Genomic DNA, 57,671 nt, shown 5'->3' with positions numbered 1-57,671 from the left:
AGAGAATGCGTTTCTCATCGGTATTGCGGTTCACCTCACCATCGGGGCACAGAATGTAGAAATCGCCATTGCCGATGGCATCGATCATGAAATCGACCGTCTGTTCCGGCGTCCATGCGCCCGATGGCTTTTCGGTGCGGCCATTGGCGGTCAGGCCGGTAAACACAAAACCGGGTATCAGAAGATGCGCCGATAGATTTCCATCCGGTGAGTTTCGCAATTCGTGCTGCAAAGCCTCGGTAAAGGCCTTCACACCCGCCTTTGAGACATTATAGGCGGGATCGCCCGGCGGTGTGGTGATGCCCTGCTTCGAGCCCGTATTGATGATGAGGCCCGCCTCGCCATGGGCCAGCATGGCAGGGCCAAACACCCGGCTTCCGTTGACGACGCCCATCAGATTGACGCCCAGCACATTCTCCCAGCTTGCCTGCGGCCCAAAGATCGCGCTGCCGGGCTGAATGCCCGCATTGTTCATCAGCACGTGCACGCGCCCGAAACGCTGGATGACAGCACGCTCCAATGCTTCCAGCTCATGGAGTTTCGAAACATCGGTTGGAATGGAGACAATCTGCTCATTGCCATGTTCCGCAAGGAGCGCGGTTTCGCTTTGTGCAGCCGCCAGCTTTTCTCCGTCGAGATCGACAAGCACGACGCTCATGCCGAAACGGGCAAATTTTTGGGCCGCAGCAAGGCCGATGCCGGAGGCGGCACCGGTTACGACGGCAACATTGTTTTTGTGAAATGCGTTATGAAGGATCGTCATTGGTTTCTCCTTTTCGCTGCCGTTTCAAACATTCGGCAGCGACGTCCCATGGAACCATGCGTTCTGTTGACGCGATGTGCAGTCTAGACGTGCCGGGCCCGTAAGTCACATGAAGATGAAACTGTTCCATCCACGCCGCCTTTTGCATTTTTGTTGCACGCGCCGATAAACTCGCTAAAAGTGCCGAAATCCCAAGGAAAATGGCGATATCCTGTGTCGCCGGTACGCAAATGGATTTCATTGATGGCCCTTCCAAAAGACGTAAAGAAAGTCGTTCTCGCCTATTCCGGCGGACTTGACACCTCAATCATTCTCAAATGGCTCCAGACCGAACTTGGCGCAGAGGTGGTCACTTTCACCGCTGACCTCGGCCAGGGCGAAGAACTGGCACCGGCACGCAAAAAAGCCGAGATGATGGGCATCAAGGAAATCTTCGTGGAAGACGTGCGCGAAGAATTCGTGCGCGATTTCGTGTTCCCGATGTTCCGCGCCAATGCCGTTTATGAAGGCGTCTACCTGCTCGGCACCTCGATTGCCCGCCCGCTGATTTCCAAGCACCTGATCGATATCGCCAAGAAGACCGGCGCTGACGCCATCGCCCATGGCGCGACCGGCAAGGGCAACGACCAGGTTCGTTTCGAACTGTCCGCCTATGCACTGAATCCTGACATCAAGATCATCGCCCCATGGCGTGACTGGACGTTCAAGAGCCGTACCGACCTTTTGAACTTTGCCGAACAGCACCAGATCCCGGTTGCCAAGGACAAGAAGGGCGAGGCTCCGTTCTCCGTCGATGCCAACCTTCTGCACTCGTCTTCCGAGGGCAAGGTTCTGGAAGATCCGGCTGTCGAAGCACCCGAATACGTGCACATGCGCACCATTTCGCCAGAAGCTGCACCCGACAAGGCCACCATCATTAAGGTCGGCTTCCGCAAGGGTGATGCCGTTTCCATCAACGGCGTTGAAATGTCGCCTGCAACGCTTCTGGCCGCCCTCAACGATTACGGCCGTGACAACGGCATCGGTCGTCTCGATCTGGTCGAAAACCGCTATGTCGGTATGAAGTCCCGCGGCGTTTACGAAACACCCGGCGGCACCATTCTGCTGACGGCCCACCGCGCCATCGAATCCATCACGCTCGATCGCGGCGCCGCTCACCTCAAGGATGAGATCATGCCGCGTTATGCGGAGCTGATCTATTACGGCTTCTGGTTCTCGCCAGAACGCGAAATGTTGCAGGCCCTGATCGACAAGAGCCAGGAACATGTCGACGGTGAAGTGACGCTGAAACTCTACAAGGGCAACGTCATGGTCACGGGTCGTGAGAGCGACAAGTCGCTCTATTCCGATAAGCTGGTCACGTTCGAAGACGACCAGGGCGCTTACGACCAGAAGGATGCAGCAGGCTTCATCAAGCTCAACGCCCTTCGCCTGCGCACGCTCGCCAAGCGCAATCTCGGCAAGTAAGATTTAGGCGAATTGATTTTAAAAGCCCCGGTCACCGCCGGGGCTTTTTCATGCCTGCCTGCGCGACAGCAAGGCAAAACCCACATAGCTGGCGACTGCGCTCAACTCCATCAACGGAATGATGATACCGAAACTCGTCAGCGGCGAGCCAAGCAGCGCAGCAGCAACACCCGCTGCAAAACCGGCACTCATCTGAATAAATCCCATCATGGCCGAGGCAGACCCGGCAATATGCGGAAAAGGCGCCATGCCCATGGTGATGACGTGAGGCGTGAGCAGCGCAAGCCCAAATGTCGCCACGGCGACAGGCCCCATGATGGAAATGAACGAAGGCTGGATGAGCTGCACCGATAGAAAGATCAACACGCCACCCGTCGCGGACAGGCAAAGACCCGCCACCGCACAGCGCCGATCGCCCATTCTGCGCGACATGAACCGCAGGGCGATCGAACCCAGAAAGTAAGCGCCGGACTGCATCAGCATTCCCACGCCAAAGGCCGTCGGCGATAATCCGACATCGTTGATCAGCACGAAGGGCAGCATAGTCGCCTGGGCATAGAGCGCGCCCACAGTGCCGCCCAGCACCAAGGCCGACAGCAGGAAGCGCGGCGATGCCATAAGCTCGCCATAGGCGCTGAGCAGGCGGGACGGGCGCAGGCGGCTGCGGTCCGGCACCGTGGTTTCGCGGAGGAACCAGATGACCGCCGTGAGCGAGATCACGCCAAAGGCCAGCATCAGAGCAAATACCGATTGCCAGCCGAAAGCCAAAAGAGACAGGCCGCCAATGGTTGGCCCCGCCGCAGGCCCCACGGCCAGCATGATGCCGATGAGGTTGAGAATGCCGGTGGCCTGATGTCCGCTGAACTGGTCTCGCACCACGGCGCGGGCAACGGTGACGCCGACAGACGCGCCGATGCCCTGAATGAGACGGGCAGCCAGCAGCATCTCGACATTGGGTGCAAAGGCAGCAAGGGCTCCGCCCGCAAGATAGATCAGCAAAAACAGGATCGTCGCCTTGCGCCGCCCAAACGCATCCGACATGGCACCGGCAACGAGCTGAGCTATGGCAAAACCGCCGAAATAGAGCGTCAGGCTCATCTTGATGGCAGATTCCGTCGTGGCAAAGGCTCTGACAAGCTCCGGCATGGCAGGGGTATAGATCGCCATGGACACCGGCCCGATCGAGGTCAGCATGGCACCCAGCATCGCAGTGCGCCGCACGGTCATGGGCGTTGTGGGGGCGCTCATTCAGGTTCCCGATTGCTTTTGTCGCTCACCGCAGCCTGCAGGTTCTTCTGCAAGAGCGCCAGCAATGCGTGAAACTTGGACAGATCGCTCTTACTGAACCCTTCCGTGGCCTGGCCGATGACGCTATCGACCTCATGGCGAACCGCGACCAGCATGTCCGCCGAACTCTCAGTCAAATAGATACACTTGGACCGCCGGTCCGCGGGGTTGGGGCGACGCTCCACCAGCCCGAGCGATTCCAGCCTGTCGAGATAGGTGCAGACCGTCATGGGTTCGAGACCGATGCGGCTGGCAATATCGGCCTGCTTGCTGCCTTCGATGGCTGAAACCGTCAAAAGCGCCCTCGCCTCACCCGGTGTCAGGCCAAGGCCAGCATTGCTGATCAATTTCTCAAAAGCGGTGTTCAGAAAACGCGCACTGCTATTGAGCAGAAATGCCAGCGTTTCTTTTTCGAGGGAGGTGTTCATGGCGCGCCTGTTTCATAAGCCTCCCTTATAAAAAACTTCGCCACCCGCTGGCAAGGCGGCATGAAAATAGTTTCGCGCTCATGCCTGCTGATCCTCATCAGGCATATTGAAACGCTGCCGCAGCCATGCCCATATGCACACAAACAGCATCTGCATGAGGACGAACCGATGACTTCCACAGCCGCGCACTATCCCGCCCTGACCGAATGGAACGGACCAAACGGACTGCCCCGGTTCGAAGCTGTGAAGGATGAGGATTTTGCCGGTGCGTTTGATGCAGCACTGGCCTCCCATGATGCTGAAATCGATGAGCTTGCTGGCAATGGGGATGAGCCAAGCTTTGCCAACACCATCATTGCACTGGAAACAGCAGGCGACGCATTGTCGCGTGTCTCGGCCTTGTTCTGGAACAAGGCGGGTGCCCACACCAACCCTGATATCCAGGCACTGGAGCGGGAAATCGCGCCGAAAATGTCGCGGCATTATTCCAAGATCAGCATGAATGCGGCGCTCTTTGCCCGCGTCGATGCGCTCTGGGAAAAACGCGATACGCTGGGGCTGACAGGCGAAGAACTGCGCGTGCTGGAACGCCACTGGAAGGGTTTCGTCCGCTCCGGTGCCAAGCTTGAGAGGCCTGAGCAGGAACGGCTTGCCGCCATCAATGAAGAACTGGCTGGCCTCGGCGCAAAATTCGGCCAGAACGTTCTGGCTGATGAGAAAGGCTGGAAGCTGTTTCTCTCCTCGGAAGAAGAGCTTGCGGGCCTTCCCGGCTTCCTGCGTGATTCCATGGAAAGTGCGGCCCGCGAACATGGCGAAGACGGCAAGTTTGCGGTGACCCTGTCGCGCTCCATCATCGAACCCTTCCTCACCTTTTCCGAGCGCCGTGACCTGCGCGAACAGGCCTTCAAGGCTTGGGTCGCACGCGGCGAAAATGACGGTGAAACCGACAATCGCGAAACGGTAAAACGCACCCTTGCCCTGCGCAATGAAAAGGCGACGCTTCTGGGCTACGCCAATTTCGCGGCCTACAAGCTGGATAACACCATGGCGAAAACACCCGATGCGGTGAACAGCCTGTTGATGCAGGTCTGGGAAAAAGCCGTGGCACGCGCTGGAGAGGAAGAAGCAGAGCTGGCTGCCGTCATCCGCGAGGAAGGCAAGAACCATGAGGTGATGCCGTGGGACTGGCGTCATTACGCCGAAAAACTCCGGGCTCAAAAATTCAACTTTTCGGAAGCCGAACTGAAGCCCTACCTGCAACTGGAAAAAATTCTCGAGGCCTGTTTCGATGTAGCGCACCGCCTCTTCGGCATTCGCGCTGTCGAGCTGAAGGACGTTACCGCCTATCACCCGGATGTCCGCACCTTCGAAATTCGCAACGAAAAAGGCGATCTCGTCGCTATGTTCTTAGGGGACTTCTTTGCCCGGTCATCGAAGCGCTCCGGTGCCTGGATGAGTTCCTTCCAGTCGCAGCACAAACTGCCCCTGAAAAACGGCGCGACCGGCGAATTGCCGATCATCTACAATGTCTGCAATTTCGCGAAACCATCGCAGGGCAAGCCCGCGCTGCTGTCGCTGGATGATGCCCGCACCCTGTTCCATGAATTTGGCCATGGGCTGCACGGCATGCTCTCCAACGTCACCTACCCTTCCGTGTCTGGAACAGGCGTCTCGCGCGATTTCGTCGAACTGCCGTCGCAGCTCTATGAACACTGGCTGACCGTGCCTGAGATCCTTGAAACCTATGCGCTGCATTACGAAACGGGCGAACCGATGCCGAAGGCTTTGCTGGACAAGGTGCTTTCAGCCCAAACCTTCAATGCCGGTTTCAACACAATCGAATTTACCTCCTCGGCGCTGGTCGATATGGCTTTCCACACCCGTGGGACGGTGACAGACCCGATGGCTGTGCAGGCAGAGGTTCTGGCGTCGCTTAACATGCCGAAATCCATCGTCATGCGCCACGCCACGCCGCATTTCCAGCACGTGTTTTCAGGCGATGGCTATTCAGCCGGCTACTATTCCTACATGTGGTCGGAAGTTCTGGATGCGGATGCCTTTGCAGCCTTCGAGGAAACCGGCAATCCGTTCGACGCGGGCATGGCGCGCAAGCTGAAGGACAATATTTATTCCGTTGGCGGCTCGGTGGACGCGGAAGAAACCTACAAGCTATTTCGCGGCAAGATGCCAAGCCCCGATGCCATGCTGAAAAAGCGGGGACTGGTTACGGCCTGAGTCGGCTGAAAGTCGGGGCCTGACACATGAAAACTGTCATAATTCTCTGCTATGGCGTTTCTGCAAGGGGCTTATGTGGCAGCCCCCCTTTCATTTTTGCAAAAAAAAGGTTATAGGCCCGCCAGACTAAATTGGCGCATTTCAAGATTTGACGCCCCAACCTCAGAGATATTGAACAATGGCAATTCGCAACATCGCGATTATCGCGCACGTTGACCATGGCAAAACGACGCTCGTTGACGAGCTTCTGAAGCAGTCCGGTTCGTTCCGCGAAAACCAGCGCGTTGCAGAGCGCGTCATGGACAGCAATGACCTCGAAAAAGAACGCGGCATTACCATTCTCGCCAAGGCGACGTCTGTGGAGTGGAAGGGCGTTCGCATCAACATCGTCGACACCCCCGGCCACGCCGACTTCGGTGGTGAAGTCGAACGTATTCTATCGATGGTGGACGGCGCTATCGTTCTCGTCGACTCGTCTGAAGGCCCAATGCCACAGACGAAGTTCGTCGTGTCCAAGGCGCTCAAGGTTGGTCTTCGCCCAATCGTCGCCATCAACAAGATCGACCGTCCCGATGGCCGTCATGAAGAAGTCATCAACGAAGTGTTCGACCTTTTCGCGAACCTTGATGCCACAGACGAGCAGCTCGACTTCCCGATCCTGTACGGTTCTGGCCGCGATGGCTGGATGAACGTTAATCCGGAAGGTCCTAAGGATGAAGGTCTGGCACCGCTGCTCGATCTCGTTCTCAAGCACGTTCCTGAGCCAACGGTTGAAGAAGGTCCATTCCGCCTGATCGGTACGATCCTTGAAGCCAACCCGTTCCTCGGCCGCATCATCACCGGACGTATCGCTTCCGGCTCGATCAAGCCGAACCAGGCCGTCAAGGTTCTGGGCCAGGATGGCAAGACCATCGAAACCGGTCGTATTTCCAAGATCCTCGCATTCCGCGGCATCGAGCGCACAGCCATTGAAGAAGCCCATGCAGGCGACATCGTCGCTATCGCTGGCCTTTCCAAGGGCACTGTTGCTGACACCTTCTGCGACCCTTCGGTCACTGAAGCGATGACAGCACAGCCAATCGATCCGCCAACGGTGACCATGTCCTTCATCGTTAACGACAGCCCTCTGGCTGGCACCGAAGGCGACAAGGTTACATCGCGCGTTATCCGCGATCGTCTGTACAAGGAAGCCGAAGGCAACGTTGCGCTGAAGATCGAAGAAGCCGAAGGCAAGGATTCGTTCTTCGTGTCCGGTCGTGGCGAATTGCAGCTTGCAGTTCTGATCGAAACCATGCGTCGCGAAGGCTTCGAACTTGCCGTTTCGCGTCCTCGCGTTGTGATGCAGAAGGACGAGAACGGCCAGACCATCGAGCCGATCGAAGAAGTCGTCGTCGACGTTGATGAAGAACATTCCGGTATCGTTGTTCAGAAGATGTCCGAGCGCAAGGCAGAGATGACCGAGCTTCGCCCATCCGGCGGCAACCGCGTTCGCCTGAAGTTCCTGGCACCAACACGTGGCCTCATCGGTTACCAGTCTGAACTGCTCACGGACACACGCGGCACGGCCATCATGAACCGCCTGTTCCACTCCTACCAGCCGTTCAAGGGCGCCATCGCTGGTCGCGTTCAGGGCGTTCTGCTGTCGAACGGTTCCGGTGAAGCTGTTGCATACGCCATGTTCAACCTGGAAGATCGCGGCCCGATGATGATCGAGCCCGGCGAAAAGGTTTACGCTGGCATGATCATCGGCATTCACACCCGTGACAACGACCTTGAAGTCAACGTTCTCAAGGGCAAGCAGCTCACCAACATCCGCGCCGCCGGCAAGGATGAAGCCGTGAAGCTGACACCGCCGATCCGCATGACACTCGACCGTGCGCTCTCCTGGATCCAGGACGATGAGCTGATGGAAGTGACGCCAAAGTCCATCCGTCTGCGCAAGATGTTCCTGGACGCCAACGACCGCAAGCGTTTCGACAAGGCAAAGCTTGCTGTCTGATTGAGAGGGTTACAATAAAGTTTGAAGAACCCGGCCCTCGCGCCGGGTTTTTTATTGTCTGGAATTTGTCCCGTCAGACGGCCGCACTTAATTTGCGGGATTGAGTCGGACGACACTTGCGCCAGTGGTAAATATAGCGTTAATTTTTAAGCCTCATCCACATGAATAGGCTGTGGGTAAGCTTGAAGCCGTTAACCTTTATGGCTGGAAAGTTTCCTGTGGCGGGGTCAGAATCGCGTTATGAAAACGTTATCCATAGAGATTCGCCGAGCAGAGCCGGACGATGCGCGTGCCATTTCCAATGCGCACAGATCATCCTGGCAGCAGGCCTATGAGGGACTGATCCCCCATAAAGCCCTCCGGCAAATGGTGGATAGACGCAACGAGGCCTGGTGGCGCCGGGCTGCGCGTGGTTCCGCAACGATGCTGGTCATAGAAGTTGCGGGCGTCGTCGCTGGCTATACCACGCTTGGCCTCAGCCGCGCGCGTGGCCTGCCCTATGATGGCGAGGTCTATGAGCTTTATCTGCGCCCGGAATATCAGGGCATGGGGCTTGGATCGTCGCTTTTCCTCGAAGCACGCCGCCTCCTGAAGTCCCTTGGCTGCAATGGCGTTGTCGTGTGGTGCCTTGAGGACAGCGATGTCGCCAACCGCTTCTTCCGCTCCCATGGCGGCAGGGACGTGGCTGAGGGCATGGAAGACTTCGCGGGAACGCAGTTGCGCAAGCTGGGCTTCGTCTGGCGCTGAAAGCGCCCCTCATCAACGCAAGCGGCGTACCGCCTTCGCACGGTTTGGTCTTCAAATAGAACCGGTTTTGCGTTATTGCAGCAAAAGCGATAACGATTGGCTCGGCCATTCGTCCTATTTTCGGAGTGAGAGATGGAAAAGTTTACCAAGCTGACGGGTGTTGCCGCCCCCATGCCGGTCGTCAACATCGATACGGACATGATCATTCCGAAGGATTATCTGAAAACGATCAAGCGCACGGGCCTGGGCACCGGCCTGTTTGCCGAATCCCGCTATCTGGAAGACGGCTCGCCCAATCCCGATTTCGTTCTGAACAAGCCTGCCTACCAGAATGCGCAGATCCTCGTTGCCGGTGATAATTTCGGCTGCGGCTCGTCGCGAGAACATGCGCCCTGGGCGCTGCTGGATTTCGGCATTCGCTGCGTCATCTCCACCAGCTTTGCGGATATTTTCTACAGCAACTGTTTCAAAAACGGCATTCTGCCCATCGTCGTCAGCCCTGAAAATCTGGAAAAGCTGATGGACGACGCCTCGCGCGGCTCCAACGCCGTCGTGACTGTCGATCTGGAGAAGCTGGAAATCAGCGGCCCGGATGGCGGCACGATCACCTTCGAACTCGATGAGTTCAAGCGCCACTGCATGCTGAATGGTCTTGATGACATCGGCCTGACACTAGAACATGCCGGTGCCATCGAAGGTTTTGAAAAGTCCAACGCGACTGCCCGTCCCTGGGCGTGAGATTTCGCGCCCAATTTGATCTGGCACCCGTACCAAATCACATTGGACCTTCCTTGAAATAGGCCATCTGCAAGGCTAAGAAGCCTCGTCACGCAATGATTTTGTGTGACGTAGGATTTTTGAATGCGCCCGCCGTTTTGAAACCGCCCCATGGTTTTGCGTCGTGGCCAAGGAGGGTTTTCATGACTATGCGCACGCTTTTCCTGCTGCCCGGTGACGGTATCGGCCCCGAAGCCATGGCGGAAGTCCGCAAGCTGATCGATTATCTGAATGCCGAGAAGGCAGCTGGCTTCACGACGCAGGAAGGCCTGGTCGGCGGTTGCGCTTACGATGCGCATGGCGTCGCCATTTCCGATGCAGACATGGAAAAGGCGCTTGCTGCAGACGCCATTCTGTTCGGCGCGGTCGGCGGCCCGAAATGGGACGGCGTGCCCTATGAGATGCGCCCTGAGGCGGGACTCCTCCGCCTGCGCAAGGATCTGGAGCTTTTCGCCAATCTTCGTCCAGCGATCTGCTACCCTGCCCTCGCCGCAGCATCGTCGCTGAAGCAGGAACTGGTCGAAGGCCTCGACATCCTTATCGTCCGTGAATTGACGGGCGGCGTCTATTTCGGTGAGCCCAAGCAGATCATCGATCTGGGCAATGGCCAGAAGCGCGGTATCGACACCCAGATTTACGACACATTCGAAATCGAGCGCATTGCCAGCGTGGCTTTCGAGTTGGCCCGTACCCGTGGCAACCGCGTCTGCTCCATGGAAAAGCGCAACGTCATGAAATCAGGCGTGTTGTGGAATCAGGTCGTGACGGAAACCCACGCAGCCAAGTTCAAGGATGTGGAGCTGGAGCATATGCTGGCAGACGCTGGCGGCATGCAGCTGGTGCGCAAGCCAAAGCAGTTCGACGTTATCGTCACCGACAACCTGTTCGGCGACATGCTCTCGGATGTCGCGGCGATGCTCACAGGCTCGCTCGGCATGCTGCCATCCGCGTCGCTCGGCGCGCCAGATGCCAAGACCGGCAAGCGCAAGGCCATGTATGAGCCCGTCCATGGCTCTGCTCCTGACATTGCCGGCAAGGGTATCGCCAACCCCATTGCCATGATCGCATCATTCGCCATGTGCCTGCGTTATTCCTTCAACATGGTCGATGAAGCAACGAAGCTGGAAACGGCCATTGCCAACGTTCTGGACAAGGGCATTCGCACCGCAGACATCGTGTCCGACGGCAGCCGTCAGGTGACGACATCTGAAATGGGCGATGCCGTTCTTGAAGAGTTCAAGGCGCTGTCGGCGTAAATGATGCTGCATGGGCAGGGGGCGTTGCGCCCTGCCCGGCATTATCTTTAGACAAGAGAGGCTCATATCTCTTGTCCGTCAGCGTTTTCAGAAACGCGACAATCGCGTCCACCCGTTTGTCATCAAGCGCCGGAGCCTCTGTGAGTTCCGCCATCGCAATATTCTCAGGCACTTCAGGCAAGTCCCATGTCTCACCCGTTTCCGGGTTGATCTGCCGGCTGGGTTTCTTGCTCTTGTACTTCACGTAAAACAGCACAACTGTGCGCAAATCCTTGAAGACCCCATTGTGCATATAAGGGCCCGTCACCGCGACATTGCGCAGCGTTGGCACCTTGAACTTGCCGCGCTGTGCCGGATCACCCGCAACAGCAGGATTCTGCGCCAGCCCAAGATCAACCGCATCAGGCTTTGAGCCATTGGCCGCCCGCACTGACCTGTTGGCGGGAACGCCGATGTTGAAATATTTGTGGTTGGTGAAGACCCCGTCAGACAGCCCGTTGCTGCCCCGGATTTCGTGGCAGGTGTTGCAATTGGTAAATTGCGTCGAGGACATCAGCACACGGCCAAGCTCTTCCTGATCGGTCAGCTTTTCCTCGCCGCGCAGAAAGCGGTCATATTTGGAATCAAACGTAGAAAAGGTATCGGAACGCTCGAAGGCGGCCAGTGCCTTGGCCATGGCCGCAAAGGCAGCATCATCGCTCTGGAAGACTTCGCCACCGAACTGGGTGCCGAAGGCGGCGACATAGTCAGGATTTTCCTTCAGCCGCTTTATGAGTGTGCCCTTATCCGGCATGCCCATTTCAATCGGGTTCAATGGCGGGCCACCGGCCTGGTCTTCCAGCGTGGATGCGCGTCCATCCCAGAACTGCCCGCCCACATATTCGCCAGCGGCATTCTTGCCGAAGGGTGGCGAGAATTTCGCATAGGCTGCCGTTGGCACATTGCGGTCGCCCAAGGACGTACCGTCATCACCCAGCGAAACATCATGCCCGACCTTGTCGGTCTCGCGCCCATCGGTAAAGCCCAACGTTTCCATATGGCAGGTGGAGCAGGACATGGTGCGGTTCATGGACAGGTTGGGATCAACGAACAGCGCCGCGCCCAGCTTTTGCAGCGCTGCGGTGTCTTCGGCATAGGCGTGCTCAATGGTCCCCATACCGAGGGCCAGAATGCACACAGCAACAATGGAATTCTTATACTTCATCATGGCTGAGGCCGGTTGTCGTGGAACTGGGTGCTCTATAGCACCTCAATAAAGCGAAGCACAGAAACTTTCCGTGCCCGCTCCACTTTGCCGCAGCAGATTTTTTCAGTCGATCTGGAAGTAATTCTCGAAGGATTCCGGGAAATTCTGCCGTGCCACGCGCTCGTCGATAATGAGCATGGACTCGTAGGACAGCGGATCGAAATTCTTGTCCGCAGGCAGCACTTCGCGCCCGAACAACAGGCTGAGCCGTGCCGCATCCAGATTGCCGCGTTCAAAGGGTTCGTTGCCGAACTGGTGCCACAGCGCATGCAGGAACGCCGCATCGACCTTATGTTCGGGCGAATCATTACGGGCGCGGCGCGGAATATGCTTGATGGGCGTCACGCCGCGCGGGTTTGCGCGGCGTATGGTGAACTGAATGCCCGTGCTCGGCATGCCGGATGGAAAGCCGCGGTGTTTCGTCATTTCAGGCAGCTTTGCCATCGTTTTTTCCTTATGCTTTGCCGATTTTGTCCTGGGTCTTCGTATCGAAGTCGGACGCATCGTGGCGTTCGTGCAATTGTTCCGAAGGGTCGCCATTCATCTTGTTGACCATACGACCCCGCTTGACGGCCGGACGTTCCGCAATCTCGTCTGCCCAGCGCGTCAGGTGCTTGTAGCTTTTCACATCCAGAAACACATCGGCCTTTGGATAGGACTGCCCGCGCACCAGATTGCCATACCACGGCCAAACCGCAATATCAGCAATCGAATACTCAGAACCCGCGAGATAGCGGTTTTCTGCCAGATGGCGGTCCAGCACGTCAAGCTGTCGCTTCACTTCCATGGCAAAACGGTCGACGGCATATTTGATGTGGATTGGCGCATAGGCATAGAAATGGCCGAAACCACCACCCAGAAAGGGGCCAGACCCCATCTGCCAGAACAGCCAGTTGATCGCTTCCGTGCGTCCCTTGTGATCCTCAGGCAGAAACGCGCCGAACTTTTCAGCCAGATAGAGCAAAATGGAGCCGCTTTCGAAAACGCGCGTCGGCTCTGGCGTGGAATGGTCCACCAGTGCCGGAATTTTCGAATTGGGGTTGGCCTTGACGAAATCCGAGCCGAACTGATCGCCTTCACCGATTTTGATCAGCCACGCGTCATATTCCGCACCGGAATGTCCCGCTGCCAGAAGCTCTTCCAGCATGATGCCGACTTTCTGGCCATTGGGCGTCGCAAGAGAATAGAGCTGCAGCGGATGCTTGCCGACAGGCAATTCCTTGTCATGGGTCGGACCGGCGATGGGGCGGTTGATGTTGGCGAACTGACCACCATTACCCTTTTCCCATTCCCACACGTCAGCGGGTTCGTAACCGGCAGGAAAGTTATGTTCGGGGGATTTCTCGGTCATGAAAATCTATCCTTGTTGAATGGATCAAGCGCCAGCACGCAGCGCATCACCACAATATAGGGAGGCGGCGACATTCCTCCACCACACGATTGATGAGAAAAACTTAACCTTTGGCGATGGCGTGAAAAAACGTGCCCGTCACCAGCCCACGCCTGCCGCCGGAAGGCCCAAGTGGCTTTCCCTGCCCGTCGGCAATCTGCGCGAAGGCATCATCATGCCCGGCATCGGTCACACGGGCATAATGAAACTCATGGCCGCGCAACACCTCGCCTGCCCGCCCCAGCAGCCCATCGACGGCAATGGTCGCCTGCCGATAGCCAAGGTTCATCTTGCGCTTGGCAAAGCTGGTGGCATGGGACAAAAGCCCGGTCATGGCATGGCTCACGCCATCGGCATCCTCCAGCCCCTCACCCAGCACCATATAGCCACCGCATTCCCCATGGACGGGCTTTTCCTGCGAAAAGCGTGAGAGACCCGCCTTGAAATTCGTGGCCGCCGCGAGCGTTCCCGCGTGAAGCTCGGGATATCCACCCGGCAACCAGCACACATCGCAGGAGGCATCAGGCACTTCGTCCGCAAGGGGCGAAAACGGGATGATCTCAGCACCCGCCTCACGCCAATGGCGCTGAAGATGCGGGTAGAGAAAGGTAAAGGCGGCATCCTGCGCCAGCGCGATGCGCTGACCTGGCGGAACGATTGCGGCGTCCACCGAGCCCTGCGGCAACTCCACGGGTCGCGCCAGCAAGAAAAGCGCATCAAGATCAATCGCCTGCTCCATCGCATCGGCAAGCCGCTCGATATGCGCGTCAATCTCAGGGTGCTCGCTGGCCTGCACCAGCCCCAGATGCCGCTCAGGCAACACCAGCGATGGATCCCGCATCACGCAGCCCGCCACCGGCAGACCGATTTTTTCAATGGCTTGCGAACACAGCGTCCGGTGTCTTTCGCTGCCAGCACGGTTGAGCACAACAGCAGACATTTTGACATCAGGATCATAATGGGCAAATCCGTGGGCAACCGCAGCCGCCGTCTGGGACTGGCCCGAGATGTCCAGCACCAGCAAAACCGGTATGCCAAACAGACGCGCAAGATCTGCGGCAGAGCCCGTTCGGTTTTCCGGCACCACGATGCCGTCAAACAGGCCCATCGCGCTTTCAATCAGCACCAGTTCCGCATCCTCAGCCTGCTGGGCAAACAAATGCCGCAGCAAATCCGGCTGCATGGCCCAGCTGTCGAGATTAAGACCCGGCGTGCCCGCCGCAAAGGCATGAAAACCGGGATCGATATAGTCAGGCCCGGTCTTGATGCCCCGCACCTTCACACCACGCCGCGCAAAGGCGCGCAAAAGGCCGATGGTGACGCTCGTCTTGCCCGAACCGGACCGTGGCGCGCCGATAATGATCGCCCGTGCCGTCATGGCCTGCCCTTTTTCACGATAAGTGGTCTCGACATTCACACTGCCTGTTGTTTACCGATGACGGCCATAGCCGTAACCGCTATAGAAACAGCATGGAAACGGATGGAAAAAACCTGCGTCGCGGCTGGACGACCGGCGCCTGCGCCACGGCGGCGGCAAAAGCCGCATGCACCGCGTTGCTGACCGGTGATGCTCCATACCTTGTCGAGATCGAACTTCCAAGCGGCAAGCAGGTCGGCTTTGCCATAGCAAGCTCAACAATTGGCGAGGGCTTTGCCCGCGCTGGCGTCATCAAGGATGCAGGCGACGACCCTGACGTGACCCATGGCGCACTTATCGAAACCACCCTGCGACGCGGGCAGTCAGGCACCGGCATCACCTTCAAGGCGGGCAGGGGCGTCGGCACAGTCACCCGTCCCGGCCTGCCACTCGCCATCGGCGAGCCCGCCATCAACCCCGTCCCACGCACAATGATTGCCGCAGCCATCCGCGAAGTGGCAGGCAACGATGCGGATTTCGAGGTCGAGATTGCGGTGGAAAATGGCGAGGCACTGGCTGAAAAGACGCTGAATGGACGGCTCGGCATTGTCGGCGGCCTCTCCATTCTCGGCACCACCGGCATCGTCATCCCCTTTTCCTGCTCCGCATGGATCCACTCCATCTGGCGCGGTATCGATGTGGCGCGTGCCGAAAAACTTCCGCATATTCTCGGCGCCACCGGCGACACCTCGGAAAAAGCCGGTCAGGCGCTGCATGGATTGCCCGATACGGCCCTGATCGACATGGGCGATTTCATTGGCGGCATGCTGAAATATCTGCGCACCCACCCGGTGGAAAAAATCACCATCGCGGGCGGCGTCGCCAAGATGACCAAGCTCGCGCAAGGCATGCTCGATGTGCATTCCAAGCGCGGGCTTGCCGATCTTGAGGCACTGGCCAACCTTGCGACTGAGGCCGGTGGCGACGACGCATTGGCCGAGGCCATCCGGCAGGCCAATATGGTGGCCCACGCCTTCACGCTGGCAGGGGCCGTCGGTATCGACCTTGGTCAGGCAGTCGCCCGCAATGCCTGGAAAACAGCGGCTGGCGCTCTGAAACGACCTGAGACGGAGCTTGAAATCCTCGTATTCGACCGCAGTGGAGCGCTGAAAGGACGCGCGCCCTTCACGCCGTCAGATCAGCCATCCGCATTGCCTTGAGGGTTGCGGAAGCGGCGCACATAATCGGTGCTGTAAAGCGCGCTTTCACGAAAATCTTCAGACGCCAGGCCCTTGCCGACGAAGATTAGCGCCGTGCGTTCCACCGGCTCTTCCGCCAGCTTTGATTCGATATCACCAAGCGTACCGGCAATAACCCGCTCTTCCGGCCACGATGCCCTGACAATGATGGCGACAGGGCAATCTGCACCATAAAGCGGCGTCAGATCCTCGACCACCTTGGCGATGGCGTGAATGGCCAGATGAATGGCAAGCGTCGCCCCCGTTGCACCGAATGCCTTCAACGTCTCCGTTTCCGGCATCTTCGACGCACGACCGGACACGCGCGTCAGCACAAGGCTCTGCACCACTTCCGGCACCGTCAATTCGCGCCGCAAGGTCGCGGCAGCTGCGGCAAAGGAGGGGACGCCGGGTGTTACGGTATAGTCGAGGCCCAGACGCTCCAGTCGGCGGATTTGCTCGCCCATGGCGCTCCAGATGGACAGATCGCCGGAATGCAGCCGCGCCACATCCTTGCCATCACGGGCAGCGTTCACGAATTCCGCCTCGATCTCATCAAGCGAAAGTGCCGCCGTATCGACAATATGCGCACCTTCAGGGCAATGTTCCAGCAATGCCTTGGGAACCAGCGATCCCGCATAGAGGCAAACGGGGGACTTGGCGATCAGATCGCGCCCGCGCACCGTGATAAGATCAGCGGCACCCGGACCGGCACCGATAAAATGAACCGTCATTCGTTCTCTCCTAAAATGGCAAGCGCCACCGTCATATCGCCAATCACCATGCGTGGTGCCATCAACCGTGATCCCGGCCCCAGTGCCGCAAGCGCCGCTGCTTCGCTGAGGCTGGGGGAGCCCGAATGTTTAAGGCTCACGTCCGATTGCGTTATCGTTCTGGCACCTGCCATTTCGAAATCCGCCTGCGCCACCACGACAAAGGCCATGCCAAGCCGCGTTGCGGCCTCCAGCAAACCCGGCTCGTCGGATTTCATCGGAGCCGTTGCGATGAAATCGATGGTGACGTGGTGGGTCCGCGCTGCCTCTTCCAAAGCGGCGATAACCGTATCTGCCGTCACACCATGCCTACACCCGACGCCCGCGACAATCACGGCTTGACCCACGCCCATTGCGTGACCGGCATAGACGGACGCCAGCCCTGCATGGACCCGACAGGCGAGGCGCGTGTCACCTCAAGCCGGATCAGCGAACCGCCGAGGCGCGCCTGCGCTGCCAGCAGAACCGCGTCCATTTCCAGCGTCACCGCATTGGCAACCAGCCGCCCCCCGGGCCTCAGCGCTGATACCGCCGCCTCCAGCACACCGTCTTCGCTACCGCCACCGCCAATGAAAATCGCGTCCGGCGTCGGCAAGCCCGCCAATGCATCCGGCGCTGCGCCCCTGATGATCGCAAGTCCCGGCACACCGAAGGCCTGCGCATTGCGTTCGGCGCGCTCAGCCCGCTCCGCATGTTGCTCGATGCCAATGGCCCGCAGGGACGGATGCGCCAGCATCCATTCGATACCGATGGAGCCAGAACCCGTGCCGATATCCCACAACAATTCCCCGAAACGCGGAGCAAGCGATGATAGCGTGACCGCACGGATTTCCCGCTTGGTCATCTGCCCATCATGCTCAAACAGCGCATCATCCAGCCCCTGCGCAAACGGCAAAATTCGGGGCTTTTCATCGGCAACCACCTCGATGGCGACGAGATTCAGCGAGTCTATATCAGCAAAAGAAAAATCAGCCGCCGTGGCCTGCCTGCTCCTCTCCCTCGGTCCACCCAAGACTTCCAGCAGGATGAACTTAGAGCGCCCGAAACCGGCCTCCGCCAAAAGAGCGGCCAAAAGGGCAGGGGTCTTTTCATCCGATGTCAGCACGAGCAGCTTTGCGCCCGCATGCAGATGCGGGCGGATCAGATCGATCGGGTGGCCATGCAGCGAAACGCAGTCGGTGGTCTGCAACGCCCAGCCAAGCCGCGATGCAGCCAGCGAAAAGGCTGATGGGGCAGGGTAGGCGATGGTTTCTTCCACAGCCACATGCTTGAGCAATGTCACGCCGACGCCGTAGAGGAACGGATCGCCGGATGCGAGAACGCAGACCTTGCGGCCACGCAGCGCCACAATATCCGCCATCTCGACATCAAACGGCACCGGCCATGGCCGCGCCTGACCTTTGATAGCCTCTGCCGCCAGCGCCAGATGTCTGACGCCACCGAACACGAATTCGGCGCCCTCAATGGCAAGCCGCGCATTGGCACTCAGCCCGGCAACACCATCCTCGCCAATCCCGACGATGGAAAGCCAGCGCGCCGCCTTCTTTTCAGTGGATGCGCCATCCATTTCGGCATATTCAGAGACCATGACACGCTCCATACTCATTCTCGGTGGCACAGCGGATGCCCGCATCATGGCTGGCAAGCTGGCGGACGAATCCGGCTACCGGTTGTTGCTGTCTATGGCGGGCCGCACCCGCGATCCCGTGCCACAACCGGTGCCGATGCGCAGCGGCGGCTTTGGTGGGGCCGATGGCCTTGCCACCTTCATCACCGAGAACGGCTTTGATCTTCTTGTCGATGCCACTCATCCCTATGCGGCCCGCATATCCGCCAATGCCGCGAAAGCGGCTGAAATCGCAAACGTGCCGCTGATTGCTCTGGAAAGACCTGCTTGGGAAAGACAGGATGGCGATCACTGGCAGGATGTCGCCAATGTCGAGGCAGCGGTTCAAGCTCTGGGACAAGACAGCGAACACGCGTTCCTGGCCCTTGGCCGTCAGGAACTCTTGCCCTTTGAAGCCGCGCCCCAGCACCAATACCTCATTCGCAGTGTCGATCCCGTCGAGCCACCCTTGCTGGTGCCCCATGCCCTCTACATCACGGCGCGCGGTCCTTTTGCGGTGGAAGACGAAGTCCAACTCCTGCGGGAAAACCGCATCGGCTTCATCGTCTCCAAGAACTCCGGCGGCACGGCTGCCTATGCCAAGATCGAAGCGGCGCGGAAGCTCGACATTTCTGTGCTGATGATAGCGCGCCCGCCGCGCCCGACCGGAATGACGGTTCCCACGATAAACGCTGCGCTGGCCGCAATCCGTCATCAGCTCTCCCTTTTGGATGAGCGCGGCGAATAGACCAGCGGCTCTGCGCCCGGTCTGTCGATCAGGCGTGTTTCCACCGAACCGACGATAATGCAGGTTGCCATATCCGCCATGTCGCTTCGTGCATCGGCAAGCGGAACAACGCGCATGCGCTCATCAACCCGCCCCGCAGCCCGCCCGAAAATGACCGGCACAGACCCCGGCAAATGCGCCCGCAACACATCGAACGCCGTTGCCAGCTGGTGCGGGCGCGCCTTGCTGACCGGGTTGTAGAAAGCCATCACGAAACCGGCCTCAGCGGCCATTATCAGACGCTTTTCGATCAGCGACCATGGTTTCAGATTATCCGATAGCGAAATGGCACAGAAATCATGCCCCAATGGCGCACCGGCCTTCGCCGCCACCGCCAGCATGGCCGTGACACCCGGCACAACGCGAAAATCGATGGCTAACCAATCGGCAGGCCCGTTTTCGATGGCCTCGCAGACGGCAGCCGCCATGGCGAAGACACCGGGATCACCGCCTGAGACAACACAGACCTTTCCGCCCGCAGCAGCCAGCGTGAGCGCGGCTTGCGCACGGCTCAACTCCTCGCGGTTATCAGAGGCATGGCGGCGCTGGTGCGGCTGCAAGGACAGGCGGTCGAGATAGGGAATATAGCCGAAAAAATCATCCGCCTCACGCACCGCATCCAGCGCTTCTGGCGTGATCTGGCCCAGATTGCCGGGGCCAAGGCCAACAACGGTCAGCTGCCCGCTCACGGCGTATCTCCATGCACAGGCCGGTCTTTCCAGCCCGGCACCAGAACCAGCGAGAAATAGGGAGCAGGGGAGCCATCATGCTCGGCAAGCCGCATGGCATGACCATTGGCCATCGTGCCGCGCTCCACATAAAGCGCGCCCTGCAGCTTGCCCGCTCTTTCCAGCGCCCGGCGAATTTTCGGCAGGTTGCGACCAACCTTCATGATGACAGCGCCATCCGTGCCGGACAGCCGCTCCGTCAGCGTTTCCTCAGCCAAGGTGCCCGGCAGCACACTCAATATATCGTCGCCCTGCACCAGCGGCAGCCCAGCCATGGACCAGCAGCCGGACATGGCCGTGATGCCGGCCACCACTTCCGCCGGATAGGTCGGTGCAAGCCGCAAATGCAGATGCATATAGGAGCCGTAAAACAGCGGATCACCTTCCGAAAGCACCGCAACACTGCGCCCGGCATCGAGATGAACAGCGATGTCCTTTGCGGACTGATCGAAGAACCCCGCAATGGCACCGCGATAATCATCGCCGTTCTTGTCGCTTTCCACGGTGACAGGATAGACCAGTGGCATTTCCACAGTGCCGGGACGGATAAAGTTCTCGACAATACCGCGCCCGTTGCCCGTGCTGCCCCTTTTGCAGAAAAAGGCCAGAACATCGGCAGTCTCGATGGCCCGCACGGCCTTCAACGTCAAAAGCTCAGGATCTCCGGGCCCGGTACCTACGCCAATCAGCTTGCCTTTCAAGGTCTTGACGGGCTCTGGCTCAAACATCGCAGCACTCATAGGCCAGGCCTCGCCACGGCATTGACCGCCGCTGCCGTCATCGCGGAACCGCCCAGACGTCCCTTGACGATGGCATAGGGAATGCCAAGCGGGCTTTCCTCCAGCGCATCCTTGGATTCCATCGCGCCAACGAAACCAACCGGCATGCCGATAATCGCAGCAGGGCGAGGCGCGCCGCGTTCCAGCAATTCCAGCAGATAAAACAGCGCGGTTGGCGCATTGCCGATGGCAACCACGGCACCCTCCAGCTTGTCGCCCCACAGGTCGATGGCAGCCGCTGAGCGGGTATTGCCGATGGTCTTTGCCAATCCCGGCGTGCGTGGATCGCGCAAGGTGCAGATGACCTCATTGTTGGCTGGCAAACGTGCACGGGTCACGCCATGCGCCACCATTTCGGCGTCACACAAAACAGGCTTTCCAGCGATAAGGGCGCCGCGTGCCGCATCGACGAAATCGGGGGAGAACCGAAAATGCTGTGCCGATTCCACCAGCCCGCAGGCGTGGATCATGCGGATGGCAATTTCAGCCTGATCCGGTGTGAACGCAGACAAGTCCGCCTCTTCGCGCACCATCGCAAAAGAGCGTTCATAGATCGCGTTACCATCGCGGATATAGTCGTATTCTATCATCGATCTTCCTGTCGGAGCGCCGCGACAATGCGGTCCTTGCCAAGTCGGGCAAGCAGGGCGCGGGCATTTTCTCCGGGCTTATGTTCTTTTTCGTATAATCCGGCAAGCCGCGAAAGTGCTGCACGCTGCTCAGGAAAGGGCAAAATCACATCCGCAGGGTCTCCGGCTCGCCCACTATAGCGAAAGGCAAGCCCGTCGGCAGAGCCTGAAAAGGTGAGCGGCGCAGATGCCGGATGCGCGCAGCCCTTGCCGCAACCGGACAGATGCAGCGACAGGGACCCATCCAGCAGGCCGGACATGTGACGCGCCGCATGAGTGCCAAGCTCATGGGTGGCGATATAGGCCGAGGCGCATGCTGGCTTTCCCGAGCAGACAGCGATGGAAGAACGCGGGTCTTTCGCATCCGTCACGAAGCCCGCCTGACGTGCATGGTCGAGAAGATCAGAACATGCCGCTTCATCACCCACAAAAAACAGCGCGTGCGCCGGTCCGGGCCGAACCGTCCTGATCCCCAGCATCATGGCCTGGGCGCATAGATTTGCCAAAGCAAGAGCCGAAATCTGCCCGAAGGCTGGCGCAACAGACACCGCAAACACGCCTTCTGACAGACGCAACATGCCATAGTGCTGGTTGTCCAACGCCTCGAAAGCGTCAGGAAAGCCGCTATCCTCGAGCAACCGACCTGCACAGATCGCCTGCACCGTTTGAATGTCCAGATCGCGCCCGCGTGCGTCCGGCCCCCGCTCCGCAAGGCAGGAGAGGAGGTCGATCACAACATCGGCTGCATCCTTCGCGTCCAAAGCACCAGCCCGCAACGCCTTGTCTTGCGTGCCGCCCAGCATCAACAGCCAGAACACATCGCGTCCAGCGCTGACAGCCTTCAAACGGATGTCGGCCAACAGGCCACCCATGAAGACATGCCCGCCGCCATCAACAATCACGGACATTTTAGCCGCCAACCGCTCGTGCAAGTCTTGTGCGTTGGCATGCTGACATATCCGGTCCATGATGCCACGCGGATCAGAAATGGCTGTTTCGTCCAGCCCTGCAACAGGCGATATCTCCACGGCAAGACCCTGCCGCACAGGCAAGCCAAGCTCTGAAACATCGCGCTCCAGCAAAGCGGCACTCTCAGCCGTCAAACCGCGAAACTGCACGCCGCCGCGTGCGGTAATATCCAGCAGACCATTGCCGTGTCGCGTTGCAAGGGCACACAGCGTTTCCAGATCCCGTGGCGAAATCGCGTCGGTCAATGCTACGCGAGATAAAAGCCCGTCACCGGTCTGCATGGGTGCAGATAAAGCAGGGCAGACGCCCCTGCGCGAAAAGGGTTGGACACTATCAAGCTGCGCGTCGCTCATGCGCTGGCCTTTAGCGTGTCAGGTGAAATCAGCATTTCCAGCTCCGCATCCACCGCATTGCGGCGGCTGTGCCAGAGGCTGCGATGGCGGGCAGACAGGAAACGCCGCGCCATGGCTTCTGCTGCCTGTGGGTTTTCCCGCAGAATAAACTCCCGCACCTCGTCATTGCCGAAATAAGCATCATAAAGCGCATCGATCAGGGATGATGGCACCGCATGGGTCGTTTCGGCAAATCCGATCAGACGATCCACCGTCTCGGCAAATTCCGACGCACCGCGTGGTCCGTGGCGCATCTGCCCGGCGATGAAACGTGGATTGATGGCACGGGCGCGCACCACACGGGTGATCGCCTGCGCAATGGAGCGGGCGCGGGGCCGGGCCGGATCGGTCGTATCCAGCGCCACCACATCTGCCGATTGGCCGAGTGTAGCCTTGGCTGCCGCAAACCCGCCGATAAAGGCCACATCGGAAGACCCATCCAGAATATCCCGCCCGGGATCATCACCGGTATGAACCAGCAATTCGGCTTTTTCCACTTGGCCGGCAAAAGTGCCATCGGCAGAAACGCTGAGACCATCGGCACCGCCATAGGCATGGCTTGCCGCATCGAGATAGGCTTGGCCCAAGTCTTCACGCTCATCCCAGCGACCACTTGAGAGCTTTTCCTCTATGCCCGCGCCATAGGTGCCGGGTGCAGAGCCAAAAATCCGTGCGGGTATATGGCCGAGCTGTGCGGCTTCTTCGCCCAGCGGGTTGTCGCCAGACGCTTCCTCGCGGCGGGCAATCGCCTTGGCCGCAGCGTCCAGCAGCGCAATCAAGGCCGGGAACATATCCCGGAACAGGCCGGAAATGCGGAATGTCACATCCACACGGGGCCGCCCCAGCACGGCCGGCGGCAGCACTTCGATGCCGGTCACACGCCCCGTTGCCATATCGTGGATGGGTCTGGCACCCATCAAATGCAGCGCCTGCCCCACATCCTCGCCACCATTGCGCAGCGAGGCCGAGCCCCAGAGATCGAAGACGATATGTTTCGGCCAGTCGCCATGGCTTTGCAGGTGATGGCGCAGAACTTCCTCACCCGCCATACGGCCAAGCTCGAACGCGGTCCGGGTCGGCATGGTACGTGGGTCGGCAGCATAGAGATTTCGCCCCGTGGGCAACACATCCAGCCGCCCGCGTGCAGGCGCACCCGATGGCCCCGGCGCAATATGGCGTCCATCCAGTGCCGATAGAAGCGCTGCCTTTTCCGCAACAGCACTCTGACGTCTCAAGGAATCCGGCTCATCATCCGCGCATCGGCCAAACACATGCTGACCATCCTTGATGGCGAAATCCTTGAGATCGCATAGAAAGGCATCGATTCGGGACAGCGCCGTATCGGCATCATCGCCCATATCGATGCCCGCATCTGCCGCCAGCCCGGTCTCCTGCGCCTTCTCGACGATGAGCTTGGCCAGCCGGTCACGGCGGCGGCGGTCCAGCCCGTCGGCCTGCGCATATTCATCGACAAGCTGTTCCAGCGCCATCTGATCGGGCGATAACCCCGCCTCGATCAGAACAGGTGGGATATGACCGATGGTAACCGCTGCAATGCGCCGCTTGGCCACCGCTGCTTCCCCCGGATTGGAAACGATAAAGGGATAGATGACCGGCAACGGCCCGGTGACGATTTCAGGGAAGCACGCCTGCGATAGTGCAACCGTCTTTCCCGGCAACCATTCCAGCGTGCCGTGCGCACCGACATGGATGATGGCATGGGCATCAAGACCCTTCTGCATCCACGCGCCAAAGGCCACAAGCGCGTGGCGTGGCGGCAAGGTCGGGTCGTGATAATCCACACGCCGGTCTTCATTGCGGCCACGATCCGGCGCAAGCGCCACCGTCACGGCTCCAAACTGTGCGGCCCGAAACCGGAACTCTCCTGCGTGGAAAGCAGCATCCTCGGCAACATCACCCCAAGTGTCATCAAGCGCCTGGCTGGCAGCTGATGGCATGGATGCGCGAAACGCGCCGTAGTGATCGGCTCCAAACGATGCGGCGCCAGTTTCGATACGGTCCAGCAATTCTCGGGTGGTGTGCGGAATATCATCCACAGAATATCCTGCATCCCGCAAATCTCGCAGCATTTCCAGCACGCTCTGCGGCACATCAAGACCCACGGCATAGCCGGTGCGCCCCGGTGCTGCGCCGGGATAATCCGGCATCAAAATGACTATACGCCGCTGCGAGGCGGCTGCATGTTTCAGCCGCAGAAAGGCCGAGATACGGTTGGCGACCTGCTCGATACGGTCAGGCTCCGGCGTGTTGACAAGGCCTTGCCCGCCATTGGGGTCAGGTTGCTTGAACGAGATGACCCCGGCCAGCATGCGCCCATCCAGTTCCGGCAGCACCACATGCATGGCAAGGTCTGATGGGTTGAGCCCCCGCAGATTATCCACCCAGCCATCGCGCCGCGTCGTGGCCATGATGACCTGAAACGCCGCAACCCCCAGTCGCGCAAACAAGGCTGTGCCACTCTCATCCGTCTGGCTGGCAAAGGCGGTGGCTGCGATGATGGCGTCAGGCTTCAAATCCCGAAGCGTTTCTTCCAGAAAATGAATGGCGTCATGGTCCTTCAGCCCGCTGACGAAGATGGGCAGCGGCGCAAAGCCGCGTTCGCGCAACGCCTCAAACAAGGCATCGATCGGCGCGACATCTGCCGCCAGCAGCATGGAACGATAAAACAGGATGGGCAGCAGAGGGGCATTGTCCGGAAAACCAGAAAGCGCCTCTTCAAGCGCCACAAGGCCTTCGCCCGGGCGATAAAAACCGGATTTGGGCAGCGGTTCCGCCACCATATCAGGCCAGGCATCTCCCCGCGCAAAGGCAGAAAGCCCCGCCGCAACACGCGCCATGTTGTCAGCGCCGCCTGCGCGGAAAAAGGCGAGGATCGCATTCAGCGTCTCAAGATCGACCGTAGAAGCGGCCTCCAGCTTCTCATCCCGCTCGCTGCATTCGCCGGGTAGAAGCACAAGCTTGATGCCGCGTTGCCGTGCCATTCTGGAAAGCTGGTCCACCCCGTAACGCCAACGATCTGCGCCGCCGAGAATCCGGATAAGGATCAGCTTGGCGTGCTCTGCGGTCTTTTCCATCCACAGATCGACCGACATGGGGTGGCGAAGCTCGGACAGGTTGGCGCTCACCATCGACAACGCGCTATCGCCATGAACAGCCCATCCGCGCTCCAGCCCCGCAAGGTCGCTCGCTGAAAAGGACAGCACCACCACATCCGCCCGTGGCTGGTTGAGATCAACCGGCTCGATCAGGTCGTCCAGAGACGAGGATGTGGTGGCAAGGATGTGCATGGATCAGGCTGCCAGCATCCGCTCGATCTTTGCGCGGTCAAGACCCTTCTCACCGATCACGACCAAACGGCTGCGGCGCTCTTCGCCCGCACCCCAGGGGCGGTCGAAATAGTGGTTGACCCGCGAACCAACCGCCTGCACCTGCAAACGCATGGGCTTTGCTGAAACCTCGACAAAACCCTTGATGCGCAGCACGTTTTCGGACGCTGCCGTTTCGGCGATTCGTGCCGCCAGCGCATCCGCATCCGTCACGGCATCCAGTTCCACAACAAAGCTGTCGAACTCGTCATGGTCGTGGTCTTCCTCATCATCATGGTGTGTGTGGCGGTTGTCGATATCCTCTTCAACGGCCAGACCCAGACCGATCAGCACAGCCGGGTCGATCACGCCATTGGATGCAACGATGATCTTGGCAGATTTTGGCAGATGAGCATTGATATGCGCCTTTGCGCGCTCCAGACCCTCGGCATCCAACAGATCACCCTTGGTCAGCACGATAAGATCGGCGCAGGCAATCTGGTCTTCGAACACTTCTTCGACCGGGTCGTCATGGTCAAGTGCCTCGTCATTCTGGCGCTGGGCGGCGAGCGCTTCCAGATCATGCGAAACCATGCCATCGGCAAGGGCTGCACCATCGGCAACGGCCACAACAGCATCCACCGTCACGCGGCTTTTGATGGCTGGCCACTGGAAGGCCTGCACCAGAGGCTTTGGCAGCGCAAGGCCCGATGTTTCGATCAGAATATGCTCGACGCGGGGTTCGCGGCTCAGAATCTGCTCGATAGCCGGCTGGAAATCATCCGCCACCGTGCAGCAAATGCAGCCATTGGCCAGTTCCACGATGTTTTCTTCCGGGCAGCTTTCAATGCCGCAACCCTTGAGGATCTCGCCATCGATACCGACATCGCCGAACTCATTGACGATGATGGCCAGCCGCTTGCCATCCAGTTTTTCCAGCAGACCACGCAGCAAGGTGGTTTTGCCAGCGCCCAGAAAGCCGGTGATGATGGTGCAGGGAACGCGGTCTAGAGTGGTCATGATGTCTCCTCGGTAAAATGCAAAGGGGGAATGCGGGCCACAAGGCCGCGTTTCAAACTGTCGGGCCGTCCGCGCCACGGCATCAGGCCATCTGTCGCGCCAGCCAGAAGACGCGCGCCGACCAGAAGGTCTCCTGCATCGTCTTGGGTCAGGGAGCCGAACATATAGGACCAGCCATCGGCACTGCGCATGGCCGCGCTGAGGCCGCGCTTGCAATTGGCAAGGCAATTGACGCTGCGCACATCGACGCCCTCGGTACGGCCTAGCTCAACGGCTGCCTGCGCAAGGTTAGCGCCCGGGCGAGGCTCGGCATTCGGGTCAACCTCATCGCGGCAGCTTCGGCAAACGAAAACGACGACACCTGCGGCTCCGTCTGCTTTCGCGGTCTTATCTGGTGGGGTCGATGTCAGATCCAAGGTGTCAACTTTCCGCGCCTGCAAAATCATATGGGGTGCGGATATCGACGCCACGCGCCAAAGCACGTTTCGCTCAATATGACCGGCTAACCGGAGCACCCCGCCCGGTAGACGCATTTCCCTGAAACGGCAGGTCTCCTGGCTTGCGGCGTGAGACGCCCGACACCGCCTTCCCGAACAGAATGTCCAGTGGCTTATGGCGCAGGCTCACCGCATACAGTTGCGGGGGCAGCCACGGATTGGTCCGCATTGCGAACGGAACCGTGTTCCCTCTTAGCTTTTCCCGTTGCCGGAAAAAGACCGTCAGTGGTTAACCCTTATGCCTTGCATGGCTTTTGTGTCAATGCCGCGGCATCATTGCCGTGGAAACCGTTTTGGCTATAGTCGCCGCTTTGACACGCATGCCCCAAGAGGAATGAGAAGCCATGAACCGCGATATCAGCGAAAGCGAAGCCGAGCGTCACCGCGCCAAGATGGTCAACCGCAAAGCCGTGCAGGATGCCGAAGTTTCGGAAAAGACGGTCGAAAAAGGCCTGTTGATGGTCAATACCGGTCCGGCCAAGGGCAAATCCACAGCAGCCTTCGGTCTGGCGCTGCGCATGCTCGGCACCGGCGGGCGCGTCGGCATTGTGCAGTTCATTAAGGGCGCTTGGTCCACCGGCGAGCAGCAGGCGCTGGCCATGTTCGGTGATCGCGTGGAATGGCGCACCATGGGCGAAGGTTTCACGTGGGACACGCAGGATCTGAAACGCGATGTCGCAGCCGCGACCAAAGCCTGGGAAGAAGCGAAAGTCATGATGGCGGATGAAACCATCAATCTGGTGGTGCTGGATGAACTCAACATCGCGCTTCGCTATGATTATCTGCCGCTGGACGAGGTTGTGGAAACACTTGTCAACCGTCGGCCCAACCTTCACGTCATGGTCACCGGCCGCAACGCCAAGCAGCCTTTGATCGATGCCGCCGATATGGTGACGGAAATGACGCTGGTAAAACACCACTTCAAGGCCGGCGTGAAAGCCCAGTCGGGCATCGAGTTTTAAAGATATGGCAGCGCGCGTTTTGATGTTTCAGGGCACAGGCTCGGATGTTGGCAAATCCTTGATGGTGGCAGGGCTGGCCCGTGCCTTCACAAGGCGCGGCCTTTCCGTCATGCCCTTCAAGCCGCAAAACATGTCCAACAACGCCGCCGTCACCGCCGATGGCGGCGAGATTGGCCGGGCGCAGGCTTTGCAAGCGCGTGCCGCAGGTGTTCCCCTGTCCGTGCATATGAACCCGGTGCTGCTCAAGCCACAAAGCGAAACCGGCGCGCAGGTCGTTGTGCAGGGCAAGGTCATCGGCAATGCCAAGGCCGCCGATTACCAGCATATGAAGGCTGGCCTGATGGCCCGAGTGCTTGATAGTTTCGAGCACCTGAAGGCGAAATGCGACCTTGTGCTGGTGGAAGGTGCGGGGAGCGCATCCGAGGTCAATCTGCGCGCCAACGACATCGCCAATATGGGCTTTGCCCGCGCCGCCAATGCCCCCGTCATCCTCATCGGCGATATTGATCGCGGTGGCGTCATCGCAAGCATCGTCGGCACCCAGACGGTTCTTGATAAAGAAGACGCGGCCATGATCGAGGGGTTCATCGTCAACCGTTTTCGCGGTGATCCCTCGCTGTTTGATGAGGGCATGCGCATCATCGAAGCCAAGACCGGCTGGCGGCCCATTGGCCTGCTGCCGCATTTTGCCGATGCCAGCCGCTTGCCCGCCGAAGATGCGCTCGGCCTCATGGCACCGGGACAGCGCAAGCCCGACGCAAAAATCCGCATTGCCGTTCCCATCCTGCCACATATTTCCAATTTCGATGATCTTGATCCGCTGGAGGCCGAGCCGGATGTCGAACTGCTGCGCATCAGACCGGGCGATGCCATTCCCGGCGATTGCGCGCTGGTGCTTCTCTGCGGCTCCAAATCAACCATTGCGGATCTCGCCACTTTGAAAAAATCTGGCCTGGATATCGATATCAAGGCGCATCTGCGCCGTGGCGGATATGTTCTGGGCCTTTGCGGCGGCTACCAGATGCTGGGAAACACGGTTGCCGACCCCAATGGCATCGAAGGTGCGCCTCGTACCGCTGAAGGCCTTGGGCTGCTGGATATCGAGACTGTGCTGACCGACGACAAGCGCCTCGTCTCCGTCACCGGCCAAAGCTTCGACGGTATTTCCTTCTCCGGCTATGAAATGCATGTCGGCGTCAGCGAAGGCAAAGACACCGCCCGCGCCTTCGCCACCATCGGCAACCACACCGATGGCGCGATCTCAGCCAGTGGCCGTGTTCTGGGCACCTATGTCCATGGCCTGTTTGCCGATGATGACCAGCGCAGCGCATGGCTGACGCGGCTGGGCGGGCAAAGCTCAATGCTTGATTATGAAGAGCAGGTGGATGCCGTTCTCGACCGGCTGGCGGAACATCTGGAACGCCATCTGGATCTCGATGCGCTGATCGCTATAGCGCGATAGCCAAGGCCAGAACCCCGAAGAAACCAAGCATCATGGCGTCCGCAATGCGTGCCAGCTTCAACGCCCGGCGAATATCAGCGGATGTCAGATCCCGCCGCCCGCCTTCGCCCATGAACCGCGCCTCGATCATCTGCCCGCCATAGGAGCGCGGACCGGCCAACGCAAAGCCCAGCGCCCCCGCCATCGCCGCCTCAGGCCATCCGGCATTGGGCGAGCGGTGATGATGCGCATCCCTGATAGTGGCCCGAAAAGCGTTTTGCGGTGAGGCCCCCTTCACAATAACAGCAGCGCCAACGAACAGGAACCCGGTCAGTCGGGACGCGGGCAGGTTGACCAGATCATCCAGCCGCGCAGATGCCCAGCCGAATGCCTCATGGCGCGGTGAGCGATGGCCGATCATGCTATCAGCCGTATTGATGGCCTTGTAACCCGCACCGCCGCCAAGCCCCAGAAGCCCAAGCCACAGCGAGGGCGCAACAACGCCATCGGAAAAATTCTCGGCAAGGCTCTCGATGGCCGCACGGCAGACCGCCGCCTCATCCATCTTGTCAGGATCGCGCCCAACAATCATCGACACTGCCTTGCGACCGCCATCCAGCCCATCCCGCTCAAGAGCCACCGCCACCGCCTCGACATGCTGCTCCAAACTTTTTTGCGCCGGAAGCGACGCACCAAGGATCGCAACGATCAGAAGCCCGAGTGGAAGCTGGAGGAAAAGCGACTGCATTGCCCCTGAAAGCAGCACCGTCAGCCCTAGAAAGATGACGAGCGCCGCAACACCCATCAGCTTGCGGCGTGAAAATGTGTCACCCTCCCGGTTCCATTTTCGGTCGAGGAGGGCGATAAGCGAACCAATCCACGTCACGGGATGGCCGATGCGTTTGAACAGCCAGTCGGGATAACCGACAAGGCGTTCGATCAGCAGGGACAGGAAAGCGAGAGCGAAGAACATGGGCGATAGTGTACCAGAAAAAGTGCAACCGGCGATCCGCCACGGTGGCAATCTGGGTCGGGCACGCCAGCTTTTTCCGCAGGCGCCCGAACCGTGGATCGATCTTTCCACCGGGATCAATCCGCACTCCTACCCGCATTCCCCCATTCCCGCCAGCGCCTTTGCGCGGCTGCCGGAACCCCATGCCTTGGAGACACTGAAACAGGTCGCTGCAACAGCCTTCGGCGCACCCTCGCCAGCCCATCTGGTGGCCGCACCGGGCACACAGATGCTGATGCCGCTTCTGGCCGGACTCGCACTGGATCGCGGCGCAAGACGCGCCGCCGTGCTGGCACCCGCCTATGCCGAACACGCCAGAACGGCGCGCATGGCTGGCTTGCCGGTGACCGAAGTGGCAGATTTTGCCGACCTCTCGGCTTGCGAGTACGCTGTCGTGGTTAATCCGAACAACCCGGATGGACGGGTGATCGAGCGCAGCGCACTGCTTGCACTTGCTGAGACACTGCAGAAAAAGGGCGGGCTGCTGGTTGTCGATGAAGCCTTTATCGAAACCGGATGTGGCGAGAGCATCGTTGACGCCGCCACATCGGACGCTCTCATCGTATTGAGATCCTTCGGCAAGTTTTACGGCATGGCAGGAGTCCGTCTTGGCTTCGCCATCACCCATCCCGATATGGCAGCGGCGCTGGAAGCGCGTCTCGGACCATGGGCCGTCTCAGGTCCAGCCCTTCACATCGCGTCAGAAGCTTTGGGCGACAGGCCGTGGGCTGAGGCAATGCGGACCCGGCTAAACGCCTGTTCGGAGCGTCTCGACACTCTCTTGAGCCACAAGGGCCTGACCATCGCAGGCGGCACGTCCCTGTTTACGCTCATCCGCGATGAAAGCGCTCCCTCCCTTCACAATCACCTCATGCAGCACGGTATCCTCACGCGCATCTTTGAGGAAAGACCTGCCGACATGCGGCTCGGTCTTCCCGCAAACGAAGCGGATTGGGCAAGACTGGAAGCGGCCCTGTCTGCCTTCAACCCTTGAACGTATAGGCCGCAATCGACTCCGGCTTCATTTCAATCGAGAAGCCGGGCATTGTTGGTGGCATATAGGCGGCGTCCTGGATGTTGCAGGGCTCGATGAAATGCTCATGCAGATGGTCGACATATTCGATCACCCGACCATCCTTGGTGCCTGAAATGACGAGGTAGTCGATCATCGACAGATGCTGCACATATTCGCACAGCCCTACGCCACCGGCATGCGGCCAGACGGGCAGGTCGTATTTCGCGGCAATCAGTAGCACGGCCAGCACTTCGTTCAGACCACCCATGCGGCAACTGTCGATCTGCACGACGTCAATCGCACCTTCGGCAATGAACTGCTTGAACATGATACGGTTCTGGCACATTTCGCCGGTCGCAACTTTCACCGAACCAATGGCCTGCCGGATCTTGCGGTGGCCTGCAATATCATCGGGACTGGTTGGCTCTTCGATGAAGAAGGGCTTGGCAAAGGCCAATCTGTTGACCCACTCAATCGCCTGATCCACCTCCCAGACCTGATTGGCATCGATCATCAGGTAACGATCCGGGCCGATCACCTCACGGGCGATGGTGAGGCGGCGAATATCGTCTTCAAGATCGCGGCCCACCTTCATCTTCACATGGTTGAATCCGGCATCGATGGCCTCCTGGCAAAGGCGGCGCAGCTTCTCATCGCCATAGCCCAGCCAGCCTGCCGATGTGGTATAGCAGGCATATCCGTCCGCTTTGAGAATGGCAGCCCGCTCGACCTTGCCACCTTCGGCCTTTTGAAGGATCGCAAGCGCATCCTCGCGGCTCAGCACGTCCGTCAGATAACGGTAGTCAACAATATCGGCAATCTGCTCCGGGCTCATATCGGCCACCAGCTGCCACACGGGCTTGCCCGCCTGCTTGGCCAGCAAATCCCAGACAGCGTTGACCACGGCACCGGTCGCCAAGTGCATGGCACCCTTATCCGGCCCAATCCAGCGAAGCTGGCTGTCGCTGGTCAGATGCCGCCAATATTGGCCGGGATTGTCGAGAACGGTGGAGAGATCCGTTCCCACCACCAGATGCCGCATCGCCTTGATGGCCATGCAGCAAATGTCGTTGCCGCGCCCGATGGTAAAGGTCAGGCCGTGGCCCTTGAGGGCCTCGTCATCGGTGTCGAGGATAACATAGGCAGCCGAATAATCAGGGTCCGGGTTCATCGCATCCGAACCATCGAGGCTCTGTGAGGTCGGAAAGCGCAGATCGAAAACTCGCAGATCAGTAATCTTGGTCATGGCCACACTCGCGGTCGGGTTTGATGAAATTCGTTTGTTTGCAGATGGTGGCTCACGCCACCTCCACCATGCCTTTGATGACGCCCGCCTTGGGGTTGGTCAGCTCCGCAAAGCGGGCAGGCACCTCGCTCAAGGTCATTCGATGGGTAATCAATGCATCAGGCACCTTGCCCGCACGCTGGGCTTCCAGAACAACGTCAAAATCCTCACGCGTGGCGTTTCGGCTGCCGAGCAGCGTCGTTTCACGCTTGTGAAATTCGGGATCGTTGAAGCTGATGTCGCTGGCCACAATGGAGACCAGCACGTAGGAGCCGCCATGCCCGACAAAGGAAAATCCGCGCTCCATGGCCTTGGGGTTGCCTGTCGCATCAAACACCACATCGAAGAAATCGCCGCCCGTGATCTGCGATAGATGCTCCTTGTCGCCGTCTCCGAGCGTGACACTATGGGCAATGCCGAGCTGTTCCTTGCCGAAATTCAACCGGTCTTCCCGGCTGTCGATCATCGTCACCACGCCGCCATTTGAGACAGCAAAAACAGCGACGGCCATGCCGATGGGTCCGGCCCCAACGATCAGCACCTGCTGCCCCGCCTCAACCGCACCACGGCGCACCGCATGGGCACCGATGGCCAGAAACTCCGTCATCGCCGCCTGATCAAGCGTCAGCCCATCGGCCTTCAGCACGAATTGGGAGGGCACTGACAGATATTCCACCATGCCGCCATCCCGGTGCACGCCCAGCACGCCGATGTTGCGGCAGCAATTGCTCTTGCCCTTCAGGCAGGCGCTGCAATGCCCGCAGGAGATATAGGGAATGACGGTCACCACATCGCCAGCCTGGAGGTTGCTGCCTTCAGGCGCCTCCTCAACCGTACCGGAGAGTTCGTGACCCATGATGCGGGGATAGGAAAGATAGGGTTGGTTGCCGGTAAAGATATGCAGGTCCGTTCCACAGACGCCGATGCGACGGATGCGGATCAGCACCTCACCCTCGCCACGGTGGGGCTTTGGCAGTTCCTTCGGCGAGAGAAGTCCAGGTTTATCGCAAAAAATCGCCAGCATGGGTCACCCGTCAGAAAGAGAATAAAAACGCATCGCGTTGAGACCGAACACCGCCTCATGGTCGGCAGCGGGCACGATGTCTCGACTAAAATCCAGCCAGCCCTGATAATCACCCGCCAGCCGCAGAACCGGCCAGTCGCTGCCAAACATCACCCTGCCAGCGCCAAACAGCTCAAGGATGGTTTCAGCATAGGGGCGCACCGCTTCACGGCTCTGTTCACCGCGCTCGGTCAGAAGGCCGGAAAGCTTGCAATAGACATTCGGCAAGGCAGCCAGCGCCGCCATATCCTTGCGCCAATCCACATAATGCCCGATGGCAATCAGCGGCTTTGCCCCATGGTCAATGACGATGGGAAGAGCCGGATAGCGCGTTGCAAAATTCAAAAGATGCGGCAGATGTCTGGGTAGCACCAGCGCATCGAAAACGAGACCATTGTCGATCAAGGCGTCGACGGCGGGCGCGATTGCGGGATCATCGATCCAGCTTACGTCGTCCATATCCTGCAACATGGGCCGCACACCCTTGAAGGCGGGATGGGCGGCACGGCGGGCGATTTCACCTGATACATCCGCCGCCTTCATATCCACCCAGCCGACAACGCCCTCGATGAAGGAATGCGCATCCGCCAATGCCAGCATGAAATCGGTCTCATCTGCCGTTTCCATGGTCTGCACCAGAACGGTGCCATCAACGCCCGCTTGCTGCATGAGGGGAATGAGGTCGTCGGGCATGAAATCCCGGTAGATTGCTACCATTGACGCGGGCGGCCACTCACCTTCGCGGTCCTTCAGCAGCCAGAAGTGCTGGTGGGCATCAATCAGCATGGTCAGCTCTTTTTACCCGGAACTGGTGCGCCTTCCGCAAGCAGCCCGCGTCTATGCAGTTCAGCCCAGAATTCGGCCGGAATATCTTGCTCGAACCACTCGATATTGGAAGCGAGTTGCTGCGCATTGCGCGCACCTGAAACCACCGTCACAGAAGCGGCATGGGCCAATGGAAATTGCAGCGCCGCAGCCTGCAGGGATACGCCAAGCTCCTCACACACATCGTGCAAGGCATCGACCTTCGCCAGAATATCGGCAGGGGCGTCCGCATAGTTGAATTTGCGGTTGCCCGCAAGAATACCGGAATTGAAGGCGCCAGCAACGACTATGCCCACGCCGCGAGACGCGCACAGGTTCATGAAATCGAGACTGCTCTGCTCCAGCAGCGTGTAGCGCCCGGCAAGCATGGCAACATCGATGTCAAACACCTCCATCGCGCTTTTCACGACTTCCCATTCATTGACGCCAAGACCCACGGCACCGGTCGATCCCTCGTCGCGCAACTTTGCCAGCGCCTTGAAGCCGCCGCCTGTCGTCAGTTGGTCCCAGTAATGCTGGTGCTTCTCACCATGGGTGAAGGGTCCGATATCGTGAATATAGAGAATATCCGGCTTCAGAATACCCAGCCGCTGCTGGCTGGCTTCAAACGAGCGCATGATACCGTCATGGGAATAGTCATAGACCGGGCGGAAGGGCAAAGGCGCGATATAGGCATCTTCTTCCGCTCCCACGGTCTCATCCGGCACCATCACGCGGCCCACCTTGGTGCTCAGCGTGTACTCGGCGCGCTCATGCTCGGTCACCATCGTGCCCAGCCGACGCTCGGATCTTGTATAGCCGTAGAACGGTGCCGTATCGAAATAGCGGATACCATGTTCCCAGGCTGTATCGAAAGCGCCCTTGGATTCCTCATAAGGCGTGACGCGATAAAGATTACCCATCTGGGCGCATCCAAGCCCCATCAGAGTGACCTCCACGGAGCGCTGCGGCAATTTGCGTTTATCGGAAACTTTCATCTCGGACACTTTCGATCGTCAGCTTGGATGTGAATGGTCGCAGCAAGCCGCGACCATTCGATTGTCTCTGGTAGGATCAATACAGAACGTTCTTGGCTTCTGGCTTGTCGATATTGTCCTTCGTCACCACAACGACGCCCGTATCGACGAACTTCTCGACCTTTTCCTTGGCAATCAGTTTGGACACGGTCTGAACACCCAGTTCACCCATCTGGTAGGAGCCCTGAACGACGATACCAGCCAGCGTGCCATCCTTCACAAAGCCCTGAAGGTCCTGATTGCCGTCGAAACCGATGGCAACAACTTTGCCAGCTTTGCCGGATTGCGCAAGCGCACGACCAACACCGATAGCGGTTGGCTCATTGGCACCGAAAATGCCCTTGAGGTCGGAATTGGCGGCCAAAACGTCGGTTGTCTGGTTCAGCGCGGTCGCCATCTGAGACTGCGAGTAATAGGGACCGACTATCTCAAGCTTGGAATTGGCCTTCAGATATTCGGTAAAGCCACCCACGCGGCCAATTTCAGAACCCGCACCGGCCACGTAAGACATGACGGCGACCTTGCCTTCCTTGCCAACCTTCTCGATCAGCGCCTGTGCCGCCAGCTCGCCAGCCTTCTTGTTATCGGTGGCAAGGAACGACTGGTAATATTGCTCGGCACCCTTTGCCAGCTGCGAGTCAACGATCACGACGGGAATACGGGCTTCCCATGCTTTCTTGACCGCTGGAACCAGCGCGTCAGGATCGGAAGGGGCCAGAACAATGCCAGAAACCTTACGGTTGACGGCGTTTTCCACCATGTTGACTTGATCCGCGATAGCCGATTCCGAGGCAGGGCCCTGGAAGGTCATCGTGTTGCCGGTGGATTGCTTGATCGCAGCATCCGCACCCTTCTGAACATTCTGCCAGAAAGTGGAATTGACGGTCTTGACGATGACGGCGATTTCGCCCGCCTGCACCGTGGAAACGCTCCACAGAGCCATCGCGGATGTCAAAAGCGTAAGTGTCAGCTTCTTCATGTATTCCTCCATATGCCAGACAGGTGATATCTCCTCGTCACCGTCTGGCTTTCCCGCGGAAAAAGGTCCGCACCCTTATCGATCATCGGCGGTTGCGAAGCTGGTCGATCCAGACCGTACCCAGAATGACAAGGCCGATGATAATCTGCTGTGTGAAGGCCGAAACGCCGTTCATGTTGAGGCCGTTTCGCAAAATGCCGATGACGAAGGCGCCAATGGCCGTGCCTGAAATGGTGCCGACGCCACCAATCAGCGATGTGCCGCCGATGACCGCACTGGCAATGGCATCCAGTTCATACATCACGCCCTCATTCGGCTGCGCCGTCACAAGCCGTGACATCAGCACGCAGCCGGTCAGACCAGCCAGTGTGCCAGACAGCACATAGGTGAAGTTGGTGACGCGCGAAACGTTGACACCAGACAGCCGTGCCGCCTCGGCATTGGAGCCGACCGCGTAGATATGCCGTCCGAGAACCGAGCGGTTGAGCATGAAAGAGACTGCGATGGCGATGACGATCATCAGGATGACGGGGTAGGGGATGCCCGGAAAGACGACATTCGGAAAACCGTCATCGCCAATGGTGACGACACGAAAGAGGGCGCCATTGCCCAGCTCGCCAAAGGATTCGCCAAGGCCGGAGACGGCGCGCGCACCGGTGATCTGCAACGCCACGCCGCGAGCAATCAGCATGGTGCCAAGCGTCGCGATGAAGGGCGGAAGCTTGAAGCGCGTGACCAGAATTCCGTTGATGAACCCACAGAGCGAACCCGTCAGAATGCCGATCAGCATGCCAATCGGCACCGGCATGCCCAGTTCTTTCACAGCAAGAGCCGCCACAACGCCAGCCAGCGCCAACACCGAACCCACGGAAAGGTCGATACCGCCTGTGATGATGACGCAGGTAGCACCGATGCCCAGAAGCGCGATGGACGTGACCTGCAAGGCAATCGTCATGGCATTGTTGACCGTGAAGAACGCATTGCTGGTCGCGGAAAACACGATGGTCAGCAGCACCAGACTTCCAAGAGCGGCAAACTTCTGGATGATATCCTTCTGCCGGTCGCTGAAGGAAAAACGCTTGGGTGTTTCTGGACTAACCGACATGTTTGTCTCCGCTGCGATAGCCAGAGGCATAGCGCATGATTTCTTCCTGATTGGTCTTGGCAGTGTCCAGAATCCCGGTAATCCTGCCTTCGTGGAATACGGCAATCCTGTCCGTCAGCCCCAGCACTTCCGGCAATTCCGAACTGATGAGAATGACGCCGATACCGCGTGCCGCCAGCTCATCCATGATGGTGTAGATCGCGAATTTCGCACCGACATCGATCCCGCGTGTCGGCTCATCGAAGAACAGCACCCGTGATTCGCGAAACAGCCATTTGCCGATAATGATCTTCTGCTGATTTCCGCCGGACAAAAGCCGCACCGTCTGCTTGATGGAGGGCGTGCGAATGTTGAGGAGATCGACATAACGCTTGGCGACATCGTCATGGGCTTTGAAATCGATCAAGCCGAGTCGGTTGGAGACAGCCTCCATATTGGCCAGCGACGTGTTGGCCGCCACCGACATCTTGATCGCCAGACCATCGGTTTTCCGGTCTTCCGAGAGATAGGCGATGCCATTGGCAATCGCATCCTGCGGAGACTTGATCGACAGCGTCTTCCCTTCAAAACTGATCGTGCCCGCGTCATAGGCGTCGGCACCGAAGATGGCGCGAGCCACTTCTGTGCGACCGGCCCCCATCAGGCCCGCAAAGCCGAGTATTTCGCCGCGCCGAAGCTCGAAACTGATATCGTGAAACACGCCGGTGCGCGTCAGGCCTTTGACGGAGAAAATCACCTCATCCGTCGGCTTGGACGTTCTCTCCGGAAACTTCTCTTCCAGCGAACGCCCCACCATCCGCGTGACGATATCGTCAACGGTCACCGCATTGAAATCATCGGTCGAAATATGCCGTCCGTCACGCAACACCGTCACGCGATCAACGATTTCGGCCATCTCATCCAGACGGTGGGAAATATAGACGATACCGACGCCAGACGCTTTCAGGTCTCTTATAACCTTGAACAGCAACCGCGTTTCCTGCTCGGTCAGCGAGGAGGTCGGCTCGTCCATGATCAGGACTTCGGCATCGAGCGACAGCGCCTTGGCAATTTCCACCATCTGACACTGCGCAACGGAAAGCCCGCGCACCAGCTGATCCGGGTTCAGATCCACACCCAGCCGGTCAAGACAGCGCTTGGCGTCCGCCAGCAGCTTCTTGCGATCAACCAGAAATGCCTTTTTAGGCTCGCGAGCGAGATAGATGTTTTCAGCGATGCTCAGATGCGGAACGAGGTTCAGCTCCTGATGGATGATCGCGATGCCAGCCGCTTCCGATTCCAGAGGCGAGGAATATTGAACCTTCTGCCCCCGGTGCAAAATCGTGCCGCTGGTGGGCTGATAGACGCCGCTGACGATTTTCATCAGCGTCGATTTTCCCGCGCCATTTTCGCCGCACACGGCATGCACTTCGCCAGAGCGAAGGTCGAAACGCACATCGCTCAGCGCTTTGACGCCGGGAAATTCCTTGCTGATATTGTCCAGACGGAGCAGGATCTGGCCCTGTCCACGCGCAGCGTGACCAGCCAGATCGTCTCCCTGAACAGGCGATGCGCCCTGCGCCATCATGGTCCTCCCTTAGCACCCTAACTCCACCCAGGGCGCTGCAATCTGGCGAAATGGTTAGGCCGCATTTTATTTTTGGTCAAGCCAATTTTAGAGACAACATAGTAGCAGAGGTGGATAGAGCACGCAGCATCCTTAGAAATTCCGAATTAATCCATATTTTTCAGCACAATAAACATTTCCTTGCCACCAAGAGGCGGAGGCAGTACGGTAAGGCCAAATCGGCAGAAATGTGCCAATTGCTCAGAAACATTATATTGGTCAGGCCAAAATCATGGAGCCGCGTAGGCTTTATCAGCAGATAGCAGATCAGATCCGCGAATTGATCGACAGCGGCGAGTTTCAGCCGGGCTCACGCCTGCCGCCGGAGCGCGAACTGGCGCAGCGGCTAGGCGTGTCCCGTCCTTCCCTGCGTGAGGGGCTAATTGCGCTTGAGATCGATGGCAGCGTCGAGATCCGCATGGGTTCCGGTGTCTATGTTTCGGCCGAGCCTGCTCAACCGCTCACCCGCACCAAATCGCTGGGTGAGAGCCCGACCGAGCTGATGCAGGCCCGCGCCGCCATCGAGGGAACGACCATCGTTCTGGCAGCCAGCCGGGTGGATGATGCCTCTCTGGAAACCCTGCGCTCCACCCTTCAGGCCATGCGCGCCGAAATAGAGGCAGGCCGCAAGCCGCTGGATCAGGACCGTCAGTTCCACGTGCTGATTGCCGAGCAATCCGGCAATAGTGTCCTCGCCCGCCTCATCGCAGACCTGTTTGATGAGCGCCACAGCCCCATGTCGGCGCAATTCCGGGTCAAGTTCGAAGACAAGGACACCTGGACTTTCGCGCTGCAGGAGCACGAAGCCATTCTGGCAGCCCTTGAAGCAAAAGATCCACTCTTGGCGCAGTCGGCCATGCACAGCCATCTGGATAGCTCCAGACGCCGGTGGGTTGAGAATTAAAAACTAAAAGCAGGTATTCTTGAGGAGGAGAACCCGTGACAGATAGCTCTGAAGCCACCATTTTGCTCAACGCCCGTGACAATGTCGCGGTCGCCCGTCGCTCCATCCAGCCGGGAGGCGTAACAGGGCGCGGCGACCTCACCGCGCTTGAATTGATCGGGCGCGGCCACAAGGTGGCGCTAAGGACCATCAAAGCCGGGGAAGAGGTTCTCAAATACGGACAGGTCATCGGCGTAGCCACGCAGGACATCGAGCCAGGCCGCCTCGTCCATCTGCACAATCTCGCCGTCGTCGTCTCTGAACACACCCACCAGTTCAGCGTCGATATCGAGGAAAAGGGCATGTTGCCGCTGGAAGAGCGCCGCACCTTCATGGGCTTTGACCGTGGAGCAGGCGGCGTCGGCACCCGCAACTACATCGGCGTCATCGCATCGGTAAACTGTTCCGCCACCGTGTCCCGCTACATAGCCGACTATTTCAACCGCGATGGCGGCCTTGACGGCTTCAACAATATCGATGGCGTCGTGGCACTCACCCACAGCACCGGCTGCGCCATCAACACCAAGTCTGAAGGTTACCGGCTGCTGATCCGTACAATCCAAGGCTATGCCCGCCATCCCAATTTCGGCGGCATCCTGTTGATTGGCCTTGGCTGTGAAACCAACCAGATCGCGCCCATTCTGGAACATTACAAAATGGAAGAGGGCGAGCGCCTTCGCACCATGACCATCCAGCAACATGGCGGCACGCGCAAAACAATTGAGGCAGCCATCGCGCAGATCAAGGACATGTTGCCGATGGTCAATGCGGCAAAGCGCACCGAGCAGCCGCTGTCAGCCTTGAAGGTGGCGCTGGAATGCGGCGGCTCCGATGGCTATTCCGGCATTTCCGCCAATCCTGCGCTGGGCTATGCCTCTGATCTCATCGTGCGCAATGGTGGCACGACGGTTCTGGCCGAGACGCCTGAGATCTACGGTGCGGAACATCTGCTCACCCGCCGCGCCGTGACGCCCGCCGTCGCTGAAAAGCTGATGCAGCGCATTGAATGGTGGCGCGAATATACCGCCCGCAATGGCGACGAACTGAACAACAATCCCTCCCACGGCAACAAGCTGGGCGGGCTAACAACGATCCTTGAGAAATCCTTGGGAGCGGTGGCAAAAGGCGGCTCAATGCCGTTAAAAGCAGTTTATGAATTTGCAGAAACGGTGACAGAACAGGGCTTTGTCTTCATGGACACCCCCGGCTATGACCCGGTGGCCGTGACGGGCCAGGTGGCTGGCGGCTGCAATGTCATCTGTTTCACCACCGGCCGCGGCTCCGTCTCCGGCTTCAAGCCTTCTCCCTGCATCAAGATCGCCACCAACTCCGAAATGTACGAGCACATGAAGGAGGATATGGATATCAACTGCGGAGAGATCGTCACCGGCGCGGAGACCATCGAAGAATCCGGCAAACGAATTTTTGAGCACATCATCGCCGTGGCGTCGGGTGATAAGACGGTAAGCGAGATCTACGACTATGGCGACAATGAATTCGTGCCCTGGCAGGTCGGGTCTGTTACCTAGAGCAATTCCAGCAAAAGTGGGAACCGGTTTTGCGTCCGGAATTGCGGAAAAACAAAAACTCTAAACAGTGTCTCACGTGAAACATTCTTCCGAGTGAAGGCTTGGCGGGTCCTTTCAAAGCACCCGCCAAAACCACTCTTATCAATGCTTGAAGTGGCGCATTCCGGTAAACACCATGGTCACGCCATGGGCATTAGCGGCGTCGATCACGTCCTGATCGCGCATCGATCCACCCGGCTGGATAACCGCTGTCGCACCAGCCGCAATGGCTGCCAGAAGACCATCCGCAAAAGGATAGAACGCTTCAGACGCCACGGCTGAACCCTTGGTCAGCGGCTCGGCAAGGCCCATGGCCTTGGCTGCATCTTCCGCCTTCTGCGCTGCAATGCGCGCTGAATCGATACGGCTCATCTGGCCAGCGCCGATGCCAGCCGTCTGTCCATCCTTGGCGTAAATCACCGCATTGGATTTCACATGCTTGGCAATCTTGAAGGCAAACTTCATGTCCTCAAGTTCCTGTGGCGTCGGCGCACGGTTGGTCACAACCTTGAGGTCGAGATCCTCAACCATGCCATTGTCACGGCTCTGAACAAGAAGACCGCCTGAGACCGTCTTTGCGGTAATGCCTGGGGCACGGGCATCCGGCAGACCACCGGCAGACAGAAGCCGCAAATTAGGCTTACGGGCAACAATCAGGCGGGCCTCTTCGGTCACGTCAGGCGCGATAATGACTTCGGTGAAAAGCTGAATGATCTCCTCAGCCGTTTCCGCATCCAGCGTCCGGTTCAGTGCAATCACGCCGCCAAAGGCCGAGACAGGGTCGCAGGCCAGCGCCCGCTTATAGGCATCCAGCAGTGTCGCACCGGTTGCCACACCGCAGGGGTTGGCATGCTTGATGATGGCAACAGCAGGAGCAGCTTCGGGAAGGAATTCCGCCACAAGCTCATAAGCCGCATCGGTGTCGTTGATATTGTTGTAGGAAAGCTGCTTGCCCTGCAAAAGCTTTGCCGTGGCAACACCCGGACGCTTGTCGCCCGTGAGATAAAAGCCAGCGCTCTGGTGCGGGTTTTCACCATAACGCATCTTTTCCTTCAGCACGCCTCCGATCGCCCGGTAGTGTGGCGCTTCGATGGACAAAGCCTCGGCAAACCAGTTGGAAATGACGGCGTCATAGGCAGCGGTACGGGCATAGGCCTTGGCGGCAAAGCGTTGGCGAAGCGCGTAGCTCGTCTGCCCATCATCCGCCTGCAATGCTTCCAGCAGCTCTGGATAGTCGCTGGGGTCAGTGATCACGGTCACATAGGCGTGGTTCTTGGCCGATGCACGGATCATGGCCGGGCCACCAATATCGATATTCTCCACCGTCGTTGGATAGTCACCGCCCTTGGCGCGAACCTCTTCAAATGGATAGAGATTGATGATCGAGAGATCGATGGCTTCGATGCCATGCAGCTTCATGGCGTCCACATGGTCCGCATCATCCCGGATCGCCAGAAGACCGCCATGGACATTGGGGTGCAGCGTCTTGACGCGGCCATCCATGATTTCAGGAAATTTAGTAATGTCAGACACATCTGTGACCGGCAGGCCCGCATCGGCAATCGCCTTGGATGTTCCGCCCGTTGACAGAAGCTTCACGCCAAGTTTGACGAGAGCACCGGCGAGTTCGACAATATCTGTCTTGTCCGAGACCGACAGCAATGCGGTGCGGATCTTGACCTTATCGGGTGCGGGAATCTTCTTGGAAACGACGGCCATCGGGCAACTCCGTACATGGTGGAGGAAAGGCCGGAAATCTCTCGTTCCGGCGGTTGCCGCCGCGTTAGCACAGCTTCGCCCATTAATAAACAGAACGCAGGCATAAGCGGAACATCAACGCCGATTTTTCACCGATAAGCGATGCGACTGAGCCTTGGACGCCTAAAGCTTTCTCTCAATGAGCCACCGGATGTCTCTGGTTCCAGAAACCTCAAACCGAATTTCCAGCTGTTGCGACGGTCTTATGCCGGACGCGTCCGCCATGAAGACATCATCAGAAATAGTGACAGGCTGGCCGGGCGCAGAAAACACCCAGCTTGTTCCGTCTGCGGCACGCATCTGCACCGTCTCATCATCCAGCCGTTCAAGCTCGATGGCCGGATGAATGTGGAACCGCGACACAGCCTCGACCAAAGCGGGCGGTTGTTTCTGGTCTTCATCTGCCAAACGAACGAGATCCCGCCCTTTGATCCTGTTGCCAAGGGCCTCCAGGGAAAGCTCGCGCTCATGAATATAGCCGAACTCCCTCAGATAGCCATCATGCGAGGCCGTCAGTGTATCCGCTCCGTTCGGGTCGACCTCCCGTTGAACCTTAACCCCGCTAATGCCTGCCACCATGATAGGCCCAAGAAGGCGGGAACGGGACAGACGCGAGGAGGACGTATCTTCGATCGTCAATGTGGAATGGGCAGCAGTGGATCGGCTGGCCCGCCGGAAATCCATTGTGGCATAGGAGGGAAAGCCGGAATTGATGATGAACCGATTGCGGACCGAAGACATTTCAAAAGATAGGCAGCCACAATGCGCGCCGCGGGACAGTTCCGTGGATAGCGGCGTACCGGTATCGACGATGATGACGGTGTCTTCCGCCGATAGACGTTGATAGGCAATATCCGGCAAGGCACGGGAAGGGCGCCCGGAGGTTTCATCATAGCGCAGGACAGAGGCAAGCTCATTCGCAAGCGTCACTGTCGACCCGTTGAAGAGCGCCAGATCCCCATCCTGATGGCGGAAGAAGCGAAGTGCAGGAAACATGCGGTCTATGGCCGGCACAAGCCCGGGCGGCACGTCATGGCCCAGATTGATGTAGCTCTGCCGAAGCGGCAGCAGATCGAGCAGCAATTCCAACATGATGCGGGGGTTGCGAGACACATGCCCACCGTCAGGCCGAACCTGTCGCTCCAACTCGCGATCAAGCTTCATGCCAATATGCGCCATTCTTGCTGGCCGGTTGGGCAGCGCAATGGAGGCGATGGCGAGTGCAATGCGAATCTTCAGCCTGATTTCACCATCCGGCGCGTATTTTGCGATGAAGTTGAGATAGGCAACATGATAGCCGAGATTGCGTAGAAAGCGGCGATAGAAGCCCGCATCGGCATTCTGAAGAATGACGGGGGAGTGAGACAGCCACGCAATCAACCGCTGCGCCGCTGTTTCAGGCGCCCATGCAACGCCCTTGATTTTGCGCCCGTGCTGCGACATCCAGTCGGAAACCAATATGCGTGCACGGATACAGGCTTCCTCGGACTTCGCCACCCGTACATGCCTCAACCAGCTGAAAGCATGCAGCCTTTCTTCAAATGCCAGAGACGGCATTTCCATGGAAAAGGGCGACGCGCCGCCGGTATCCAGAATACGCCCACCAAGCGCGATGCGCCCATGCACAAGTTCCTGCGCCACGTATGGGTCGGCAGCCCGCAAATCCGTGGGCGCTACCACAAGGCCGCGAGGCGCACGGTCTGCGAGCTTCAGGAGCTTCAGACGCAGAACCGCGACCTCGATCATCACATGAGTTCTGAGGGTGCGTAGTAATAAGCCTGCTGTACCGAAGCGACTGTTCAGGGATTTTACCAAACGTGTATTTCCCCTCCGCGCGAAGATTTATGTTGGCACGAAGACCAAGGGGTTCTGTCCAGCATTGAAACAATCATTTAATCTTTCACGGAAAACTTCATATTCCGTTAACAAAATAGACGCAGTCACGACAAGGCTCCAACCCTTGCCAGATCGCTAAGGGCGATATGGCAAGGGCCTCAAAGGGAGCGTCTTGTGTGGACTGTCGGGAGAACTAGGCTTCAAACCCTGCGCAGGACTGTGGCGTAGAAGCCATCGACACCACCGAACATATCGGGCGTCGTGCGAAGGTCACCATCCGGGTTGACTGCAATCTCCATTCCGGGGAAAGCGTCGACCGTGACAGGCACCCGTTCAAGCGATGTTTCACGGGCCAAAACCTTGGCGACCATCTCTTCGCCCTCGGATGGGTCAAGCGAGCAGTTCGAAAACACGACAATGCCGCCCGGCTTTACCAGCGTTATGGCATGACGCAACATCTGCTCCTGCAAACCGGCAAGCTTGGCGATATCCTTCTCATCCTTGGTCCAGCAAACATCAGGATGCTTGCGCAGAGTTCCCGTGGAAGAGCAGGGGGCATCCAGCAGAACAGCGTCAAAAAGCTCCGTCGGCTGAAACTTCAACATATTCGTTTCAACCAGTTCCGCCTGCATTTGAAGGCGGCCAAGATTTTCACGAAGCCGCTTCAAACGGTTGCCAGACTGATCCAGCGCCATGACGGATGCGCCGCTCAGAATAAGCTGTGCGGTCTTGCCACCGGGGGCAGCACACAGGTCAGCCACGCGCTTACCCTTGAGATCGCCCATCAGGCGCACGGGCATGCTGGCTGAAAAGTCCTGCACCCACCATTCGCCCTCATCGAAACCTTCAAGCGCCGAGACAGAGCCCTCGAAAGAACCAAGGCGGACAGTGCCATTTGGCATCACCTGGCCATTCAGCTTCTCTGCCCAGAGTTCAGGCGCAGATTTAACCGTGATATCAATGACCGACGGAATGAGCTGGGCTTGCGCCATGCGCGCGGCCGCGTCCTCTCCGTAAACCTTGGCAAGCCTGCTATAGAACCACTTCGGCAAAACAGGAATGGTGCTGACGGCCTCGAGCACCGCGTCTTTTTCACGGCCCAGACGGCGCAACACTGCATTGACGAGTTTCACGAAACGTTTGTTGCGTGGGTCCCGATGGGCCTGCTCAACGGCGAGATCGACCGCCGAATGGTCAGGCACATCGAGATAAAGCATCTGCGCCGCACCAACCACGAGAACATGGTGCAAGGAGCGCGCACCTTGGGGCAGGGGGCCGTCCAGCAGCATGCCAAGCGCATGCTCGATGCGCGGCAGATGGCGAAGTGCAGTGTTGACGATAGCGCGCACCAGAGCACGGTCCGCCACACTCAGCGCCCGATAGACAGGATTGCCGTTTTCAGCATCCATCATCCCGTCAAGGGAGGTCTGCTTGTCGAGAACTGCCGACAGGATTTTTACCGCAGCGACGCGCGAACCAAGACCGGGCTTCCACTCACCATCGAATTCGGATGAGTCGACATTTCTACCAGACGGGCGACGTTTAAAATGTTTTGCCGGTTTGGCAGAGGAATCGGATGTCAAGACCAGGGACCTTTACGCTCATTATTGTCTTCTTTTCCGCCACCAATATTCGGGACGGAGCGTGATTTGCGGACCGGCTTAGCACTTGTAGGCTGATAGGTCGATGGTCGAGAAAATTCCTGTGACATGGCTTGCAATGCCGCAATCCGGTTTTCGGCATTCGGATGGGTCGAAAACAGGTTGTCCATCTTCTGGCCGGAGAGCGGATTGATGATGAACATATGCGCTGTAGCCGGATTGCGCTCGGCATCCTCGTTGTGAATGCGTTGCGCAGCGCCTGAAATCTTCTGCAAAGCCGATGCCAGCCACAAGGGGTTACCGCATATTTCCGCACCGCGACGGTCGGCAGAATATTCGCGGGTACGGCTGATGGCCATCTGCACCAGCATGGCCGCAAAGGGCGCAACGATCATACCAACGATCACACCGATAAAGCCAAGCGGGTTGTTGTTCTCGCGATTGCCGCCCATGAAGAAGGCGAGATTGCCGAGCATCGAAATCGCGCCCGCGAGCGTCGCGGTTATGGTCATGATCAATGTGTCGCGGTTTTGAATATGGGCGAGCTCATGCGCCATAACCGCAGCAACCTCGTTCGGCGTCAATTGCTCCATCAGGCCCGTGGATGCTGCAACCGCGGCATTCTCAGGATTGCGGCCGGTTGCGAAGGCGTTCGGTTGTGGGCTGTCATAGACATAGACTTTCGGCATCGGCAGATTGGCATTGTGTGAGAGATCACGGATCATCGAGAAGAATTCCGGTGCGTTATGCTCGTCGATCTCCTGCGCGTGATAGGCTTTCAGCACCATCTTGTCTGAATTCCAGTAGGAAAACAGGTTCATGCCCGCCGCAAACAACAGCGCGATCATCATGCCGCCCCGCCCGCCGATGAGGAAACCGAGACCCATGAACAAGGCTGTCATGAACGCCAACAACATGGCAGTACGCATCATGTTCATCAAAAATCTCCGCAAAAAGTGAAATTGCTTATCAAGCCCACGACTTCTATAATCTGGGTGACGAAGAAACGCTTTTCAATATCGCGTCATGAGGTCTGAGATATGGATACGCCCGATCACGACAATAACAATGATGTCGTCAAAGTCCTGTCACCCGCCGCTGAGCGCGCGCTGGCAGAAGCAGAGCAACGCCGTAAGCAGGCGAAAAAGATGGAACTCCCCCCGGAAACTGGTGGACGTGGTGGCGCCGAGCCTGTGCGGTTTGGGGATTGGGAGATCAAAGGGCGCGCGATAGATTTTTGATCGGCGAGGGCACCGCCCCCGACGATCCTGATCATTGCTAGCGACTCTGAATAGAACCTAGTTCTGTTCCAGCAGGCGGCAAACGGCTTCCAACTGCTCCAATGTGCGGTAGTTGATGCGGATATGTCCGCCGGTGCCCTTATGGTTGATCTTCACATCGAGGCCGAGAGCATCAGCCAATGTACGCTCCAACGCAATCGTGTCGGAATCCTTTTCATGTTCCGGCTTGCGGGAATGCATGGGATCAAGCTGCGCTCTGATGTCCGCCTGGGCCAGGCGCTCAGCATCTCGAACTGATAGGCCACGCGAAACGATGTTGCGCGCCAGATAGGTAGGATCAGATGTAGGCACGAGCGCACGCGCATGGCCTGCCGAAAGCGTACCCTCAGCCAGCATGTCACGAACGGCATCCGGCAGCTTTAAAAGGCGCAGACTGTTGGCGACATGGCTGCGGCTCTTGCCGATGATTTCACCGAGATCGTTCTGCGTATAACCATGCTCGGCAATCAGTTGATCGTAACCAAGCGCTTCCTCAAGCGGGTTCAGGTCCGAGCGCTGAACATTTTCAACGATTGCGAGTTCTAGGGCCGTGCGATCATCAACGTCACGCACGATGACGGGCACTTCCGTGAAGCCCGCCAGCTGTGCGGCGCGCCAGCGGCGTTCACCAGCGATAATCTCGTAGCGGTTGGGTTCAACCGTTCTCACAACGACAGGCTGTACGATGCCATGCTGCCGGATCGATGATGCCAGATCCTGAAGCTCATTCTCATCAAAATGACGACGGGGATTGCGCGGACTACGAGCGATGAACTCAATCGGAATCATCCGGTCCGGGCTCACGGGACGCTGCTCTCCACCAACAGGCAGAGGCTGGTCCATCTCGCCAATCAATGCGGCAAGGCCGCGCCCCAACCGGCGTTTGGATAGATCGTCGCTCATGAAAAATACTCCAAAATAACCTGCCAGCCGAAACTGGCTTAACCGCTTACGTCAGGATATCAGACGCGTTAGCCGTCAACAATCCAGACAGCAAGCCTTGCTACGCCGCTTTCCGCAAGCGTTCACGCTGAATGACTTCGGATGCCAGCTGCAAATAGGCCTGGCTCCCCGCGCATTTCAGATCATACAGGATCGCTGGCTTACCATAGGACGGCGCTTCGGACACACGCACATTTCGAGGGATGAGGGTGTGGTAGACCTTTTCCCCAAGATGCGTGCGAACATCGTTCACGACTTGCTGGGCAAGATTGTTGCGCGAATCAAACATCGTCAGGACGATGCCTTGAATATCGAGAGCCGGATTGACCGTGCCGCGTATCTGATTGACCGTGTCCAGCAACTGGCTGAGACCTTCGAGTGCAAAGAATTCGCACTGGAGAGGGACCAGAACGGAATGCGCTGCTGCCATGGCATTCATCGTCAGCAAATTGAACGAAGGCGGGCAGTCAACCAGAATGTAGGAGTAGGCAAGAGCCTCCGCGGAATGCAAAGCACTTCGCAGCAGAAAGACGCGGTTGGACGCATTGGCTACTTCCATTTCGAAGCCCAGCAGATCCATCGTCGATGCGACGATGTCGAGATTGGGAACGGCTGTGGGAACAACCACTTCGCTGATCGAATTGGCGCCGATCAACAGATCGTAGGAGGAAAGCTTGCGTTCGCGACGGTCTATGCCAAGCCCCGTGCTCGCATTGCCCTGGGGATCCAGATCAACCAGCAAAACACGCTCACCAATGGCCGCCAAAGCGGTTGCCAGATTGATGGCCGTGGTTGTCTTTCCCACACCACCCTTTTGATTGGCGATCGTAATGATGCGATTTTTTTCAAACATGATGCCGTACCTGACCTGGTCAATCAGCTTTTCGACGTAGATCACTGATTTCGAGCACTACAGAGCTCGCCTCTATACTGCTTTGATGTCTTATCAGATCGAAATCCCAACGAATACGGGCTTTCTGCACCTCTGCTTCGTAATCCCTGCCTTTGTTGAGATAGGAACGCAATTTGCCGTTCAAAACGGCCCATGGATGGATGTAATCAAACAACGAATCCAGCTCCGCCAGTGCGCGTGCAGAGACAGCATCGCAGGGGCCGACGAGCGGCGGTGCTGTTTCGATTCGGACCGGATGGACCGAGCCGCGTGCGCCAGTTTCTTTCAGCGCAACGCGCAGGAATCCGGCTTTCTTATTGTTACTTTCGACGAGATGAACCCATCCGTCCTGCTGCTCTGCAAGCAAAATGGCGGTAATAATGCCGGGAAAGCCGCCACCGCTACCCAGATCGACCCAAGTCCGCGACTGGGGTGAGAGATGGAATATCTGGGCACTATCGGCAATATGGCGTGACCATAGCTCTGGGAGAGTGGAGGGTGCCACCAGATTTGTCGTGGCATTCCATTTCTTGAAAAGCTCAACAAAATGCTCGAGTCGTTCTTGTGTTTCACGTGAAACACTCTGGCCGTTTATCATCATGCTAGGACTCGTTATAGCTGTGCTGTGCGCTTTTCGATGGTGGAGGCAGAGCCTTTTCTTACCAAGGCAAGAATAAGGGAAATCGCAGCGGGTGTCATACCATCCACTCTCGCTGCCTGCGCAATGCTGGTAGGACGGGCGGCCTGAAGCTTCTGTTTTAGCTCGCTCGAAAGGCCGGACAGCTGTGTAAAATCGAAGTCATCCGGTATCGTTCGGTCTTCATCACGCTTGATGTCGACGATGTCAGCATGCTGACGCTTCATATAGACAGCGTAGCTGGCTTCGATTTCCAGAACTTCAGCGATTTTCGGAGACAGAGCCGAAAGCTCAGGCCAGACCTGTTTCAGGCTGTCAACGGTAGTGTCGGGATAGGCAAGGAGTTCATAAGCTGTTCGCCTCTGCCCATCGCGGTTGAGCTTCAACCCGTGGACGCCAGCTTGCGATGGCGTAATGGACAAATCCTGCAGACGGGTACGCGCCTGGTCAAGGTCATCTACAAATTCACCGTATCGCTTCGCACGCGCGGCGCCGACAATTCCAGACGCCAGACCAACCGGCGTCAACCGCAGGTCTGCATTATCGACGCGGAGTGATAGGCGGTACTCGGCACGAGATGTAAACATGCGGTATGGCTCGGATACACCCTTGGACGTCAGATCATCGATCATGACGCCGATATAGGATTCGGTCCGGCTGAAATGCAGGGGAGCGCTATCGCTGGCCAGCAGCGAAGCATTGAGGCCCGCGACCAACCCCTGCGCCGCTGCCTCTTCATAGCCTGTCGTACCGTTGATTTGCCCAGCCAGAAAGAGGCCAGGAATTTTCCGGCATTCGAGGGAAGGACGCAATTCTCTGGGATCGACGTAATCATATTCGATGGCATAGCCTGCCTGAAGAATTTTTACCTTCTCCAGACCCGGAATGGTGTGGATGAACATCTCCTGCACGGAGAGTGGAAGAGACGTCGAAATACCATTCGGATAGATTGTGTCGTCATCAAGCCCTTCTGGCTCGAGGAAGATCTGGTGGCCATCCCGCTCCCCGAAGCGAACGATCTTGTCTTCGATCGATGGGCAATAGCGCGGGCCGACACCTTCGATCTGACCCGAATACATGGCCGAAAGGTGGATATTGTCCTGAATAATCTTATGCCCAGCAGGCGTCGTGCGGGTAACACCACATTCAATCTGACGGTTGTTAATCGTATCCGTCATGAAGGAAAAAGGAATTGGATCCTCGTCCGCCCCCTGACGCTCGACAGCTTCCCAATCGATCGTCTTTCCGTCAAGCCTCGCTGGTGTCCCGGTTTTCAGCCGGCCCATTTTAAGGCCAGCACGCGCAAGAGTGTCCGACAGACCGACCGAAGGCTTTTCTCCGACACGTCCAGCCGGAATCTTTTCGGAACCGATATGGATCAAACCCCTCAGGAATGTCCCGCTCGTCAGAACAACGGCGCGGCATGCGATCTTCTCTCCACTGGCCAGAACGACCGCAGAAATGACTCCGTCCTTAAACTCGATATCATAGGCATCGCCTTCGACAACGCTCAGATTGCCGATCTCAGCGATCTCGCGCTGCATCGCTTGCTTATAGAGCTTGCGGTCTGCCTGGGTGCGGGGCCCACGAACGGCAGGACCCTTTTTTCTGTTGAGCATACGAAATTGAATGCCAGCCGCATCGGCGACACGTCCCATCAATCCATCAAGCGCATCAATTTCGCGGACTAAATGACCCTTACCCAAACCACCAATCGCCGGGTTACAGGACATGATACCGATTGTTTGCGCATTATGGGTGAGCAGCGCCGTCTTTGCACCGTGACGTGCGGCAGCAGCGGCCGCTTCGCTACCGGCATGACCTCCGCCAATTACAACGACATCATATGTCATTATAATAAATCCTTGTTCTTGAAGCCGCGTCCGGCTCAATGTTTCACGTGAATCATTTTCCGATACAGAACTCGGAGAAAATCACACCGAGCAAATCCTCAACATCGACGCGTCCTGTTATACGCCCCAGCGACATCGCCGCCAATCTGAGATACTCCGACCTGATCGCAAGGTCCATTCCTTCGGAATTCTGCGCATCACTAACATAGTTGAGCGTCTCTTCAAGGCGTTTCTTATGGCGAGCGCGAACGGGAGCTAGCCCGTGGCTCGAGCCAACGCGCTTTTGAATCTCAGAGGTAATCGCCAATCTCAAGGCATCGAGGCCAATGCCGGTCTTGGCGGATATGGCGAGATCACAGTCAGTCAGATCGCCTCCACCGCGCAGATCAGCTTTGGTTGCCAAGTGTATGACGGTCGTATCTCCCGTCGTATCAATTTGTTGCGCTTCCGAATCGATATCGCAGAGAAGCAAAACGAGATCAGCTTGGGCTGCAGTTCTGCGGGCTCTAGAAATCCCTTCAATCTCAACTGGGTCAATTGTATCGCGCAGACCGGCTGTGTCGTAGAGCCGCACAAGGTAACCGTCAATATTGAGGTCAACGTCGATCACATCACGCGTGGTTCCGGCAATATCGGTCACAATAGCGACATCACGCCCGCTCAGTGCATTCAGAAGGCTTGATTTGCCGACATTCGGCGCGCCAACGAGGGCGACTTTGAAACCATCCCTAATGATTTCCGAGGATGCGCTACCGCTCAGATGCTGGGAAATCTCCAGATGCAGTTTACCGACTTCATCCCAGACCTGCGCCGCCACGGAGTCAGGTACATCTTCTTCATCCGAGAAATCGAGCTCCGCCTCGATCAAGGCACGGCAACGGGTCAGCTTGTTTGCCCAGCCGTCATAAACCGCTGACAGCCTGCCGGATGTCTGCTCGACGGCGAGCCGTCTCTGCATCTCCGTTTCGGCTTTAAGAAGGTCTGCCAGACCCTCTACTTCCAGCAGGTCCATCTTGCCATTGTCGAAGGCGCGTTTTGAGAACTCGCCGGCTTCTGCGGGCCTAAGTCCGGGAATGGCGTCCAATTCGGCAAAGACCGCGTCAACAACCGCAAGGCTTCCGTGAAGCTGGATTTCCACGCAATCTTCGCCGGTAAAAGAATTAGGACCGGGAAACACAAGGACAAGAGCCTGATCCAGGACTTCATTGTTTCGGTTTCGAATCGTTTGCAGAGAGGCATTCCGGGGTGAGGGCAGTCGAGGGCCGATCAGCGCTGCCAGCGCGTTAAACGCTTCCGATCCGCTAATGCGCAGCACGGCGACACCCGCTGGCAGGCGCCCACTTGAAAGCGCATATATTGTACTTTCCGGATGCGCCATCTCGTTCTCCCTACCTCTCAAACAATTGGCCGCGTCCGTTTTCCAGACGCGGCCTTATCACTCATTGCTACAAGACAGGCCGATGAATCAGGTGTTCATCGATTCGAAGAAATCGCCATTCGTCTTGGTCTGCTTCAGCTTGTCGATCAGGAACTCGATGGCATCCGTTGTTCCCATTGGCGCAAGAATCCGGCGAAGAACGAAGATCTTCTGAAGATCCTGGCGCGGCACGAGAAGGTCTTCCTTACGCGTACCGGATTTGAGAATATCCATGGATGGGAAGATGCGCTTGTCAGCGACCTTGCGATCCAGAACGATTTCCGAGTTACCGGTGCCCTTGAATTCTTCGAAGATGACTTCATCCATACGGCTGCCCGTATCGATCAGGGCCGTCGCGATGATGGTCAGCGAGCCGCCTTCTTCGATATTACGGGCCGCACCGAAGAAGCGCTTTGGCCGCTGCAGAGCATTCGCATCCACACCACCGGTCAAAACCTTGCCGGAAGAGGGAACGACCGTGTTGTAAGCGCGTCCGAGACGTGTGATCGAATCCAGCAGGATAACGACGTCACGGCCATGTTCGACAAGGCGCTTGGCCTTTTCAATGACCATTTCCGCGACCTGAACGTGGCGAACGGCTGGCTCATCGAAGGTAGAAGAAACGACTTCGCCCTTAACGGAGCGCTGCATGTCCGTCACTTCTTCCGGCCGCTCATCGATGAGAAGCACGATCAGATAGCATTCTGGATGGTTTGCGGTGATCGAGTGCGCGATATTCTGCAGCAGAACGGTTTTACCGGTGCGCGGTGGCGCGACGATCAATCCACGCTGGCCCTTGCCGAGCGGCGTAACCAGATCCATCACGCGGGCAGAGAGGTCCTTGGATGTCGGAATTTCAAGTTCCAGCTTGAACCGCTCATTCGGGTAAAGCGGCGTCAAATTGTCGAAGTGAACCTTGTGACGGATCTTCTCCGGGTCATCGAAATTGATCGTGTTGACTTTCAGAAGGGCGAAATAACGCTCACCTTCCTTGGGTCCACGGATCGGACCTTCCACCGTATCACCTGTTTTCAGCGAGAAACGGCGGATCTGCGATGGCGAAATGTAGATATCGTCCGGGCCGGGGAGGTAGTTGGCATTCGCGGAACGCAAGAAGCCGAAACCGTCCTGAAGAACTTCAACGACACCTTCACCAATGATCTCGACGTCCTGGCTCGCCAGTACCTTGAGGATAGCAAACATGAGCTCCTGCTTGCGCATCGTGCTCGCGTTTTCGACTTCCAGGGATTCGGCAAAAGTCAGCAAATCAGTCGGAGATTTGCTCTTAAGTTCCTGAAGCTTCATTTCAGCCATGAAGAGAAAGACCGTTTTAAATATGTGTGTGGGGGAAGGCTTGATCGCGAATCAGGTACTGAGGGTGTCCCGCAGACGGCTGAATAATTCACATGCCATTGAGATGAGTGTGCGGAAAATAGCGGCTCAACCCGAAACCCGCAAGAGGAAAGCACCAATTCCGAGAAAATTATCGTGATGAGCCGTTATGCGAAGGGTTTCACAACCACAAGTATGACGATTGCGATCATCAGAAGGGTTGGAACTTCATTCATCAACCGCCAGTGACGAGCATTGCGGGTGTTTTCATCCCGTGCAAAGCGGCGAACACTGCGGCTGAAATACACATGCGTCACAGTCATGGCAACGACGAGTGCGATTTTGGCATGAAGCCACCCACCCGAGAAACCATAGACCGACCAGGCGAGATAGAGCCCGAGCAACCAGGAAATCATCATGGCAGGGTTCATGATGACCTTCATCAATCTCTGTTCCATGATCTTGAAGGTCTCGGACTTATCAGAGCCCGGCGCTGCATCCGTGTGGTAGATGAAAAGCCGGGGCAAATAGAACAGACCCGCCATCCATGAGATGACCGCGATGATGTGAAGCGCCTTGATCCACAGATAGGCATCAGCCGGATCGACATGCAGCACCACGGCCACCATGCCAACGAAGACAGCCAGCGCGGCACCTGCCCGCAACCGGGTCTTTCGGCCAGCTGTGGCTGATGTCTGGGCGTTGTCGCTCATTATCTGGCTCCATAGGAGCGAACACGAGATACCAGTCTTGCGACATTCTCAGGATCCGCTTGCGGCGTGATGCCATGACCGAGATTAAAGATCAGCGGGCCGTTGCCCAGTACCTGAAGGATGGCGTCGATACCCTCATCAAGAGACTTGCCGCCGGAAACCATGCGCATGGGATCGAGGTTGCCCTGAACCGGGCCATCCTTTTGAAGCTCACGGGCGAAGGACAAGGGAACACTCCAGTCGAGACCAATGGCATCGGCTTCGGTCTTCTGGCGATAATCCTTCAAGAGAATACCGGCACCCTTTGCAAATGCGATGATCTTGGCACCGGGACGGCGGGCCCGAACGGATGCGATAATACGCGCAACGGGCTTCACAGCGTATTCTTCAAATTCCTTCTCACCCAGCACGCCTGCCCAGGAATCGAAAATCTGGACGGCATCGGCACCGGAATCGATCTGTGAAACCAGATAGTCGGCAGACATCTCTGCCAGAAACGCCAGCAGCTTTTCCATCGCTTCGGGGTGTTGATAACCAAAAAGCCGCGCTGGCGCCTGATCCGGCGTTCCGTGGCCAGCAATCATGTAGGTCGCGACAGTCCAGGGCGCACCGCAGAAACCGAGAAGGGTGGTCTTTTCCGGCAGCTCATGTCTCAGGCGCTTGACCGTCTGAAAGACGGGAGCCAGATGCGCCAGTACGCCATCACCCTTCAGCGCAGAAATCTCTTCCGGGTTGATCGGATCCATGGCTGGACCCTTGCCTTCCGTGAAAGAGACATTCCGGTTCAAGGCATCGGGTATCACGAGAATATCGGAAAACAGAATTGCAGCATCGAGATCGAAACGACGGATGGGCTGCAGCGTCACTTCTGTCGCAAGCTCTGGATTATAACAG

Annotated in this window: 52 protein-coding genes and 1 riboswitch (2 of these 53 cut by a window edge); of the genes, 14 read left to right on the top strand and 38 right to left on the bottom strand. The window is 58.0% G+C overall.

The window, feature by feature from the left end:
- Together ACQZ51_RS15420 and ACQZ51_RS15415 are read right to left on the bottom strand one after the other, a co-directional pair.
- Positions 1-763 carry the 5' portion of an SDR family NAD(P)-dependent oxidoreductase gene (locus ACQZ51_RS15420; protein WP_448778498.1) on the bottom strand. The gene continues 92 nt to the left of window position 1, outside the view, so only the first 763 of its 855 coding nucleotides appear in the window; the start codon lies at positions 761-763; its stop codon lies off the left edge, out of view.
- Positions 747-1,004 (bottom strand): hypothetical protein, encoded by a 258-nt coding sequence (locus ACQZ51_RS15415; protein ID WP_448778496.1) that lies wholly within the window; start codon positions 1,002-1,004, stop codon positions 747-749. The genes ACQZ51_RS15420 and ACQZ51_RS15415 overlap by 17 nt, the downstream gene beginning before the upstream one ends.
- 2 nt (positions 1,005-1,006) lie before the next feature.
- Between ACQZ51_RS15415 and ACQZ51_RS15410 the strand changes: the two genes are divergently transcribed.
- Positions 1,007-2,230, top strand: a complete 1,224-nt coding sequence (locus tag ACQZ51_RS15410; protein ID WP_448778494.1) for an argininosuccinate synthase — start codon at positions 1,007-1,009, stop codon at positions 2,228-2,230.
- A gap of 48 nt (positions 2,231-2,278) precedes the next feature.
- On the opposite strand, the gene ACQZ51_RS15405 is transcribed toward ACQZ51_RS15410, so the two are convergent.
- Positions 2,279-3,457: a multidrug effflux MFS transporter gene (locus tag ACQZ51_RS15405; RefSeq protein WP_448778777.1), complete on the bottom strand. Its 1,179-nt coding sequence runs from the start codon at positions 3,455-3,457 to the stop codon at positions 2,279-2,281.
- Positions 3,458-3,474: 17 nt separating this feature from the next.
- A complete protein-coding gene (locus ACQZ51_RS15400; RefSeq protein ID WP_448778492.1) occupies positions 3,475-3,945 on the bottom strand; it encodes a MarR family winged helix-turn-helix transcriptional regulator in 471 nt (156 codons plus the stop codon).
- A 168-nt stretch (positions 3,946-4,113) separates the two neighbouring features.
- Here ACQZ51_RS15400 and ACQZ51_RS15395 point away from each other — a divergent pair, with 168 nt between their 5' ends.
- From ACQZ51_RS15395 to leuB, 5 genes are all read left to right on the top strand, one after another.
- Entirely contained in the window at positions 4,114-6,180 is a 2,067-nt protein-coding gene (locus tag ACQZ51_RS15395) for a M3 family metallopeptidase (RefSeq protein ID WP_448778491.1), read from the top strand.
- 178 nt (positions 6,181-6,358) lie between these two features.
- Positions 6,359-8,179 carry a translational GTPase TypA gene (typA, locus tag ACQZ51_RS15390; RefSeq protein ID WP_042615621.1) on the top strand — a complete coding sequence of 607 codons (1,821 nt, stop codon included), beginning with the start codon at positions 6,359-6,361 and terminating at the stop codon, positions 8,177-8,179.
- A 240-nt stretch (positions 8,180-8,419) separates the two neighbouring features.
- Complete coding sequence (locus tag ACQZ51_RS15385; RefSeq protein WP_448778489.1) at positions 8,420-8,926, top strand: N-acetyltransferase family protein; 507 nt, start codon at positions 8,420-8,422, stop codon at positions 8,924-8,926.
- A gap of 132 nt (positions 8,927-9,058) precedes the next feature.
- The gene (leuD, locus tag ACQZ51_RS15380; protein WP_243258122.1) at positions 9,059-9,664 is read left to right on the top strand and encodes a 3-isopropylmalate dehydratase small subunit; all 606 of its coding nucleotides are present in this window, start codon (positions 9,059-9,061) and stop codon (positions 9,662-9,664) included.
- Positions 9,665-9,846: 182 nt separating this feature from the next.
- Positions 9,847-10,959, top strand: a complete 1,113-nt coding sequence (gene leuB / locus ACQZ51_RS15375) for a 3-isopropylmalate dehydrogenase (protein WP_448778487.1) — start codon at positions 9,847-9,849, stop codon at positions 10,957-10,959.
- Here leuB and ACQZ51_RS15370 read toward each other — a convergent pair.
- The 4 genes from ACQZ51_RS15370 to ACQZ51_RS15355 form a co-directional block, all read right to left on the bottom strand.
- Positions 10,940-12,115, bottom strand: a complete 1,176-nt coding sequence (locus ACQZ51_RS15370) for a cytochrome-c peroxidase (RefSeq protein ID WP_448778775.1) — start codon at positions 12,113-12,115, stop codon at positions 10,940-10,942. The two genes, leuB and ACQZ51_RS15370, sit on opposite strands and share 20 nt — an antisense overlap.
- A 153-nt stretch (positions 12,116-12,268) precedes the next feature.
- The gene (locus ACQZ51_RS15365) at positions 12,269-12,649 is read right to left on the bottom strand and encodes a hypothetical protein (protein ID WP_448778485.1); all 381 of its coding nucleotides are present in this window, start codon (positions 12,647-12,649) and stop codon (positions 12,269-12,271) included.
- A 10-nt stretch (positions 12,650-12,659) separates the two neighbouring features.
- Positions 12,660-13,556 (bottom strand): glutathione-dependent disulfide-bond oxidoreductase, encoded by an 897-nt coding sequence (gene yghU, locus ACQZ51_RS15360; RefSeq protein WP_448778484.1) that lies wholly within the window; start codon positions 13,554-13,556, stop codon positions 12,660-12,662.
- A gap of 103 nt (positions 13,557-13,659) precedes the next feature.
- Positions 13,660-14,973: a cobyrinate a,c-diamide synthase gene (locus tag ACQZ51_RS15355; protein ID WP_448778773.1), complete on the bottom strand. Its 1,314-nt coding sequence runs from the start codon at positions 14,971-14,973 to the stop codon at positions 13,660-13,662.
- 92 nt (positions 14,974-15,065) lie between these two features.
- Between ACQZ51_RS15355 and ACQZ51_RS15350 the strand changes: the two genes are divergently transcribed.
- Entirely contained in the window at positions 15,066-16,172 is a 1,107-nt protein-coding gene (locus tag ACQZ51_RS15350; RefSeq protein WP_448778482.1) for a cobalt-precorrin-5B (C(1))-methyltransferase, read from the top strand.
- On the opposite strand, the gene cobM is transcribed toward ACQZ51_RS15350, so the two are convergent.
- From cobM to cbiE, 3 genes are read right to left on the bottom strand one after another with little or no spacing between them, the layout of a single operon-like run.
- A complete protein-coding gene (gene cobM, locus ACQZ51_RS15345) occupies positions 16,151-16,924 on the bottom strand; it encodes a precorrin-4 C(11)-methyltransferase (protein WP_448778480.1) in 774 nt (257 codons plus the stop codon). The genes ACQZ51_RS15350 and cobM overlap by 22 nt on opposite strands.
- Positions 16,921-17,316: a cobalamin biosynthesis protein gene (locus ACQZ51_RS15340; RefSeq protein ID WP_448778478.1), complete on the bottom strand. Its 396-nt coding sequence runs from the start codon at positions 17,314-17,316 to the stop codon at positions 16,921-16,923. Before ACQZ51_RS15340 ends, cobM begins: the two co-directional genes overlap by 4 nt.
- A complete protein-coding gene (gene cbiE / locus ACQZ51_RS15335; RefSeq protein ID WP_448778476.1) occupies positions 17,295-18,551 on the bottom strand; it encodes a precorrin-6y C5,15-methyltransferase (decarboxylating) subunit CbiE in 1,257 nt (418 codons plus the stop codon). Before cbiE ends, ACQZ51_RS15340 begins: the two co-directional genes overlap by 22 nt.
- Between cbiE and ACQZ51_RS15330 the strand changes: the two genes are divergently transcribed.
- On the top strand, positions 18,550-19,317 hold the full coding sequence (locus tag ACQZ51_RS15330) for a cobalt-precorrin-6A reductase (protein ID WP_448778475.1): 768 nt from the start codon (positions 18,550-18,552) through the stop codon (positions 19,315-19,317). The two genes, cbiE and ACQZ51_RS15330, sit on opposite strands and share 2 nt — an antisense overlap.
- Here ACQZ51_RS15330 and ACQZ51_RS15325 read toward each other — a convergent pair.
- Genes ACQZ51_RS15325 through ACQZ51_RS15295 form a run of 7 tightly spaced genes read right to left on the bottom strand, consistent with a single transcriptional unit; the run spans position 19,284 to position 27,615 of the window.
- Positions 19,284-20,045 carry a precorrin-3B C(17)-methyltransferase gene (locus tag ACQZ51_RS15325; protein WP_448778474.1) on the bottom strand — a complete coding sequence of 254 codons (762 nt, stop codon included), beginning with the start codon at positions 20,043-20,045 and terminating at the stop codon, positions 19,284-19,286. The genes ACQZ51_RS15330 and ACQZ51_RS15325 overlap by 34 nt on opposite strands.
- Entirely contained in the window at positions 20,042-20,824 is a 783-nt protein-coding gene (locus ACQZ51_RS15320) for a precorrin-2 C(20)-methyltransferase (RefSeq protein WP_448778473.1), read from the bottom strand. Before ACQZ51_RS15320 ends, ACQZ51_RS15325 begins: the two co-directional genes overlap by 4 nt.
- Entirely contained in the window at positions 20,821-21,453 is a 633-nt protein-coding gene (locus ACQZ51_RS15315; RefSeq protein WP_448778472.1) for a precorrin-8X methylmutase, read from the bottom strand. Before ACQZ51_RS15315 ends, ACQZ51_RS15320 begins: the two co-directional genes overlap by 4 nt.
- On the bottom strand, positions 21,450-22,814 hold the full coding sequence (gene cobG / locus ACQZ51_RS15310) for a precorrin-3B synthase (RefSeq protein WP_448778471.1): 1,365 nt from the start codon (positions 22,812-22,814) through the stop codon (positions 21,450-21,452). Before cobG ends, ACQZ51_RS15315 begins: the two co-directional genes overlap by 4 nt.
- Complete coding sequence (cobN, locus tag ACQZ51_RS15305; RefSeq protein WP_448778470.1) at positions 22,811-26,161, bottom strand: cobaltochelatase subunit CobN; 3,351 nt, start codon at positions 26,159-26,161, stop codon at positions 22,811-22,813. The genes cobG and cobN overlap by 4 nt, the downstream gene beginning before the upstream one ends.
- Before the next feature lie 3 nt (positions 26,162-26,164).
- Entirely contained in the window at positions 26,165-27,202 is a 1,038-nt protein-coding gene (cobW, locus tag ACQZ51_RS15300; protein ID WP_448778771.1) for a cobalamin biosynthesis protein CobW, read from the bottom strand.
- A complete protein-coding gene (locus ACQZ51_RS15295; protein WP_448778469.1) occupies positions 27,196-27,615 on the bottom strand; it encodes a DUF1636 family protein in 420 nt (139 codons plus the stop codon). The genes cobW and ACQZ51_RS15295 overlap by 7 nt, the downstream gene beginning before the upstream one ends.
- Positions 27,616-27,726: 111 nt before the next feature.
- A riboswitch (cobalamin riboswitch) is annotated at positions 27,727-27,935 on the bottom strand.
- Between the two features lie 105 nt (positions 27,936-28,040).
- Between ACQZ51_RS15295 and cobO the strand changes: the two genes are divergently transcribed.
- Both cobO and ACQZ51_RS15285 read left to right on the top strand, forming a co-directional pair.
- Complete coding sequence (cobO, locus tag ACQZ51_RS15290; protein ID WP_448778468.1) at positions 28,041-28,658, top strand: cob(I)yrinic acid a,c-diamide adenosyltransferase; 618 nt, start codon at positions 28,041-28,043, stop codon at positions 28,656-28,658.
- A gap of 4 nt (positions 28,659-28,662) precedes the next feature.
- The gene (locus tag ACQZ51_RS15285) at positions 28,663-30,120 is read left to right on the top strand and encodes a cobyric acid synthase (protein ID WP_448778467.1); all 1,458 of its coding nucleotides are present in this window, start codon (positions 28,663-28,665) and stop codon (positions 30,118-30,120) included.
- On the opposite strand, the gene cbiB is transcribed toward ACQZ51_RS15285, so the two are convergent.
- Positions 30,107-31,072 carry an adenosylcobinamide-phosphate synthase CbiB gene (gene cbiB, locus ACQZ51_RS15280; protein ID WP_448778465.1) on the bottom strand — a complete coding sequence of 322 codons (966 nt, stop codon included), beginning with the start codon at positions 31,070-31,072 and terminating at the stop codon, positions 30,107-30,109. The two genes, ACQZ51_RS15285 and cbiB, sit on opposite strands and share 14 nt — an antisense overlap.
- On the opposite strand from cbiB, the gene cobD reads away from it, so the two are divergent.
- Positions 31,071-32,105 carry a threonine-phosphate decarboxylase CobD gene (gene cobD, locus ACQZ51_RS15275; RefSeq protein WP_448778463.1) on the top strand — a complete coding sequence of 345 codons (1,035 nt, stop codon included), beginning with the start codon at positions 31,071-31,073 and terminating at the stop codon, positions 32,103-32,105. The two genes, cbiB and cobD, sit on opposite strands and share 2 nt — an antisense overlap.
- Here the strand turns inward: cobD and ACQZ51_RS15270 are convergent.
- The 7 genes from ACQZ51_RS15270 to ACQZ51_RS15240 form a co-directional block, all read right to left on the bottom strand.
- Entirely contained in the window at positions 32,095-33,372 is a 1,278-nt protein-coding gene (locus ACQZ51_RS15270) for an L-fuconate dehydratase (protein WP_448778462.1), read from the bottom strand. The two genes, cobD and ACQZ51_RS15270, sit on opposite strands and share 11 nt — an antisense overlap.
- A gap of 52 nt (positions 33,373-33,424) precedes the next feature.
- Complete coding sequence (locus tag ACQZ51_RS15265; protein WP_448778460.1) at positions 33,425-34,435, bottom strand: zinc-binding alcohol dehydrogenase family protein; 1,011 nt, start codon at positions 34,433-34,435, stop codon at positions 33,425-33,427.
- Positions 34,436-34,438: 3 nt separating this feature from the next.
- On the bottom strand, positions 34,439-35,260 hold the full coding sequence (locus ACQZ51_RS15260) for an amidohydrolase family protein (protein ID WP_448778458.1): 822 nt from the start codon (positions 35,258-35,260) through the stop codon (positions 34,439-34,441).
- Between the two features lie 2 nt (positions 35,261-35,262).
- Entirely contained in the window at positions 35,263-36,276 is a 1,014-nt protein-coding gene (locus tag ACQZ51_RS15255) for an aldo/keto reductase (RefSeq protein ID WP_448778456.1), read from the bottom strand.
- A 76-nt stretch (positions 36,277-36,352) separates the two neighbouring features.
- A complete protein-coding gene (locus tag ACQZ51_RS15250; protein ID WP_448778455.1) occupies positions 36,353-37,294 on the bottom strand; it encodes a substrate-binding domain-containing protein in 942 nt (313 codons plus the stop codon).
- An 82-nt stretch (positions 37,295-37,376) separates the two neighbouring features.
- Entirely contained in the window at positions 37,377-38,399 is a 1,023-nt protein-coding gene (locus ACQZ51_RS15245) for an ABC transporter permease (protein ID WP_448778453.1), read from the bottom strand.
- The gene (locus ACQZ51_RS15240) at positions 38,389-39,963 is read right to left on the bottom strand and encodes a sugar ABC transporter ATP-binding protein (protein ID WP_448778451.1); all 1,575 of its coding nucleotides are present in this window, start codon (positions 39,961-39,963) and stop codon (positions 38,389-38,391) included. Before ACQZ51_RS15240 ends, ACQZ51_RS15245 begins: the two co-directional genes overlap by 11 nt.
- Positions 39,964-40,237: 274 nt before the next feature.
- On the opposite strand from ACQZ51_RS15240, the gene ACQZ51_RS15235 reads away from it, so the two are divergent.
- Entirely contained in the window at positions 40,238-40,909 is a 672-nt protein-coding gene (locus ACQZ51_RS15235) for a FadR/GntR family transcriptional regulator (protein ID WP_448778449.1), read from the top strand.
- Between the two features lie 35 nt (positions 40,910-40,944).
- Positions 40,945-42,477, top strand: coding sequence for a UxaA family hydrolase (locus ACQZ51_RS15230; RefSeq protein WP_448778447.1), 1,533 nt, complete (start codon positions 40,945-40,947; stop codon positions 42,475-42,477).
- Between the two features lie 141 nt (positions 42,478-42,618).
- Here the strand turns inward: ACQZ51_RS15230 and purH are convergent, their stop codons facing one another.
- The 4 genes from purH to htpX all read right to left on the bottom strand — a co-directional run bounded on the left by purH (position 42,619) and on the right by htpX (position 48,649).
- Entirely contained in the window at positions 42,619-44,235 is a 1,617-nt protein-coding gene (gene purH / locus ACQZ51_RS15225) for a bifunctional phosphoribosylaminoimidazolecarboxamide formyltransferase/IMP cyclohydrolase (protein WP_448778445.1), read from the bottom strand.
- Between the two features lie 162 nt (positions 44,236-44,397).
- Entirely contained in the window at positions 44,398-46,020 is a 1,623-nt protein-coding gene (locus ACQZ51_RS15220; RefSeq protein WP_448778443.1) for a heparinase II/III family protein, read from the bottom strand.
- Positions 46,021-46,310: 290 nt separating this feature from the next.
- Positions 46,311-47,699 (bottom strand): RsmB/NOP family class I SAM-dependent RNA methyltransferase, encoded by a 1,389-nt coding sequence (locus ACQZ51_RS15215; protein ID WP_448778769.1) that lies wholly within the window; start codon positions 47,697-47,699, stop codon positions 46,311-46,313.
- Entirely contained in the window at positions 47,690-48,649 is a 960-nt protein-coding gene (htpX, locus tag ACQZ51_RS15210) for a zinc metalloprotease HtpX (protein WP_192065138.1), read from the bottom strand. Before htpX ends, ACQZ51_RS15215 begins: the two co-directional genes overlap by 10 nt.
- A gap of 102 nt (positions 48,650-48,751) precedes the next feature.
- Here htpX and ACQZ51_RS15205 point away from each other — a divergent pair, with 102 nt between their 5' ends.
- On the top strand, positions 48,752-48,952 hold the full coding sequence (locus ACQZ51_RS15205; protein ID WP_448778441.1) for a DUF1674 domain-containing protein: 201 nt from the start codon (positions 48,752-48,754) through the stop codon (positions 48,950-48,952).
- A 57-nt stretch (positions 48,953-49,009) separates the two neighbouring features.
- Here the strand turns inward: ACQZ51_RS15205 and ACQZ51_RS15200 are convergent, their stop codons facing one another.
- From ACQZ51_RS15200 to hemE, 8 genes are all read right to left on the bottom strand, one after another.
- The gene (locus ACQZ51_RS15200; RefSeq protein ID WP_192065134.1) at positions 49,010-49,894 is read right to left on the bottom strand and encodes a ParB/RepB/Spo0J family partition protein; all 885 of its coding nucleotides are present in this window, start codon (positions 49,892-49,894) and stop codon (positions 49,010-49,012) included.
- A 100-nt stretch (positions 49,895-49,994) separates the two neighbouring features.
- On the bottom strand, positions 49,995-50,789 hold the full coding sequence (locus ACQZ51_RS15195) for a ParA family protein (RefSeq protein ID WP_342365811.1): 795 nt from the start codon (positions 50,787-50,789) through the stop codon (positions 49,995-49,997).
- Positions 50,790-50,805: 16 nt separating this feature from the next.
- A complete protein-coding gene (rsmG, locus tag ACQZ51_RS15190) occupies positions 50,806-51,426 on the bottom strand; it encodes a 16S rRNA (guanine(527)-N(7))-methyltransferase RsmG (protein ID WP_448778438.1) in 621 nt (206 codons plus the stop codon).
- Between the two features lie 11 nt (positions 51,427-51,437).
- Complete coding sequence (mnmG, locus tag ACQZ51_RS15185) at positions 51,438-53,315, bottom strand: tRNA uridine-5-carboxymethylaminomethyl(34) synthesis enzyme MnmG (RefSeq protein WP_448778436.1); 1,878 nt, start codon at positions 53,313-53,315, stop codon at positions 51,438-51,440.
- A 52-nt stretch (positions 53,316-53,367) separates the two neighbouring features.
- A complete protein-coding gene (gene mnmE, locus ACQZ51_RS15180) occupies positions 53,368-54,693 on the bottom strand; it encodes a tRNA uridine-5-carboxymethylaminomethyl(34) synthesis GTPase MnmE (protein WP_448778434.1) in 1,326 nt (441 codons plus the stop codon).
- Positions 54,694-54,780: 87 nt separating this feature from the next.
- Positions 54,781-56,046, bottom strand: a complete 1,266-nt coding sequence (rho, locus tag ACQZ51_RS15175) for a transcription termination factor Rho (RefSeq protein ID WP_155398682.1) — start codon at positions 56,044-56,046, stop codon at positions 54,781-54,783.
- Between the two features lie 185 nt (positions 56,047-56,231).
- Complete coding sequence (gene hemJ, locus ACQZ51_RS15170; protein WP_448778432.1) at positions 56,232-56,777, bottom strand: protoporphyrinogen oxidase HemJ; 546 nt, start codon at positions 56,775-56,777, stop codon at positions 56,232-56,234.
- Positions 56,777-57,671, bottom strand: partial view of a uroporphyrinogen decarboxylase gene (hemE, locus tag ACQZ51_RS15165; RefSeq protein WP_448778430.1) — the 3' portion only. Its footprint extends 137 nt past the window's final position; only the last 895 of its 1,032 coding nucleotides appear in the window; its start codon lies beyond the right edge, outside the window; its stop codon occupies positions 56,777-56,779. Before hemE ends, hemJ begins: the two co-directional genes overlap by 1 nt.

The organism is Agrobacterium sp. CG674 (genome assembly GCF_053521645.1).
Note: the sequence above shows the minus strand (reverse complement) of the source record. Positions and strands in the feature narration are given on the sequence as shown.

Excerpts from the sequence above, each read along its gene's own strand:
- ACQZ51_RS15415 (WP_448778496.1), bottom strand. The coding sequence starts at position 1,004 with ATGAAATCCATTTGCGTACCGGCGACACAGGATATCGCCATTTTCCTT.
- ACQZ51_RS15410 (WP_448778494.1), top strand. The coding sequence starts at position 1,007 with ATGGCCCTTCCAAAAGACGTAAAGAAAGTCGTTCTCGCCTATTCCGGC.
- ACQZ51_RS15405 (WP_448778777.1), bottom strand. The coding sequence starts at position 3,457 with ATGACCGTGCGGCGCACTGCGATGCTGGGTGCCATGCTGACCTCGATC.
- ACQZ51_RS15400 (WP_448778492.1), bottom strand. The coding sequence starts at position 3,945 with ATGAACACCTCCCTCGAAAAAGAAACGCTGGCATTTCTGCTCAATAGC.
- ACQZ51_RS15395 (WP_448778491.1), top strand. The coding sequence starts at position 4,114 with ATGACTTCCACAGCCGCGCACTATCCCGCCCTGACCGAATGGAACGGA.
- typA (WP_042615621.1), top strand. The coding sequence starts at position 6,359 with ATGGCAATTCGCAACATCGCGATTATCGCGCACGTTGACCATGGCAAA.
- ACQZ51_RS15385 (WP_448778489.1), top strand. The coding sequence starts at position 8,420 with ATGAAAACGTTATCCATAGAGATTCGCCGAGCAGAGCCGGACGATGCG.
- leuD (WP_243258122.1), top strand. The coding sequence starts at position 9,059 with ATGGAAAAGTTTACCAAGCTGACGGGTGTTGCCGCCCCCATGCCGGTC.
- leuB (WP_448778487.1), top strand. The coding sequence starts at position 9,847 with ATGACTATGCGCACGCTTTTCCTGCTGCCCGGTGACGGTATCGGCCCC.
- ACQZ51_RS15370 (WP_448778775.1), bottom strand. The coding sequence starts at position 12,115 with ATGGGGACCATTGAGCACGCCTATGCCGAAGACACCGCAGCGCTGCAA.
- ACQZ51_RS15365 (WP_448778485.1), bottom strand. The coding sequence starts at position 12,649 with ATGGCAAAGCTGCCTGAAATGACGAAACACCGCGGCTTTCCATCCGGC.
- yghU (WP_448778484.1), bottom strand. The coding sequence starts at position 13,556 with ATGACCGAGAAATCCCCCGAACATAACTTTCCTGCCGGTTACGAACCC.
- ACQZ51_RS15355 (WP_448778773.1), bottom strand. The coding sequence starts at position 14,973 with ATGACGGCACGGGCGATCATTATCGGCGCGCCACGGTCCGGTTCGGGC.
- ACQZ51_RS15350 (WP_448778482.1), top strand. The coding sequence starts at position 15,066 with ATGGAAACGGATGGAAAAAACCTGCGTCGCGGCTGGACGACCGGCGCC.
- cobM (WP_448778480.1), bottom strand. The coding sequence starts at position 16,924 with ATGACGGTTCATTTTATCGGTGCCGGTCCGGGTGCCGCTGATCTTATC.
- ACQZ51_RS15340 (WP_448778478.1), bottom strand. The coding sequence starts at position 17,316 with ATGGGCGTGGGTCAAGCCGTGATTGTCGCGGGCGTCGGGTGTAGGCAT.
- ACQZ51_RS15330 (WP_448778475.1), top strand. The coding sequence starts at position 18,550 with ATGACACGCTCCATACTCATTCTCGGTGGCACAGCGGATGCCCGCATC.
- cbiE (WP_448778476.1), bottom strand. The coding sequence starts at position 18,551 with ATGGTCTCTGAATATGCCGAAATGGATGGCGCATCCACTGAAAAGAAG.
- ACQZ51_RS15320 (WP_448778473.1), bottom strand. The coding sequence starts at position 20,824 with ATGAGTGCTGCGATGTTTGAGCCAGAGCCCGTCAAGACCTTGAAAGGC.
- ACQZ51_RS15315 (WP_448778472.1), bottom strand. The coding sequence starts at position 21,453 with ATGATAGAATACGACTATATCCGCGATGGTAACGCGATCTATGAACGC.
- cobG (WP_448778471.1), bottom strand. The coding sequence starts at position 22,814 with ATGAGCGACGCGCAGCTTGATAGTGTCCAACCCTTTTCGCGCAGGGGC.
- cobN (WP_448778470.1), bottom strand. The coding sequence starts at position 26,161 with ATGCACATCCTTGCCACCACATCCTCGTCTCTGGACGACCTGATCGAG.
- cobO (WP_448778468.1), top strand. The coding sequence starts at position 28,041 with ATGAACCGCGATATCAGCGAAAGCGAAGCCGAGCGTCACCGCGCCAAG.
- ACQZ51_RS15285 (WP_448778467.1), top strand. The coding sequence starts at position 28,663 with ATGGCAGCGCGCGTTTTGATGTTTCAGGGCACAGGCTCGGATGTTGGC.
- cobD (WP_448778463.1), top strand. The coding sequence starts at position 31,071 with ATGGGCGATAGTGTACCAGAAAAAGTGCAACCGGCGATCCGCCACGGT.
- cbiB (WP_448778465.1), bottom strand. The coding sequence starts at position 31,072 with ATGTTCTTCGCTCTCGCTTTCCTGTCCCTGCTGATCGAACGCCTTGTC.
- ACQZ51_RS15270 (WP_448778462.1), bottom strand. The coding sequence starts at position 33,372 with ATGACCAAGATTACTGATCTGCGAGTTTTCGATCTGCGCTTTCCGACC.
- ACQZ51_RS15265 (WP_448778460.1), bottom strand. The coding sequence starts at position 34,435 with ATGCTGGCGATTTTTTGCGATAAACCTGGACTTCTCTCGCCGAAGGAA.
- ACQZ51_RS15260 (WP_448778458.1), bottom strand. The coding sequence starts at position 35,260 with ATGCTGATTGATGCCCACCAGCACTTCTGGCTGCTGAAGGACCGCGAA.
- ACQZ51_RS15255 (WP_448778456.1), bottom strand. The coding sequence starts at position 36,276 with ATGAAAGTTTCCGATAAACGCAAATTGCCGCAGCGCTCCGTGGAGGTC.
- ACQZ51_RS15250 (WP_448778455.1), bottom strand. The coding sequence starts at position 37,294 with ATGAAGAAGCTGACACTTACGCTTTTGACATCCGCGATGGCTCTGTGG.
- ACQZ51_RS15245 (WP_448778453.1), bottom strand. The coding sequence starts at position 38,399 with ATGTCGGTTAGTCCAGAAACACCCAAGCGTTTTTCCTTCAGCGACCGG.
- ACQZ51_RS15240 (WP_448778451.1), bottom strand. The coding sequence starts at position 39,963 with ATGGCGCAGGGCGCATCGCCTGTTCAGGGAGACGATCTGGCTGGTCAC.
- ACQZ51_RS15235 (WP_448778449.1), top strand. The coding sequence starts at position 40,238 with ATGGAGCCGCGTAGGCTTTATCAGCAGATAGCAGATCAGATCCGCGAA.
- purH (WP_448778445.1), bottom strand. The coding sequence starts at position 44,235 with ATGGCCGTCGTTTCCAAGAAGATTCCCGCACCCGATAAGGTCAAGATC.
- ACQZ51_RS15220 (WP_448778443.1), bottom strand. The coding sequence starts at position 46,020 with ATGATCGAGGTCGCGGTTCTGCGTCTGAAGCTCCTGAAGCTCGCAGAC.
- htpX (WP_192065138.1), bottom strand. The coding sequence starts at position 48,649 with ATGAACATGATGCGTACTGCCATGTTGTTGGCGTTCATGACAGCCTTG.
- ACQZ51_RS15205 (WP_448778441.1), top strand. The coding sequence starts at position 48,752 with ATGGATACGCCCGATCACGACAATAACAATGATGTCGTCAAAGTCCTG.
- ACQZ51_RS15200 (WP_192065134.1), bottom strand. The coding sequence starts at position 49,894 with ATGAGCGACGATCTATCCAAACGCCGGTTGGGGCGCGGCCTTGCCGCA.
- rsmG (WP_448778438.1), bottom strand. The coding sequence starts at position 51,426 with ATGATGATAAACGGCCAGAGTGTTTCACGTGAAACACAAGAACGACTC.
- mnmG (WP_448778436.1), bottom strand. The coding sequence starts at position 53,315 with ATGACATATGATGTCGTTGTAATTGGCGGAGGTCATGCCGGTAGCGAA.
- mnmE (WP_448778434.1), bottom strand. The coding sequence starts at position 54,693 with ATGGCGCATCCGGAAAGTACAATATATGCGCTTTCAAGTGGGCGCCTG.
- rho (WP_155398682.1), bottom strand. The coding sequence starts at position 56,046 with ATGGCTGAAATGAAGCTTCAGGAACTTAAGAGCAAATCTCCGACTGAT.
- hemJ (WP_448778432.1), bottom strand. The coding sequence starts at position 56,777 with ATGAGCGACAACGCCCAGACATCAGCCACAGCTGGCCGAAAGACCCGG.